The following is a 57,671-nucleotide window of genomic DNA, read 5'->3' on the forward strand; positions in this document are numbered from 1 at the left end:
TCATATGCTCTTCCGCCAATTGTTGAATCGTACGCAGTACTTCACCGGTCAATTCCGGATCAAGGGCCGACGTCGGTTCATCAAAAAGCATGATGCTCGGATTCATGGCCAATGCTCTGGCAATGGCCACACGCTGTTTCTGGCCGCCCGACAATTTGGACGGATATACATCCTTTTTCTCCCAGAGGCCTACTTTTTTAAGTAACGCTTCCGCCGTCGGAGCAATATCAGCGGCTTTCATGCCTTTTACCATTTGCGGGGCAATCAAAATATTATCCCAAACCGTCATGTGTGGGAATAAATTGAACTGCTGGAACACCATGCCCATTTTAAGCAAGAGTGCCTGCTGTGTCTTTTTATCAGTATACACGGCATTACCGTCCCCTTCAGTCTGTACCAAAGGTGTACCATCTACTACTATTGTACCACGGTCTATCACTTCCAGCTGACCTAAACAGCGTAAAAATGTAGATTTCCCCGAACCGGATGGTCCGATGATAGCCACAACCTCACCTTTATCCATAGCCAGGGATACTTTTTTTAGAACAGGTAGGCCGTCAAAGCTTTTTTCTATTTCTTTCATTTCAATAAAGCTCATGTGTAGTCCTCCTATTCATCGTACACAGCGTAACGTTTTTCCAAATAGTTAAAAATATTAGTCAATACAAAGGTCATTATTAAATAGAAAATAGCCGCCACGATAAAAGCAGACGTGTCAAAATCACGTTGCACAATACCGCGCGTAATTCTAAGAACATCGTTCATAGCTAAAATATACACCAAAGACGTATCTTTGAGCAAGTTGATTGTTTCATTCGCCAACGGCGGTAAAACGCGTTTGATTACCTGGGGTAAAATAATTTTGCGCATGGTCTGTACATAGGTAAAGCCCAAAACCTTGGCCCCTTCATACTGGCCTTTCGGAATGGATTGAATGCCGCCGCGGAAGATTTCACACAAATAAGCCGCATAGTTGAGCACGAAGGAAATAACCGCCGCCGTCGTATCGTCGAGTTGCACGCCGACGTAAGGAATGAATGGCAAGCCGTAGTAAATAAATAAGATCTGTAACATTAACGGGGTGCCACGCATAATATATACATAGAATGCCATAATTTTGCGTACAATGCCGATAGGTGACAAGCGCAACAGAGCCGCTAAAACACCGAACGGCACGGACAATACCAATACGATTAAAAACAGGGAGACGGTTACTCCCAGCCCGTTGGCGATGACCGGCGTAATCTTCAATAAATAGTCTATTAATTCCATCAAACTGACTCCTTTCAAAGAAAGAAAGGAGGTAAGGACTACCTCCTTTCTTCACTGCTATATTAACCGGGTTGTGTAAACGGTTACAGCCTTACGCCATCACTGCCACAAAGCGATTATTTAAAAGCATCTTTATTTAATAAGTTACTGTTGCCGAACCATTTTTCAGCAATCTTGTCGGCTGTGCCGTCATTCATTACTTGTTTTAATACTTCATTGATTCTGGCTTGTAACGCTTTATCGTCTAAGCGGAAACCAACGCCCATTGTTTCAGCGCCATAGTCGCCGTTAGCCAAGCGGAATACGCCCGGTTTTTGAGTCATGGTAAACTGACCAACGATACCGTCAACTACGAGGGCATCAATACGACCGAGTTCCAAATCCATGAAGGCGTTAACGAAGTCGCCATATTTTTTCACTTCTTTAAAACCGCGTTCTTGCGCATCTTTTTCAACAGCCGCTTCTACGCTACTACCCTGCTGGGTACCTACGATTTTACCTTTTAAGTCGTCTTTGCTTTGGATTGGGGAATCAGCGCGCACGGCAATGATTTGTTTATCCTGTACATATGGGGTGGAGAATAAAATATTCTTTTCACGTTCCGGTGTAAGGCTTAAGCCATTCCACAAAGCGTCGATACGTTTACTCTTAAGTTCTGCTTCCTTGCTGTCCCAGTCGATTGGTTTAAATTCTACTTCCATACCGGCTCGTTTCGCCACTTCTTTGGCTAAATCGATATCAAAACCTACGATTTCGCCCTTATCATCACGGAAGCCCATTGGTGGGAAATTGTCATCCAAACCGATTACAATTTTCTTCGGTAATTCAGTGGCGGCCGCTTTATCTTTATCGGCGTCATTACCACAACCGGCTGCAAACGCCGCCATCGTAAACATTGCCAGGCCCAAGGCCAACATCTTCTTCAACTTCATAACTAAGTCCCCTCTTTCTGTTTTCTCAATCCAAAGCATTAGTTTTAATTCATGAACTCATTATACTTTATCTAACTAAAGAAGTAAAGAGTTAAATTTTAATTTATACTTATAATTAATCATAGGAACTTTTACCAAAAGTCATAGTTATGAAATAGACCGGCCGGCCTTTTTAATTTCAAAACAGCAAATTCGGCCTATACACTAACAAAAAACGGTCCGACAAAAGCCGGACCGCTGCACGTTCACTGTTATTTACATGGCAGTATGACTGCGTTCATCAATAACCGACAACAATTTAAGTTTATCCTTATAGGTTACGAACTGTAAGTCCACCATTACGATAAGGATACCCCCGCTTTCGGTTACCATGTGGATTTCTTCCCAATTAGCGGTAAAACCGATAATTTGAGCATACGGAATAAAATTGTAGTAATGGTCACCATTCCAGAGCATGTCAATGCGCTCCCAAAGACTACTCGGCCGACGTCTGATGACAATCCCCTTTTCACAAACGTAGACCAACGGGCGTCTTTGTCTTGTCATGCGCCATACACAAAAACCTACAATGATGTAGTCAATCGCGATATGATTCCAAACCACACCGCGTTGTGAATGCCACACGGCCCAAGTAGCCACGGCACCAAAAAACAGCCACATAACCCAAGATACTAATATATAATCGGCAAACGTTTCCTCTACTTCACCGCAAGGAAAGCGTTCGGTTACTTCACGTACTTCCATATTCCCACCTCCAGCATCAGCCCAAGGTTCCCCTAAATACAGATAATTATTTACGATGAAGGCCCATAGCAAGCTCTACGTCACGATATGTTTTGCTTGCCTTTTCACGAGCTTTAACGGCCCCTTCGTCGAGAATGCGATCCAATTCAGGACTGTCGATTAAGTCATTGTAACGTTCATGAATCGGGCGTAATGTGTCTACCAACAATTCGGCTACGTCTTTTTTAAACGTGCCGTAGCCCTGACCCACATAGCGTTGTTCGATGGTTTCATACGATTCTTTGGTGATGGCCGCATAAATTCCCATCAAGTTGGAAATGCCCGGTTTATTTTCTTTGTCATAATGAACGGAGTTTTCCGAGTCAGTCTGAGCTCGTTTAATCTTCTTAACGATTGTCTTTTCATCATCCAACAAGCGAATGGTAGCCATCTGATTGTCATCGGATTTACTCATTTTCTTAGTCGGTTCTTGTAAGCTCATAACGCGAGCACCGCCCACGCCGAGTTTAATTTCAGGAATAGTGAAAACTTCGCCGTACACGCGGTTGAAGCGCTGGGCCAAATCGCGGGTCAATTCCATATGTTGCTTCTGGTCTTCCCCAACCGGTACATAATTGGTCTGGTAGAGCAAAATATCCGCAGCCATGAGTGGCGGATAGGTCAACAAACCGGCCGGAATGGAGTCACCCCGTTTTTGCGATTTATCTTTGTACTGTGTCATGCGTTCCAATTCGCCCACGTAGCTGATCGTCGTCATAACCCAACCTAAGCGTACATGTTCCGGTACTTCGGACTGTACGAACAAGGTAACTTTCTTAGGGTCGAGGCCTACGGCTAAATATAGTGCAGCCAAGCGACGAGTGTTGGCAAAAAGTTCTTTTGGATCTTGCGGTACCGTGATAGCATGCTGGTTTACGATACAGTAGTAGCATTCATCGCTCTCCTGATAATCCAAAAAGTTACGCAACGCGCCTAAATAGTTGCCTAAGGTCAATTCACCGCTCGGTTGAATGCCTGAAAAAATAACTGACATAAAAATTCCTCCTATAAAGATTTCGTCCTCTCTCACACCGGCGAAATCTTTTGTATGTATTATATATTATTGTACCCCGAAAACGTCATTCTGTACATGAAAAATAACCGTGGCTACATCTTCATATAGACACGGTTAGGATTCTAAAAATCAATAAGCAATTATTCAACCGTTACGGATTTAGCCAAGTTTCTTGGTTTATCAACGTCGGTACCGCGCGTAATGGCTGCATAGTAAGCCAATAACTGCAATGGCACAACGGCCAAAATAGGGGCCGTAAATTTATCGGAGCGTGGTACAAAAATTGTGTGGTCCACATATTTGGAAATTTCCGTATCACCGGCCAGACCGAGACCGATAACAACCGCATCACGAGCTTTAACTTCCTTAATGTTGCTCATCATTTTTTCGCGTACATCTTCCTGGGTTGCCAAGGCGATAACCGGCACACCTTCTTCGATGAGGGCTAAGGTACCGTGTTTCAATTCGCCGCCGGCGTACGCTTCCGCATGGATGTACGAAATTTCTTTCAATTTCAAGGAACCTTCCATGGCTACGGCATAGTCGATGGAACGGCCCAAGAAGAACGCATCTTCACGGAAACCGTAGTTTTTGGCAAATGCTTTAATATCATCAACCGTTTCAAAGATTTCATTGCATAGAGTTGGCAATTCATGTAAATCGGTTAAGATTTTTTCTGCCAAAGCAGCATCCAATTTGCCGTTCAATTTACCGATGTAAACAGCGAGTAACAATAAAGCTACGAGCTGCGTTGTGTAAGCTTTCGTAGAAGCAACGGCGATTTCAGGGCCGGCCCAAGTGTAAATTACTTGGTCTGCTTCACGAGCGATGGAAGAACCTACAACGTTAGTTACCGCCAAGGAACGAGCGCCGCGGCGTTTTGCTTCTTTTAAAGCCGCCAAGGTGTCGCTGGTTTCACCGGACTGACTAATAACAATAGCCAAGGTATTTTTATCAGTCAACGGATCGCGATAACGGTATTCGGAAGCGATATCTACTTCTACCGGAATGCGCGCCAATTGTTCAATATAATATTTAGCTACCAAACCTGCATGATAAGCGGTACCGCAAGCAGTAATCAAAATACGGTTAACGGACGCTACATCAGCCGGTTCCCAACCCAATTCTTCGAAGATAACATCTTTGTTATCTTTGGAAATACGACCGGTCAAGGTATCGCGAATTGCTTTAGGTTGTTCGTAGATTTCTTTTAACATGAAATGTTCAAAACCGCCTTTTTCAGCTGCTTCTGCATTCCAAGTTACATGGTATACTTTTTTATTGATTAAATTACCCGCCAAATCGCTTACACGTACGGAATCTTTAGTAACAACCGCTACTTCACCGTCGTTCATGATAAAAGTATCACGGGTGTGATTGATAATGGCCGGAATATCGGAAGCGATGAAGTTTTCACCTTTACCGAGACCGATAACGAGAGGGTTATCTTTTTTAGTACAAATGATACGACTTGGATCGTCGGCGCACAAAATAACCAAAGAGTAAGAACCTTCGATGCGTTGTAATACGCGACGAACGGTACCTTCAAAGTCTCCGTCGTATAAGTCAGCCAATAAGTGGGCTACTACTTCCGTATCCGTTTCGGATTTGAATTCGTAACCTTTTTTGATTAATTCTTCTTTAATCGGTAAGTAATTTTCTACAATACCATTATGTACAACGGCAAATAAGCCTTTAGCATCGGTGTGCGGATGAGCATTCATATCCGACGGACGGCCGTGAGTGGCCCAACGAGTATGACCGATACCTATATGACCCGGATTTGGGTCGTTTTTAACAATGCCTTCCAAGTTAGCCAAACGGCCCACTTTTTTCTGCACTTTAATTACATTATTCGGACCGATTACGGCAATCCCGGCAGAGTCATAGCCGCGATATTCGAGCTTAGACAAACCATCCAACATAAACTGGGACGCATCTTCAAATCCAATATATCCTACAATACCACACATGGTTGTATCCTCCTGTAAACAGACTACTCCAATTGCTTCGTATAAGTCTTTTGTTCTCATCGTCACCGATAGACATTGTAACTTATATAACGACTGAAGCCGGCCGAGAGGCATCCGCTGATGTTTCGATACTCCTCTACCTCGTCTACTGAAATCGGCTGTCCCCGATCAGTGCCTGCGCTATTCGCCTTTACGAATTTGGTTCTCTCCTTTACTTAAGTTGCGACAGTCTTGCAGTAGCCTGCTGTACACGCATTAGAGACTTTATTTAATCATCTGTAAGCATATAGAGAGCATACAAAAAGTTTCTGAATATATCTCTCAACAAAGCATACTGCGTTAATATATTATAACCGATACCGGAATTAAAGTAAAGGAGGCCAAAAAGCGTGAAAAATCCATAGCAGGCAAGCATCTTGATACTCCAAGACGCTTATCATGCTATGGATTTTGATTATTTTATATCTTTATTCTATTATGCTCAATGAAGAGCCCCTAAGGTCATTCAGCTATGCATCAATTAGCCTTACTCTTCTACAAGACCTTGTTCACGACCGATGGTTTCAGCCACGGTATGACAAATGCGTTCCAATTGTTCATGGTCCGGACCTTCCGCCATAACGCGGATTAACGCTTCCGTGCCGGATGGGCGCACCAAGATGCGACCGTTTTCACCAAGCTCACGAGCGGCTTCGGTAATTTCTGCCTGAATGAGCGGATTTTCATCCCAACCCGTTTTTGTTACTACATGAACGTTGATAAGCAATTGCGGATATTTCACCATAACTTTTGCCAATTCCGATAAAGGTTGACCGGATTTTTTAAGCAATGCAAGCATCTGCACGGCGGTCAATAAACCGTCACCGGTGCTGTTATAATCGAGGAAAATAACGTGACCGGACTGTTCACCGCCGATGGAATAACCGTCGGCACGCATTTTTTCAAGTACATAGCGATCGCCTACAGCGGTAGCAAAGGTTTTCATACCCATTTCTTTAGCCGCTTTGTGGAAACCGATGTTACTCATAACGGTGCCTACAATCATGTCTTGCTTCAAACGGCCCTGTTCTTTAAGCTGTTTGGCGCAGAGTAACATGATTTGGTCGCCGTCGAGGGCCTGACCTTTTTCATCAACCAAAAGGCAACGGTCCGCATCACCATCGTTGGCAATCCCCACATCGGCGCCGTATTTCACAACAGCGGCCTGGAGGCCTTCCATATGAGTGGAACCGGCGTTTTCATTGATATTAACGCCGTCAGGATCAACATTGATGGCGATAACTTTGGCACCTAATTTCTCAAATACTTCAGGACCTACAGCCGAAGCGGCTCCGTTGGCACCATCATATACCACAGTCAAGCCTTCGAGGGACACATCTACGGTACTTTCTACGAAAGCGGCGTATTCATGAGCCAATTCACGGCTGTTCAAAATACGACCGATATCGGCACCTGTAGGCCGTTCCAAATTATTTTCGCTGCTTTGACTGCATAATTCTTCCAATTCATCTTCTACGGCATCCGGCAATTTAAAGCCTTCGCCGTCGAAAAATTTAATCCCATTATCAGGGAATTTATTATGAGATGCGGAAATAACAACACCCGCATCCCAACCATGTTTGCATACTAAATAGGCAACGGCAGGAGTCGGTACAACACCGGCTACCACTACATCGCCACCTACGGAGCAAATGCCGGCAGCCAATGCGTTTTCAAGCATAGCCCCGGAAATACGAGTGTCGCGCCCGATAAGGAATACGGGACGTTTCTTTTGACGGCCGAAATATGATCCTGCCGCACGTCCCAAATGATACGCCAATTCAGGCGTCAAAAAAGCATTTACTACGCCACGCACCCCATCGGTGCCAAATAATCTAGACATTACGCTTCTCCTTCCTGCGCCTTCAACGGCTTATACGCAACCATAACACGAATGGCTGTTTCCGCACCATCCAAAGCGGCACTCATGATACCGCCTGCATAGCCGGCTCCTTCACCCATAGGGTATAGTCCCTTGACCGTCGGCGATTGCCGATCATCATCCCGCAAAATGCGCAATGGTGAGGAGGTTCTCGTTTCTACACCGGTCATACAAATCTGAGGTTCATCAAATCCTTTAATACGACGTCCGAAATACGGTAACGCTCGCTCCATTACGTCCGTCACATAGGTTGGCAAACATTCATGGAGGTCTGCCGCCACTACGCCGGGACGATAGGAATGCGGTGCTGCCGCATTCCCTTCCGGCACAGTCCCTTTTTGACGGGCCAAGAAATCGCCTACCGTCTGCAGCGGTGCTTTATAGTCATGACCGCCCAACTCAAAGGCTTTCTTTTCCCATTCACGCTGGAAGGCTACGCCGCCGAGCGGATGGTTCCCGAAATCATCAGGCCCAACCGTAACCACTAAGGCACTGTTGGCCACACCGCTGGCACGAGCATATAAACTCATGCCGTTCGTAACCACGTGACCGTCTTCCGACGCGGAGGCCACCACTTCACCGCCCGGGCACATACAGAAGCTGTACGCCGTACGCCCGGTTTCTTTATCATGGTAGACAACAGAGTATTCCGCCGCCCCCAGGCCCAATTCAGCCGGCTCGATGCCGTACTGAGAAATATCAATCATGGACTGCGGATGCTCGATACGCACGCCTACGGCAAAAGGTTTACTTTCCATGGCAATGCCCGTATTATAGAGCATTTCATAGGTATCGCGAGCACTGTGACCGACCCCGGCCAATACCAGGCTCGTGGGAATTATTTCTTCATCATTCACTTCAACGCCGACCACCTGATTAGCTGCCAACTGAAGTTTGGTAAGTTTCGCACCGAAGCGCACTTCACCGCCCCAGGCGATAATCTGCTCGCGCATGGCCTTCACCATACCACGCAAAACATCGGTCCCTACATGGGGTTTATGTTTGTAGAGAATCTCTTGCGGCGCCCCGAATTGAACAAAATATTTGGCGATTTCATGGAGTCGCGGATGGGTAACGCGGGTGGTTAATTTACCATCCGAGAAAGTACCGGCACCACCTTCACCGAATTGTACATTCGATTCGGCTTTGAATTCGCCGGTTTGCCAAAAGGTTTCCACATCATGAGAGCGTTGATCTACATCTTGGCCGCGCTCCAATACGATGGGACGATAGCCTTCACGGGCGAGGTAAAAAGCCGCCAACATGCCGGCCGGACCAAAGCCGACCACCACCGGTCGCTCTTTCAGAACCTGCTCGCCATGTACAATCGGTTCCGGTTCGATAGGCTCCATGGTGCTCACATTTTTATCACGGCCAAGCTTTTTCATAACCACCACTTCGTTCTGCACCGCTACGAACAAGGTATACACGAAGGTAATATGCGGTTTTTTACGAGCATCTACGGCTCGTCTCACTACATGAATCTCTTGAATCTGATCTTTTAAGACAGGAAATTTATGAACAAGTAAGGCTTCCAGGGGATTTTTATTTTTTACATCCACTCGAAAATTAATTATTCTGAGCATTAGTGTCTCCTAAATATTTTTTGACGATTTCTACAATTACGTGCACTCTCGCCGGAGTTGCCGTATAGTTTTCGTTCGATACTAAATCATAGTCCCCTTCAATATTGGCAACTTGGCCGTTAAGCGGAATATCTATAGTACGAACTTCAGTGAGGTCTTTAATGACCCCTTCTTTGCCGCTCACAAGAACTTGTTGCGGCTCTACGGTAACGCTCTTAACTGCATACTCATTGCTCAAGGTACCGGTTAAATTGGCTACAGCCGGTAAGTTTTTCTCAAAACGAATCTGCTCTAAGTCAATTTGAGCCTGCCCTTGGCGTGGCGTAATTGTTACATTGTCTACCGCCTTGCCCGCTGTATCAACAGCCACCATCATACCGGAGGCAGTAAAATCAGCGCGGCGATCATTCATTTTAACGCGCAGTACCACATGGGCTACTGCATCAACTTGCTGTTTCGCACCGCTTACGGTTACCACTTTCGGCACCGTGTTTATGGATTTAATGGCCACGTCTTCAGGGACTTTGCCGAGCTGTTGTACCTCTACCGGTACTTCACGCAAGGTATATTCATCCACATTTACGTTCACCGAATCCGGCGTCATGCTCACGAGGCTTACCCCGGAAGGTGGGGTAAACTGCACCTGAATATTTTGCTGACCCGGTGCCACATCCCCCATATCCATATAGGCTTTAAGGGTGCTTTGATTAATGGCTAAGATGGAATTACGCGGTCCGCGCAAGTGGATATGCACTTCCGACGGAATATTTTCAACTACATATTGGGAATTCAAATTTTGCATCTGCACCGGTACGGTGTAATTAATATCCACAATCGGATTTTGTTCCTTCATTACAAAGAACCACAATAAAATGGCACCTAAGAGGGACAAAATTTTAGCCATCCAATGACCTTGAATTTTATGAATAAAACGCATCATTTTTTAGCCCTCCATTTCTTCAAGAAGGACAACGCGTTCTTAGGACGTTCCATGAAGGCACGCAAGGATTCGCGCAATTGTTCTTCCGGTAAATGACGGTAAATATGACCGCCGTAAGTATAGGAAATTTTACCGGTTTCTTCACTCACTACCAATACTACCGCATCAGCCTGTTCACTGAGGCCGATAGCCGCACGGTGACGCGTCCCCAATTCAGTGCTTAAGGACCGATCCTGCGTCAACGGTAATAAACAGCCCGCCGCCATAATGCGATTGCCGCGAATAACAACGGCACCGTCATGAAGCGGTGTATTCGGAATAAATATGTTATTTAAAAGTTCTCTAGACACCTTACCGTCAATCTCGATGCCTGTATCGATGATTTCGCCGAGCCCCACTTCACGTTCAAATACAATGAGCGCACCGATGCGATCACGGGACATGACTTTCGCCGACGCCATTACTTCATTTACTAAACTATCGATTTCAACTTCACTCACATCTTGTGATTTTGAAAAAAGTCGTCCACGGCCCAATCGTTCCAACGCACGGCGCAATTCCGGCTGAAATACTACCGGCAACGCAACCAATAAGACCGTCATCCCTTGCTGCAACAACCAGCTGATAACGTGTAAATCAAAGAAACGGCTGGCCACATTAATAAGACCAAGTACAATAAGGCCTTTTAACAGCGCCATAGCGCGAGTGTCTCGAATTTGTTTATATAGATAATATAATAAAACCGCTACCGATAAAATATCGACTAAGTCACCGAAGCGGAATGTTTCAATTAAACCTTGCAACTGTGCCATCATATATAACCACTCCTCAGGAGGTTCACAAATAAATAAAGAGTACACTGCGCTAACGCACAGGTACTCTTTTATTTTACCTTATTTTGAGAGTGCTGTAAATTTGATAACCAATAATTACAACGGATTATACATTCTGCGTTTCAATCCAAACGTCCAGGTTACCGCCGCATACCATGCCTTCTTTAACAGCAGCATCATCATTCAAATCCACCATAATTCGACGATGAGCTTCTTTTAACTTAAGAGCCTCTAAGGCACTCAAACGGATTTCGTTTTCTGCCCGGCCGCCGCCGATGGTACCAAAAATAGAGCCGTCCGGATGTACCACCATAGTGGTGCCCGCTTTGCGCGGTGTAGATCCGTGAGTCTGCAAAATTGTGGCAATCGCCAAGGTATCTTTCTCATGTCCTTGTAAATAGCGGACAAATTCTCGTTTCATGCTTACTTCGCTCCTTCCGATAAGAAACCGCCCTTATGACCACGAGTTACTGCCAGATATTCGCTTACAATAGATAAGGCGATTTCTTCCGGTGTTTGTGCGCCCAACGACAAGCCGATAGGTGCGTAAATTTTATCTAATTCCGTCTGGGTCCAGCCTTCTTCTTTTAATACTTCAAAGGCATGATACACCCGTTTATGACTGCCCATCATGCCCATATAGGTGGCATCTACCAAATGGCGTACCTGATGAAGACAAATGCTGTCGTATTCATGAGCTCTGGTTACGATGATGATACCCTTATAGTTGTTAAGCGGCAACTTTGCTGCCAGATTATTAAAATCAATGCATTGACGACGAACGCGTTCATCGAAAAAGTCGGGCCGTAAATATTCGGGACGGTCATCGGCTACGGTTACATGACAGCCGATAAATAATAGCATATCCGCAATACAGCGACTCACATGGCCGGCGCCCAGCACTAATACTTCCGGATCTTTTTCAACCGGTTGTACAAAGCATTCCATAGCTCCCAAATTCAATACTTCGGGGCGTTGTTCCGGATTGATGCAGATGCCATCAACCGCATCACCATATACCACTTCGCCTTTTTCACTATACAATACTTTATCTCCTTGTCGTTCACCACTTAAAACAGTCACCATGATTGATTTTTCATCTTGTGACAAACGCTTTTCAATTACATCATATAAACTCATAAAAACCTCAAATTCTACCTTAATGTAAATCTATATCGGACGACATCCCTTTATGGGCCGTCTGCTTTTTAGATTCTTCATACAAAAATGCCATTATAGCTTCCATAACACCGCCGGCTACCGCCAAGGCCTTATCGGAAATGCTATAGCAGTGAGATTTCTCGCAACGAGCGTCCACATCGGCTAATTTAAAGCCCTTCGTTACCATCAAACCGGATGCCAACACGCCGCGCAAAATGCCGGCAATCTGGGAGACAACCGGTGTTCCGTCAACAAAACCGATGGTTTCACCGGCTTCCACTTCTTCACCGATATGACGGCGCGCCGTAAATAAACCGTCACACGGGGAATGCATAACCCGCTCAATGGTATAGCCGCCTACATTACCGGGCACACCCGTATTCGGTAAAGCGGAGCCGTCATAAATACAACGGCTCAAAGTGTGACCGCGCATAGTTTCCACTACGACATTTACATCATCACCGGCGGTGAAGCCCGGTCCGCAACCGATTACCAGCGGCGCATCGTCATTGCGCGTACCTACATTGCGTTTGGCCAAAATGGCATCCACCACCACATCCGGCGTCAAGGCCTCCAGCACGGTTCGGTAGTCCTCAGTCACTACCGGTATTATATCTTCGCCGCGCTCCAAAATAGCTTTAGCTTCCGCCAAAGTCACATGGCGCGCCACGTAACGTTCCAATAAAACTTCCCCGCGATGCACAGCCGACCCATAACACACCTTGCGACGAATCATCGTAGGAATCGGTAATTCATTAATCACAACAGGAAAACCGGCGCGGCGTAAGCGATACACACAACCAGAGGCAATATCGCCGCCACTGCGCATTAATATTAATGGTTTCATATTTTTCCTCGCCTATTATACAACTGTTCATATTCAAACGGCGTATCTACATCAACGCCGATAGGTTCTGAAATTTCGATAAATTGCACATACTCTTTAGCCGCCCCTCGAATCAGACGGCGACCCCCTTCATCCCCCACTAACTGTTGTAAAGCGTCTTTCCAATCAGGTGAAAAAATAACCGGATTGCCCCTTTCTTTATTCGGCCCATACAAAGGACACAGAATGGGCTTATCATTTTGCTCAAGTTTACTGTAGGCAACTTGCATTTGCCCTGCAGCCTCTTTCGTCATCAGCGGTTGATCCGCCACGGCGCAAAGCACAGGCCTTGCAGAATCAGCCAGGGCGGCGATTCCCAGAGCCAATGAACGGCTTTGCCCCGCTTCCGGTTTTTCGTTATAAACAGCAGTAAAGCCACATGCATTTACTATGCGTGCCGCTTCCTCTGCCCGTTCTCCCCCTATAACTACAATTCGTTTGCCTCCCAAGCCACCGTATACCTGACAGGCGGCTTCTAACAGAGTACCTCCACGCCATGGCAACAAGACTTTGGAGGTCCCCATGCGGCGGCTGAGCCCAGCCGCCAAAATCACTACATCAATTTCCATTGTGTATTCCTAATCACTGCTGATTTTTAAAAACCCGGCTTATGCATCAGCTTATGCATATAACCTTGTTTTGTGCGAAAATTCCTACAGTCTTTCTATTGCCACTGAATAACGCGGGCAATTTCGCAGCTGGCTTTATAGCCGTCGGCCAAAACAATCATAGAGAATTTGCTGTCCGCTAAGGCGTCAAGGAAGGAATCGATAATGCGATGCTGCACCGTATCATAACCGGTACAGAATAAAATTCGCTTACCTTGGCTGTACTGGAACAGACCTTGCGGATGCAGTACCAAGCGCGCCAACATAGATGGCGTAACTACGGCCCCTTCGGCACGTTCCATAATCTGCGCTACAGCGCCTAAATTATGAACATGTTCCTCCGTAAGTTCAGTGCCGAGCATTTGTAAATTTACTACCCCGATGGTAGTCGTCGTTTTGGATGGGATAATCGGTTCCGTCGTTTTTGGTGCTTTTACCCATTTTTCTTTAGCACCATCCGCTTCAACCAAAATTTGCCAATTTGGATGTACCATATACATCGCATCAATAGCCTGGGGCTTCAAGGAGGTTACTTTGGTGCCGTCCACACCGCTGAACCAAGCTGCACACCGTCCCCGCTGCATAGCTTTGTGACATGCATCTTCCGCATCATTAAAATCAGTCCCGTAATAGGGATTCCACAAAGCTACCTGAGATTCATACAGTTTGGTAGTCGTCGTAACTAATGTCGGCTGTCCTATTAAACCTGCATATTCTACCAATTTAGACAATACAGTTGTCTTACCGCCAGCCCCTACAATGGCTGTAATCCCCGGTTCAATCAACGAATTCCAATGTTTAGCTTGAATCATCATGGCCGTTCCTCCTCAGTACGAGCACGTTTAGCTCGAAATTAAATACCTACCTTTTATTCTTTCGCCATCAAGGCCTGAAATACCTTTTCTGAAATCATAGGTAATGTAGTTAATTCTGCTCCGCAAGCATTTAAGATGGCCCCTTGAATGGCCGGACAGGATGTGTTAATGACTACTTCGCCGATAGATTTCACACCGAAAGCGCCGGTCGGCTCATGCGATTCTACAAAATCTACATGGAGCGTTCCCATATCGAGGCGCGTCGGAATCTTATAACGCATCAGATTATTAGTTTCCAAACGGCCCGTGCTCGAATAGTTAATTTCTTCCGTCAAAGCCATACCGATGCCTTGCACAATACCGCCTTCCGCCTGCACTTTGGCAAGCTTCGGATTCACCACCGTACCGCAATCTACTACGGCATAATAATCAAGCGGTGTTACCTGACCCGTTTCCGTATCGACACTCACTTCCGCAATACCTACCATGAACGGTGGCGGTGACGTATGACTACCCCAGGTGGCAAAACCGACGAGTTGCTGTGCTTCATGACCAAAGCTGACCATCAACTTCGGTGCCAATTCCTGAGTCGTCATGGATTTTTGGCCATCCTTGGTTCTGGCCGTTACGCCGTCAAAATCAATATCTTCTTCGGCCACTTCCAAATACATAGCAAACGTCTTAAGCAATTTAGCCCGTAAATCTTCCGCGGCCAATTTAGCGGCCGTTCCCGTTACATAGGTTGTACTGGATGCATACGAACCCGGATCGAACGGTACTACGTCGGTATCTGCTTCATAACAAGTCATATGATCAATCGGACAGCCCAATACTTCACAGGCCATCTGCATCAAAATCGTGTTAGCCCCGGTGCCCATGTCAGTGGAACCGGTATACAAAGTGTAATAGCCGTCATCTTGGAGCTTAATTTCTACCGATGCCGTATCCACATTGGCTACGCCGGACCCTTGGAAGGCCAAGGCCACGCCCAAGCCGCCGCGATGCGTTTCGTCAATCTGCCAACTGTGAGGGCGTTCATCCCAACGAGCCATCGTTTTGGCTTTCGCAATCGCTTCTTTTAAAAGACCGGATTCAAGCACTTCGTCCGGCGCGTAAACCTGCGAACGTTCGCCCACATTAATAAGGTTTTTGAGGCGTAATTCAATTTCATCGACGCCCATCTTTTTAGCGAGTTTAGTCACCGCACATTCGAGCGGCCACAAGGCTTCCGTAGCACCGTAACCGCGGAACGCACCGCCGGCCATGTGATTGGTGTACACAATATTGGATTCATAGCGAACCGCTTTGCCCTTATTGTAAAGGGGCACCGATTTATGTTCGCCCGCCGTAAAAGTGGTAAAAGCATGAGTGCCGTAAGCGCCGGCATCCGAGATAGCCACCATGTCGATAACTTGAATGATACCGTCTTTAGTGGCACCCAAACGAATCTTCCATTCACGAGCGTGACGGCTGGTTGAACAGTTATTAGCTTCATGACGGTCATAAATCAAAACGGCCGGTTTTTTCAAAGTCCAAGTGACAAAAGCGGCATATAGTTCCGTACAGGCTGTTTGCTTAGAACCAAAGCCTCCGCCGATACGAGGTTTAATTACGCGCACTTTCGTAGCGGGAATTTCCAAGGCTCGGGCAATATGTCGACGCACATGGAACGGAATTTGCGTCGAACTGGTACAAACTAAACGACCAAACTGATCAAGCGTACAGAAGGTACGGAATGTTTCCATCGCCGTCTGCAATGTGGCCTGATCAAAATAGGTGTCTTCCACCACATATTCACATTTAGCCAATTCCCCTTCAATATCGCCTACCACACGGCTGTAAGAACAGGCCAAGTTGCGCTTCGGATCGCCGCCTACGGGCATATTGTAATGAAGATCATCTTCCGGATGAATCACCGTCGGATGGTCCAGCGCCGTACGCATATCGAGAACCGGCTCCATCACATCATAAGTTACCCGTACTACTTTCATGGCCTGCAACGCTGTGGCTTCGTCCTTCGCTACGATGAGAGCGACCGCATCCCCTACATAACGTACATACTGATCCAGAATCAAGGAATCATAGGCGGATGGTTCCGGATAGGATTGGCCTGCCAAAGTGAACCGCGTCTTCGGCACATCTTTATAAGTAAAAACCGCTTCCACGCCCGGTAACTTTAGAGCTGCCGTAGCATTAATGTCTAAAATTTTAGCCATCGGATGCGGACTGCGGAGCACCTTAATAACCAACGCATGAGGCGGCACAAAATCTTCGGTATACGCAGCACGGCCGCTCAAAATCGTAGCGGCATCTACTTTTTTATAAGACTTGCCTACATGTTGGCGCGCCTTTAATGCTTCACTCATGCCTCTACCTCCTCCAAGTAACGACGAATGCCGCGTAAATGTGATTCATAACCGGTACAACGGCATAAATTACCTACGAGAAAATCTTTAATTTCTTCGTCGGTGGGATTCGGATTTTGACGGCGTAACGCCATGGCACTCATCATCATGCCCGTCGTGCAGTAACCGCATTGATCGGCCCCTTCGGCAGCCAAACAATCCGCTAAGAGCGCCGCTTCATCGGCGAGGCCTTCCAACGTTGTCACTTCATGACCGGCCGCCCGATAGGTCGGATAGGAACAAGATAAGATAGTCTTACCATCCAGCCATACTGTACAAAGGCCGCAATTCAGCGTATCGCAACCGCGACGCGTACTGAAATAGCCTTGACCGCGCAAGGTAGTCAATAACATTTCATCCGGTTCAACCGACACTTGTAGTTTTTTACCATTTATTATCAAACTTACCTCCACTGCTCTACCTCCTGCACCAAACGTTTTACCAATACCTTTGTCATAGCTGCGCGATAATCTGCCGACGCATGCGAATTCGTCTGAAACGCGATTTCATCGGCCGCGGTAGCCATCGCCTCTTCGAGGGCCGTAATCCCTTTAGCACTCAATAATTTACCGGCCTTAACCGCTTCACGCACTGCTGCGGGACGACAGCCGATATAAATGTGATAGCCTGTTTCATCTTTACGAATTGAGCCGGTCAAAAACGGAAAATCACTCGTCGATTTACGCAAAGTATGAATAGCCACGGCTGTTACTTTCTTAGGCACACGGATTTCAACGAGCACATCTTTTTCCTTAAAATTCATGTACTCGGATAATGGCATGACGCCGTTCTGATGAAGCATAACTTCTGCTTCTAAAGCCAATAAAGCGGGTAAAATATCCGAAAAACCGAAGCGTGCCGCCACGGATCCTCCCATAGTGGCCATATTGCGAAATTGCACGCCCAAAATCGGATGCACAGCTTTTACCAAAAGGCCTTTCGCATAAGTCTGAAACGGCGCAAACCGTTCCACGTCACCTTGCGTAGCCATGGCACCGATAGCATAATAATCGTCTTCTTCACGAATATAATCAAGTCCCAACCCGCTCATATCAATAACCGAAGGCCAACGCCATTTCCCTAAGCCGATCCAACAACCGCCGGCCAAAAATGGAGCTGTTTTAAATTTCAAGGCCATTTCATAAGCCTCGGCAACCGTCTTCGGCTGCAATAATTGCCGATACATCAACATGATGTCCTCCTAATTATACCTATAAAACTTGAATTGTTGTACACTTTTATTATAAAAGTCTACCGTCAGCAATACATAAAATTCTCGCTTTTTTGAGGAAAATTTGTCATAATAACTGTATTATGATAACACGAAACGACATTTTTCAAATAGCCAAAAAATTAAATATTCCCGCCGTGGGCATTGCCCCATGGCCGTTACCGGACGATGCGGCAAACTATATCGACACGGCCAATCCCTGTCCGTTCATCAACGGCACATTAGAGGAACGCCTCAGCGCCAATACGGCGTTACAGTCACCTAAGAGTGCCATCGTTTGCCTTTTTCCCTATTATGTAAAAACCGAAAAGCCCGTCAATTTACCGCGTTACGCCTGGGGGCCCGACTATCATCTGGTCATTCCCGACTACCTCAAACGCTTCGGCACAGCCTTACAGGAAATGGACAGCACCATGGAATTTGAAATTCACTGCGACACGTCCCCTATGGCGGATCGTTACATGGCCTACCTCGCAGGGCTTGGTGTGTTTGGTAAAAACCGCGCCCTCATTCATCCCGTTTGGGGCAGCTACACCTCCATCGGCACCCTCCTAACCTCCTGCGAATTGGATGCGGACAAGCCCATGGAAGGTACCTGCTTAGGCTGCAACCGCTGTGTTAACGCCTGTCCCGGCCAATCGTTGGGCCGTAAAGAATTCGGTTTTGAAACCTGCAAAAGTTATCTTACCCAGAAAAAAGGCGACTTGCCGCCTCATGAAGTGGCCATTATTCAAAAAACGCCGCTCATCTGGGGCTGTGACATTTGCCAGGAAGTGTGCCCTCACAACCGCAATGTGCCTACCACACCAATTCCGGAATTTCAAACCGTTGAGCCCTATGTCAATCCGGCAGAGCTCGTAGGCCTTACCAATAAGACATTCAAAGCGGCCTATGGCGACCGTGCTTTCTCGTGGCGCGGTAAAGCCGTACTGCTGCGCAACGCCGGTTATGTGGCCGACACGGCAACCACCGGCGCCATCTCCGCTACTGAATCGTCCGCGCCTACCGACTCAACCTTATCTGCCGATTCAGCCGTCATAGCGCCGGCATCAGCTAAGCATCATTCGTCTAAGGACGAATAATTCAGCGTATCCAAGGACGCACTCATAGGTTCCAAATATAGCGTTAAAAACTGCTCCACTGCCGGTAACTCCATGGCGTGGAGCTTTTTTAATATGCTGTCGTACGCTTCGTTAAACTCCTCATTGCCGGCTTTTTTCTCGATAGCGCATTTCATAAACGCCGCCATCGTGTCAGCCGCTTTGAGAAGCTTTGTTTCTACTTCGTCGAGTTCACCCAGCAAATACGGCTCATAGGCCTTTTGAAGTTCTGCCGGCAATGTGCGGAGCATTTTTTCCTGTGCCAATCGTTCCACCTGACCATACAATTCACGTAGGGTCGGATGAAAATACTTGATCGGAGTCGGCATATCGCCGGTAAAAATTTCACTCACATCATGATACATGGCGGCTACGGCCAGACGATTAACGTNNNNCGGCTACGGCCAGACGATTAACGTCTACCGTGCCGCCGTTTAAATTGTGTAACAACGCCAGGTTATGAACGATAAACGCCACATCAAGGCTGTGTTCCTGATTATTTTCAGGCTCCATATTACGCATCAAGCCCCAGCGACGAATAAATCGCAATCGCCGCAAAAATGCAAAAAATGCACTGGTCTTACTTGTTGCTTCTTTCATACTATCCCTCATCCTATACCTAATCTCTATGTATACTAAGCTCTTTTGCCGGGCTCCGAATTTATTTAAAATTCCCGGCTGCGACCAATTTTATTACACCGACCGGCCCTATTTACCGGTTACGCCCAATTTGGCAAAACCGTAATCCAACAATGCCGGCGCATCGACCCAACGATTATCGTCATTCAAAAGGACCACAATCAAAGTATGGCCGTCGCGCGTTGCGGATGCAATCAAACATTCACCGGCGGCTTCGGTATAGCCCGTTTTGAGGCCATTCGCCCCTTCATACTTGCTGCGAATAAAATGATTCGTCGTGCGCACCCAAACCGGTTTACGGTTTTCATAAGGAACTTTGTAAAAATCATCGCCTACAAAATCACGGAACATGGGAATATTCATGCCGTATGCGGCTATTTTAGCCAAATCCAACGCCGTCGAATAATGGCCCACTTCAGTGAGTCCATGAGGATTCAAAAAGTGACTCTTTGTGGCGCCCGCTTCTTTGGCTACCTCATTCATTTCCAAGGCAAAACGATACACGCTGCCACTTACATTTTCAGCCACTACCACAGCCGCATCATTGCCGCTGGCCACCATCATGCCTTCCGCCACAGCCTGCAACGGCAATTGATCTGTCGTTTTCACCCCTAAATTGGATTCCTCCATGGATGCCGCATAAGGACTAATCGTAGCCAATTCATCAAGACGCGTCCCCTGCAATTTCAAGGCCGTTAATAGGGTCACCATTTTAGTCGTGCTGGCCGGATGCATCCGTTTATTTTCATTGCGGGCCACCAATACTTCACCCGTATCGGCATTCATCAGAACCGCCGCTTCGGCGGCAAAACCAGGCACAGCGACCGATTTTGCAGCGCTATTTTTTTCACCCAAAAACACCTCTGCCTGCTTGGCTAATTCAGACGTACCGGTTTGGCTGCCCGAAGATACCGCCGCCTTCGAGGTTACGGCGTTATCAGAAGCAGCGCAAACCGCTGCTCCCGATAGTGCCGCGCCGGTAAACAAGCTACCGGTTAATACAAAAACACTTACTATTTTTTGCCAACATTTCATAGTCTAACAATCCTTATTTTACATATTGACTCATATCGCTCAAAGGTTTCGCATTTTCATCAAGACCACTGCGCTGAATATGAACAACGCGTTGAGGATATGGAATATCAATATTTTCTTCATCAAAACGATCTTTTACGGACGACATGGTATCATAGAACACCTGCATGTAATTGCGGTTTTCCACCACCGGATATGCCGCGATACGCACGGAGTTATCACCAAATTCGGAGATGCCGATTTCAACCATTTCACGGTTGACGATGCGCTCATCATTTTCCATAACCTCACGAATAACGTCAATCGCTTTATGATGGTCATTATCATAACCGATATCAAACACAAACGGTACCACGCGCGTATCTTGATACGTAGCATTAGTAACCTGCTGAGACGTGAGCATGGAATTCGGAATAAAGACAGTGCGCATTTCTTTAGTTACAATCGTAGTGTTCATGAACTGAATGCTACGAACCGTACCCGTCACAGAACCTACCGTAATCACATCACCAGCTTTAAACGGTTTGAAAATCAAAATCAACAAACCGGATGCAAAGTTTGACAGGTTGCTCTGCAAGGAAAGACCGATGGCCAAACCTAAGGCACCAAAGGCTGCCAATAAGGACGTTGTCGGGAAGCCTGCTGAGTTAAGAGCCGTCAAAAGCACAATAGCCAACACACCGTAGTAGATAATTTGGCTCACAAAAGACACAACCGTGTGATCATAGTTGGCACGGCGCATCATGCGCATGGCTACATCACGAATAAAACGGGCAATATAGAGCCCCACAATATAAATAAGAACGGCCACAATCAGGCTTGGTCCGCGATCAATAAAGAAATTAATAAGCTTATCCACATAACTCATGCTGTCCGCCACTTGGTTTTTAACTGCATTCGACACCGGCTCAGCCGCTTGTACACTTGCAACTAACATATAAACGCCTCGCTTTCTTTTAATAATTAACTAACGTTTTACTACTTGTTTTATTGTGTTTTTTGAAAAAAACAATGGATGACAAAATATAAAAAAACATATATGATAACACTATGTGTCGATAGGCCCTTTATATATGGGCTAACATATGTCAGGCACATCACCCATAGTATAACTGTAGTACAGAATATATATCATATACATCAAAATAACAGGAGTCAGTTATGACAAAACCAACTATACAGAATCCATATACGACCCCTTCGGAATTAGCCGTAGGCGGTCAAGTCAAGCTTCACCACACTGCCATCGTCGTTGCCTTTGACGATGTGCGCTACAGCTTGAGCACCGGTCCTTTGAACGGCGGTCTCCATCACATCATGGCCATTCGCAATCAAAACCTGCCGTTTTTTGTAGAAACGGAAAAGGAATTGCCCGGCGGCTCATCGGCCGGCTATTTGAGTGCCGAATTCGAGCAGGAAGATTATCCCTTAAACTTCTGCACCGGTCTCATTACCAGCGCTACCATGGAGTTTCATGCGTATGCCAAAGTAACAGCCGGTGATGTCATTGTAGAAACCATTGCTACCGGCGGTTTTGAAGCGACCGCTCATTGCGCCGGCGACGGTTATTACTATGAAGAAAAGGACGGTAAATTCCGCCAACCCGGGACAATCAATCTCTTAATTTTTACCAATAAGGCCTTAACCGACGGGGCATTAACCAAAGCCTTAATCACCGTAACGGAAGCTAAATGCGCAGCCTTTCGGGACGAGGAAATTCACAGCCTTATAAGCGGTGCCTACGCCACCGGTACAGCCACCGACGGCGTGGTCCTCACCATCGATACGAATGGAGAGTTATTAACCGATAGCGGCACCTATTCCCTATTCGGCGACACCTTAGCCAAATGCGTTCGTCTCGCTATGAAACGGGCTTTTGAAAACATTCAGCGAAAAGTAGCCTATGAAAAAGCTAAAGCGGCCTATGAAAAGGAAGAAGCTGAGACTGACACTGAGGCCTAAACAAGCTAACACTCTCCTAGCTACTCTAACATACTCTAACCTACTATATGCGTGCTATCTTAAGAAATACCATGACTTAAGATAGCACGTTTTTGTATGCCAAAATCTAAGCTACTTACACTGCTTCTTACACTGCTACTTGCATTAATATTCGTAAAAATATTCCTGCAAAGCGGCTCTATCCTTCGTCTTAGTCAAACCTAAGGTCAATAAAATGCGTGCTTTCGAAGGAGCCAAGGTATCACTAACGATGAAGCCGTGGCGGCTGTCATTCGGCATAGCCGATACCATGCCGCTACCGGTTCGCGAAGAACGAACCACCGGAATATCAAGGTTTTCAACCAACTGACGAATACGTTCCGGCAAAATACCATGTCCAAGCCCTGCGAGCACTAAGCCATGGGGCTTAGTTTGTAATACGGAGTGTAATACATTGGAATCAATACCGCCATACAAATAAACAAGCGCCACCATAGGCAATTCTTTTGCCGTAAGCGGTGCAAATTCACTGGCCGCCGTATGTTTACGCAAGGATTCATAGTAAAAACGCGCTATGCCGTCCTGCACAAACCCGATATGACCGAAAAAGGCATTGCCGAACGCATCGGAACCGGTTGTATGTTGTTTAACCACTTCGCGGGCACAGTTAATCGTACCGTTCAAGGTAACGAGCACCCCTTTACCTACCGCCTCAGGAGAACGGGCTATTTGCATAGCCTGTAATAAATTGAGCGGTCCGTCCGCGCTGATCGCGGTGGCCGGACGCATAGCGCCCACCATGACAATAGGTTTATTCGTTTGCACCGTCAACTGCAAGAAATAGGAGCCTTCTTCCATTGTATCGGTGCCATGCGTAATGACTACCGCCGCTACATCCTCACGATCCACGGCAGCTTGAACCGTCCGGGCAAGCTCCATCCATATAGCCATCGTCATATCTGAACTGTCAATATTACAGAGTTGTTTACTTTCAAAAGGGCCATAATTTTCAACGCCCGGCACGATAGCCAGCACTTCGTCAATGGTAAGCTCCCCCGCCTGATAAGCCGTCAAGTCTTCGGCCGAACCGCTTTGTCCCGCAATGGTGCCGCCGGTGCCGATAACAACAATTTTTTTAGTATATGCCATAGCATACCCTCCTCTTAATTCAAGGTTTTTACAATATTATTATAACAAAGAATTCCTTTCACTGGCTATGCAAAGGGGTAATTTTATCTATAAAAATCGATGTGTCGATAATTTCAGTGTACAACTTTTTTAATGACATTTCATCATGAATTCCAATTTCTATACTATATAGTTAAGAATATTTTTGTCACAAATCAACATAAATGTGTTACTATAAAGTTGTAGTTTTTTCTTCGTATACATTTGTATACAATCTTAAACAATATTTAGTAAATGGGGTGTATTTATGAGTGCACAAAAAGTATTAGAGTTTTTTAAAGCAATGAATCAAATTCCACGTGGTTCCGGTAATGAAAAAGCTGTCAGCGACTGGCTCGTTGCGTTCGCCAAAGCACGTAATTTGGAAGTTGAACAGGACAGTGCCAATAACGTACTTATTCGCAAAGCGGCTACGCCGGGTTATGAAAACCGCCCCAGCATCATTTTGCAAGGTCATATGGATATGGTTTGTGAAAAAAGTGACGCTTCAACCCATGATTTCTTAACCGATCCGATTGAACATATTATTGACGGCGAATGGCTCCATGCCAACGAAACAACCTTGGGCGCCGACAACGGTATCGCCGTTGCCATGAGCCTTGCTGTACTCGATTCCGACGAAATCGAACACGGCCCATTGGAATGTCTTTTCACAACAAGCGAAGAAACCGGTATGGATGGTGCTTTGGCTGTTAAAGAAGGTCAAACCCACGGTCAATACCTCCTCAATATAGACACCGAAGTGGAGGGTGAATTTGTAGTAAGTTGCGCCGGCGGGTGCCGTGTGGACGTTGAAATTCCACGCCTTCGCGATAATCGCGACTCCCAATTCACGCACGGCTTGAAGTTAACCTTAGACGGCTTCTTGGGTGGCCACTCCGGTATTGAAATTCACAAAGAACGGGCCAACGGCAACCAAATTCTCGGCCGTCTCTTATATGAATTAGCGTCTCAATATAATTACCAATTAGCTTCCTTCACGGGCGGCACTAAACACAATGCCATCCCTCGCGTAGGTTCAGCCACTATCCTCGTAAAAGAAGCGGATGTTAAACCGGTAACCACTTGGATTCAAGCAAAAATGAAAGCTTATCGCAGTGAATTTACACCACAGGATGAAAAAATCAATATCCTCGTAAGCGATGCCGAATTACCTGATACCGTATACGGCGGTGACACGGCTGAATCCTTACTTACCTTCTTATACCTCGCACCAAACGGTGTGTTTGCCATGAACCATTCCTTGGAAGGCCTCGTTGAAACAAGTAATAACATCGCCATCGTGGAAGAAACGGAACACACCATTCACTTGTTGATTTCCATCCGCAGCCTCTCCGAAAGCTCCATGGACTTCTTAACCAAGAAAATCCATCTCTTAGCTTCCACCTTAGGTCTTCCTTCCAAAATTGCGGGCTCCTATCCGGCTTGGGAATATGAACCGGGTAGCGCTTTGGAAGAACAAGCCATTGCTCTTTATGAAAAAGTAACCGGTCAAAAACCTAAAGTAACCGCTATCCATGCCGGTCTCGAATGTGGTCTCTTGAAAGCCGTTATGCCTAATACCCAGATGATTAGCTTCGGGCCAACCATTACCCATGCCCATACACCACAAGAAAGATTGCATTTGCCATCAGTAGAGCATATTTTTGACTACTTAAAGGTTTTATTGAAGGAGCTCAAGTAGGAAGGCGCCTATTCTTTACTTATTGCTAAAGGATTAAAAGTTTTGGTGGCCTTATAATACAAAAAAGTATTGTAAAAGACACCCTTCCTGCAAAAAATGTTAGAATAGGTTTTGGTGCAACCGAATTTCCTAAAAATAAAAATAAAAGACACACCACCTTCCTTGCACCCGGGCTGACAAGCAGCAAAGGGATGCTTCAGAAGGTGGTGTGTCTTTTTTTATATACTTACTCATACATAGAAAAGCTCGGTTTGCACCAAAACTTATGCATGTACTAATATAATTACTCTGAATGGAAGGGTGTCTTTTCAAAAAGCGTTCTACTATATCAGAAGGCCACCAAAGCTTTTATCCAATTAGCCAACTCATTAAATACATAGGCGCCTTCCTTATAGAGCTCCTACAAAACCTTCAAGTAATCAACTTGGGGAGGAGAAAGGAAAAAAGATTTCCTCTCGCAGTGCGATCGTTTCACGCTAAAGCACTGCTACGAGGACATCTTTTTTCTGGTAGGGATGTATCATTTCAAAACAATGCCGGTGCGCATATTATAATAACTCGCCTTTAGTCGCTACAGTCTTTCCGGTTAGTGTTTTAGGGGAATCCGAATTTGACTTACTCACACATTGTAAATAAATCGCCATCAGGCTTTTCACTAGTGTATTAAATAGAGAGTAAAATGTTTTGCATAATCTCTTGCCACTTTTCTCACACATAGCATAATTAAAAATGCCTGATGGACTTTATTAATTTTCCCTTTCTCCCCCACACGAGGTGTTAAGGCGATTAAAAATAAAATCGCTATACTTTTGCCAGTGCCCCTTAATGACTCTGAGAAATGATTAGGAGTATTCCGATTATTGTTATGTAATCGCAAACGGCAAAAAGGCCACTCTGCCTTACGCAGCATCCCTTTGCTACGTGTAGCCCGGGTGCAAGGAAGGTAGAGTGGCCTTTATTTCTTTATGATTGTATAACTTACGGAATACGACTAAACATTTCGGAGCTTTGAAAACACTGAAAATATAGCGATTTTATTTTATCGAGTTAATACTCTCGTAATTTCTCCTATGTACATGGTATGGAAGTCTTTTTCCGGATAGTTTTCGGTAATTAGTTTTTTATCAAGAAAACCTTCTTCAACAAGTGGTGCTTTATAGATTTTGCGGCAAACCAGTACCAAATCGGCTTCTTTGAAGTAAGTGGTATTATCCACGAACTCAGGTGTTAAGCCCATTTTTGCCACTTTATCTTCATCGCGGCCGGAATGCGTACCCAAATATGCCAATTGGCGTTTATAGTCGTTACTAAAGAAGGACAAAGTAAATTCCTCTTCACGATCAACAAACTCTTTAGTATAGCGTTGCGGACGAATATATACCGTTGCCGTAGGTAAGCCCTTATTGGTTCCCCAAATAGCGCCTAAATGCCCCCAGCTGGCGGTCATCGTATTAAAACCGTTTTGTTCGTTGCCGGCCGTAATCAGCATCCAACCGTCAGAAATAAGTGTCATGGGATTCAATTGTAAATCTTTTACTTGAATTTCTTTCATAATATACATCCTTTCTACTGAATTTTCACAATAAGATTCTATCTATTAAAAACCAATCACCTTAACGAAGATTAGTTAATAATCCTTCAGCTTCCGTTTCATGAACCGGTTCGTTTTGTAAAACAATAGCTACTACTGTCAAAATTACGCTAAGACCTACCATAAGAGCAGCAACCAACGGCGTATAGGCAAGGCCCGCAAAATCAATGACTATGCCGCCTAAAATAGCACCTAACATAATGCCACCGCTAAAGCCGGCAATGTTCAAAGACGAAGCTAAATCAACAGCACTCGGTACAAAACGTTTTGCTAATATCATGTCGCCTGTAACATGGGCACACTCATAAACGCTAATATACCCATACCGGCCACAGTAATAATCGCTGCCGTTGGCGAACCAGAGGTTAAGTAAAATGAAAAGAGAATCAAACTTTGTACGATAAAGGTGTAAAGCAAAGCTTTAATCGGATTGGAGTTACCAAAACGACCGCCCAAGTAATTTCCTATCGCTATCATTATGCCATACATGATAAGCACAATACTAACCGCAGATGCACTAATCTTTGTAATATTTTGTAAAATCGGTGACAAATATGTAAAGGTAGCGAAGGTTCCACCATAGCCTAATACGGTAATTACTAATGACAAAATAATCTGTGGCGTTGTAATCAATTTCCATTGATCGCCCCAACTAGGTTTACTCACAATCTGACCTGCATTGTTAGGAATATAACGCAAGTTGAGCCATAAAGTAAGGGCCGATACGGTCACAACACCCCAGAAAGATACACGCCAACTTAGAAATTCACTGAGATACGTTCCGAGTGGCACCGCAAAAGCCGTTGCAATAGTAAAGCCGCTAAAAATAAAGGCAATCGCACCCGCACTTTTATTAGGCGCCACTAAACTTACGGCTACCGAGGATGCAATGGCAAAAAACAAGCCATGAGCCGCAGCCGCCATGATTCGGCCAACCAACAACCAAGTAAAAGATGTGGCCATCGCAGTGAACACATGACCAATTAAAAATAAGGCAACCGCAAATACCAAAAGGCGTTTGCGATTTACTTGTGCCGTTAGGGATGTTAAAATTACGCCGCCTACGGCTACACCAAAGGCATAAAGTGAAACGGTACTGCCCGCTTCAGACAAGCTTACGCCAAATTCTTGTGAAAACATCGGCAAGAGACCTACAGGAATGAATTCCGTAATGCCCGTACCGAAAAACATCATCGCCAGCGCTATAAGCGCCATTTTTGTTTTATCCATATAATTCCAAAAATCCTCCCATCTCTTTTATACGCTATTTTCTTCAATAAAAAATTTATACTCTCACACGAATTCATTTACTGAACTTGTAACAATTGCAATTATAGAGCATAGTATTAGTCCTGAAAAGACGGCACTTTTTTGTATTATAGGAACATAAATGTTACAATTTAACTATATTCAATGTTTTGGAGGTGAAAAATTTTTGCGAAACTTATATCATTTAGCCATTGAGGCTACGTTAGAAGCTCTTACCGGCAAATGGAAAGTATCTATCCTCTGCCATTTAGGTAACGGAACCTTGCGCACCGGCGAATTAAAACGTTTGATGCCCAATATATCTCAACGTGTGCTCACCCTCCAACTTCGCGAATTGGAAGATGCGGGCATTATCACCCGCACTGTATATAACGAAGTCCCTCCGCGTGTAGAATACAGCCTAAGCGAACGCGGCCAAAGCCTTCGCCGCATTTTAGGCGAAATGTCAGACTGGGGTGCCGAATTAATAGAAGCACGTCGTGCCGCCGGTGAAACCGTAGAAGTCACCGCTCCCGAAGACGATGGACTCAGACCATAAAAAAATATCCTCAAAGTAAATTTGCTCTTAATCATTATGCTTGCAATATAAACTCCCAATACTTTAAATTGAGATGATAATCCCTCCAAGAAAAAAGATATGCTCGGAGTATCGCCTTGCTGCTTGTCAGCCCAGCGGTACGAGAACATATCTTTTTTCTCTTCTTTCTTCGTCCCCCACAGCAACAAAATATTCTCTATGTAACTGATTTGCTAATGTTGTAGCAAGGATGTTAGTTCTATGACTGAAAGCAAAAGGAAGGGTTCCCCGGAGTAGTGCTTTAGCGTGAAACGATCGCACTACGAGGGGAACCCTTCTTTTGCTTATACTTATAGGGAACATCTTACTACAACATTAGCATGTTGCTAGAGAATATTTTATTGCTGACTCTTTTTCCAATCATCCACCAATTGTTGTGTATATGAACCGCAGTCTTTATACACAACATCAATCTTATGATTCAAAAGTTCCAAGCAATTTTGAATTTCTTCTAGTTTTTCAAGCAAGTTATCCCGTGTTTCCACAAGGATTTCGCGGCGAGCCGGTTCGGTACCGGTACCTTGCAAGGCAAGTTTTACATATTCCACGATACCTTCCAAAGGTACGCCTGCTTTTTTAAAGCAAAGGGCGAATTCAACCCACTTGATGGTTACTTCGTCGAAATCGCGGATGCCTGATGCCGTACGCGGCACGCTTGGAATCAAGCCGATGCGTTCATAATAACGAAGGGTATCCGTTGTAATATCAAACTTTTCAGCAACTTCTTTTATTGTCATTGTATCATCTCCTTGTAAGTTTTTAGTTATGCTATATTATGCTTTTGACACATTATTTACTGTAATTATTGTACCCCTTTGAGTTAACTTTAAGTCAAGTTATCTGTTATTAAAAATATGATTATCAGATAGAGTTTTTCAAAATTTAGAGTCTTAGCGTATAAAACTAGAAGCATAAGATAAAAATGCTAAAGTATAGAGTATAGGTATGTAAGAAAAGAAAACCCTTGAGGAGCAATATTTCCTCAAGGGCTTAGTTAATTTTATTTTTTAATACCACCAGTACAAAGTAAAGGCGTATTCATTCTTAGCCGGATTTGTCGACTTAAACGTGTTCCAAAGCTTGTGCCAAATCATCGATTAAGTCCTCCACGTTTTCAATGCCCACGGAGATACGGATCATGTCCGGTGTTACGCCGGCCGCTTTTTGTTCTTCTTCATTAAGCTGCGCATGAGTTGTGCTGGATGGATGGATTACGAGGGATTTTGCATCGCCTACGTTAGCCAAGTTGGAGAAGATTTCAAGAGCATCTACGAATTTAATGCCTTCATCTTTGCCGCCTTTAATACCGAAAGTGAAGATAGAACCTACACCTTTTGGATAGTATTTATCAGCCAAGGCTTTGTATTTGCTGTCTTTCAATTCCGGATAGTTTACCCAAGCAACTTTTGGATGGTTTACCAAGAAATCGATGATTTTGCGCGTATTTTCAACATGACGTTCTACACGTAAGGATAAGGTTTCAACACCTTGTAAAATGAGCCATGCTGCAAGCGGTGTCAAAGCGGCACCGGTGTCGCGGAGCAACTGAGCACGTACTTTTACGGTGAATGGAATTGGAAGGTCTGCATATACGAGGCCGTTGTAATGAACGTCGCCGGCTACGAAATCAGGGTAACGACCGCTGGCTTTGTAGTCGAATTTACCGCTTTCAACGATAACACCGGCAATAGTCGTACCGTGACCGCCTAAGAATTTAGTGGCGGAGTGAACTACCACGTCGGCACCATGCTCAATCGGACGAATGAGGTATGGGGTACCGAAAGTATTGTCTACGATAAGGATGATGCCGTGTTTATGGGCAATATCCGCCACTGCTTGAATATCGATAAGGTTGATGTTCGGATTTCCGATGGTTTCCACATAAATCGCTTTCGTACGGTCATCGATGGCTTTTTCAAAACCGTCCAAATCATCAGGGTCAACAAATTTAGTCGTAATGCCAAAACGTGGCAAGGTAGAGCTGAATAAGTTATATGTACCGCCGTACAAAGTGGAAGCGGCGATGATGTTGTCGCCGGTACCGGCTACGTTTTCAATGGCGTAAGTAATGGCTGCCGAACCGGAGCCTACGGACAATGCACCGGCACCGCCTTCTAAAGCGGCTATACGTTTTTCAAGCACATCGTTAGTCGGTGTACCGAGGCGGGAATAAATGGCACCCGGATCGCGAAGGGCAAAACGGTCGGCCGCTTGCTGCGCATCTTTAAATACATAGCTTGTAGTTTGGTGAATCGGCACTGCACGGGCGCCTGTTTCATCGATAACTTGACCTTCATGTAATTGGATTGTTTCGAATTTGTACTGTTTGCTCATAATAAAATCTCTCCTTTTTCTCTCCGTCGGTTTCTCACGCCGACAATCCCTAATCTCTCTTTATTTTATATATAACAACCGCTTGGGCTGTCGATACCATTTTTTCGACCAATCAGCATTGGTCTTTACACTACTTTAAACAGCTTGTGTCTGATTGTGTTTACATTGCTGTTTCATTTTTTGAATTTGTTCAATAATATACGGTGTTTCTTGGTACACGTAATAGTTAAGCCAGTTTGTAAAAATCAGCGTCCCTGTGGACCGCCAACGCACGATAGGCGCCTTTGTCGGGTCATCGTCGGGATAGTAGTTTTCAGGAACATCAATGTCGAGTCCCAAGTTTTTATCCCGCTCATATTCCCGCTGCAAGGTATCTCGATCGTATTCCGAATGGCCAAACACAAAAATGTGTTTGTTGTCCAGACTACGAACTATGGCAGCACCGGCTTTTTTAGAAGCAGCTAAAATCTCTAAGTTCGGATTCGCTTTTATCTCATCAACCGATACCGTCGTGTGCCTTGAATGGGGCATGTAGAAAATCTCGTCCATACCGCGAAGTAACATCGGCCTTTTATTAAGGACCTCGTTTTCAAAAACCCCGAACAGCTTCGTCGGCAACAATTCTTTGTCGATACCAAAGTGGTAATACAGTCCGGCTTGAGCGCCCCAGCAGATGTAGAGGGTCGAATACACGTGGTTTTCGCTCCAGTCCATGATCTCGGTCAGCTCCTGCCAGTAATTTACTTCTTCAAACGGCATCAGCTCAATCGGCGCACCGGTTATAATCATCCCGTCAAAGAACTTATCTTTGATTTCATCGAAGGTCCGATAGAACGAACTGAGGTGATGTTCCGATGTATGCGCCGCCTTGTGGCTCGCCATATGAAGTAAGGTGATGTCCAATTGTAACGGCGTATTGCTTAATGCTCTTAAAATCTGTGTTTCCGTTATTTCTTTAGTCGGCATCAGATTAACGATTAAAATTTGTAGCGGCCGAATGTCTTGTGTTTCGGCTCTTACCGTATCCATGACGAATATGTTTTCTTCCGCCAGTTTGGCAATGGCCGGCAAGTCTTTCACTACCGTTATGGGCATTTTGCATCACTCCTCCCTAAGCCCGTTACTCTCTTCTCTCTTCTTTCTCAAACGTTGAAAAACTCATTTCTTAATACTTATGTTTATCATTTAATTAACACTCACTGCCCCGTCCGAGCAACGGCCTCTCAACTCCGCTGTTCGTTTACAGTTGTTAACGCCTTCAACATTTACTATCCTCTTTACCATTATCATACTTGCTATGTGGTGACTGTTCATTACCGCTAAAACCGGTATAAAAAAACATCCTCCATTCACCGCTGTGAACAAGGACGTCTATAACGTGTTACCACCTTGATTTAGCAAAACCTCACGGCTCTGCCCTCAGCCGGTACGTCTTACAGTTGTAAGATTATACCGTGGCATTATAACGGTTGCATCCGCCGAGACTAAAGCTTGCGCATTCCACCTCGGATACTCCAAGACCATTTTCTTCGCATTCTTTTGCATCCCCTTCCACCTTACGGGACTCTCTGTGCCAACGCCCTGCGTTTACTTATCTCTTCATCGTCGATACTGTATGTTGATGTAGGCTATCGATGACTCGTTGTCGTTTCGATGTGATAACTATACCAATCATTCAAAAAGCTGTCAACAAGAGTTTTACGTCATTCTTTTCACAGTGGACACTTTGTAAGCAGTTTTACGTCATATTTCAAAGTGTATACTTAGTGCAATTTATGGCAAAAGTCAGCAATATAACTGAATCAAAAATATATAGGCTTAAAATCACAGCCCGCTGTTGCTATAGCCCTAAACTATAGCAAACCAAAATTAACAACTATAAATCAGTACACTCCTATAGTACTTTTGGGAGTATCTTTTCATCTTTTTTTTCCTCCCCGGACCGCCAATTTACTTTTTTGACCCTCTATTTTAATTCATAATTAAGCAATACAAACTTTATACTACATCAAAAAAGGGACTGCCGAAGCAGTCCCTAAATTGTATTTGTTTTTTTGTACTTACGCGTATGACTTATACTTTGTGCTTAACATCAATACGCAATAAGGAACGTTGTAGTGCGAGCTCAGCGCGATGGAAGTCTATGTCTGCATTTCTTGATTTCAAACGTTCTTCCGCACGTGCTTTAGCGCGTTTGGCACGGTCTTCGTCGATTTCGTCAGGCAATTCGCAATTCGGCGTTACAATGGTAATTACATTATTTTTAATTTCCATAAAACCGCCGAAATTAGCCATAAATTGGCGCGTACCGTCCGGTAAATCAATGCGAAGCGGTGCAATTTCAAGGGCTGCCACTAAATCGGCATGGCGCGGTAAAATACCGAGTTCGCCCAATTCAGTGCGCACTACCACAAATTTAACCTCACCCGAAAAGGCCTTTTTGTCAGGGGTAATTACATCGAGATGCATGGTCTTGCCTTCACTCATGAACTATTCCCCCTTCTCCGTCAATTCCTTTCCTTTAGCAATGGCTTCATCAATGGTGCCTACCATGTAGAATGCATTTTCCGGTAAATCATCATGTTTACCTTCCAAGATTTCTTTGAAGCCGCGCAAAGTTTCTTTAAGCGGTACATACTTACCTGGCGAACCGGTAAATACTTCGGCTACGAAGAATGGCTGGCTGAGGAAACGTTGAATTTTACGGGCACGGGCAACGGTCAATTTATCTTCTTCCGACAATTCTTCCATACCGAGGATTGCGATAATATCTTGTAAATCTTTATATTTCTGCAATACTTCCTGTACGCCGCGGGCAATTTTATAATGTTCTTCACCCAAAACTAACGGATCCAAGATACGGCTGGTGGAGTCGAGCGGATCCACAGCCGGATAAATCCCGATTTCAGCGATGGAACGGGACAATACGGTGGTCGCATCCAAATGCGCAAACGTAGCAGCCGGAGCCGGGTCAGTCAAGTCATCGGCAGGTACGTATACGGCCTGTACGGACGTGATGGAACCTTCTTTAGTGGAGGTAATACGTTCCTGAAGGGCCCCTACGTCATTGGCCAAGGTTGGTTGGTAACCTACGGCCGACGGCATACGACCGAGCAACGCGGATACTTCCGAGCCGGCCTGAATGAAACGGAAAATGTTATCGATGAATAAGAGTACGTCCTGTTTCTGTACGTCACGGAAATATTCAGCCATGGTGAGGCCCGTTAAGCCTACACGCATACGCGCTCCCGGTGGTTCATTCATCTGGCCGTAAACCAATGCTGTTTTGGAAATAACGCCGGATTCCTTCATTTCGTTCCAAAGGTCATTACCTTCACGAGTACGTTCACCTACACCGGAGAATACGGAGTAACCGCCATGTTCCGTTGCGATATTATGGATTAATTCCATGATTAATACGGTTTTACCTACACCGGCACCGCCGAATAAACCGATTTTACCACCTTTTACATACGGCGCAATAAGGTCAACGACCTTAATACCTGTTTCTAAAATGGTGGTTTCCGGAGCTAAATCATCAAATTTAGGGGCCGGACGATGAATCGGCCACATTTCAGACGCCTTTACCGGCGTATCATCATGGTCAACCGTTTCACCAAGTACGTTAAAGATACGGCCAAGCACGCCATCACCAACCGGCACGGAAATAGGGGCTCCTGTGTCCACCGCTTCCATACCGCGAGTCAGGCCATCCGTAGAACTCATGGCAACGGCACGCACGGTGTCATCACCTAAGTGTTGCATTACTTCAACCACAATCACTTCGTCTTTGCCGGATTCGCTTGTTTTTTTAATATGAATTGCGTTGTAAATAGCCGGAAGCTCTCCCGCCGTAAAGAGAACGTCGACTACCGGTCCGATAACCTGTACAACTTTACCGATATTATTACTCATTTAAGAGGTCTCTCCTCCTTTGTAGTTATACCTATTGCAAGGCATTAGCACCACCGACAATTTCAGAAATTTCATTGGTAATGCCGGCTTGTCGTAATTTATTGTATTCCAAATTAAGTGAGCTGATTAAATCCCCTGCATTATCTGTTGCAGAAGTCATAGCCGTCATGCGAGCGCCAAGCTCACTGGCGGAAGCTTGCAATAAAGCGTTATACACAGTAATTTCCAAATATTTAGGCAACAATTGGTCATAAATAGTTTTTTCGGAAGGTTCATAAATATATAGCTCATTAAGCTCCCCTTCATGATGCGGCTCCGTGACAACCGGCAATAATTTCACGCTGGTCACGTTCTGCGTTAAAGAGTTTACGAAATGAGTATAAATCAAGATAACTTCGTCAACTTCGCCTTCTAAAAACAACTTAGATGCTTCATCTACAATTTGTTTAGCATGGCTGTATTCCGGTTTGTCGGAAAAACCTACATGAGAATTCGTTACCGGATACTGATGATACTTCAAGTAATCAGTCGGCTTACGACCAACCGTAATCGTCTCATACGTATCAGGTGCTTTTTCACGAGTTTCCTGTGCAAAATATTTAATCAAATTACTGGTATAAGCACCAGCTAAGCCTTTGTCGGCGCCAATCAGAATATATAAGGTTCGCGAAACCTCGCGTACCGCGGTTAACGGATAGGACGCCAACACCTCAGGTTCTAATGTAGCAGATACATTTGTGAGGATTTGACCTAACTTTTCTGCATATGGTTCCGTAGATTTTGCTTTGGCCTGTGCACGGCGCAATCGAGCAGACGCTACCATTTTCATGGCCTTCGTAATCTGCTGCGTATTCGTAACACTTTTAATGCGCTTACGTAAATCCTGTGCACTGCTCATCGCCTACGCCTCCTCAGAAGTAATCAAGTGATGGGAAGTACCAAAGGATTCAATGCATTCATTAATCGCTTTTATCAAAAGTTCTTCCGTATCTTTGTCTAAGATTCTGGATGTTTGAATATTCGTTAAAATTTCACTGTAGTTGCTGTGAACATAACGCAATAATTCATTCTGGAATGCAGGAACATCGGCTACTTCAATAGAGGCAAAGTAACCGTTAATGCCGGCATATAGACAAACTACCTGTTCTTCAACTTTAAGAGGTGAGTACTGAGGCTGTTTTAACATTTCTGTCAAACGTTCGCCGCGATCAAGCTGTGCTTTGGTCGATTTATCAAGGTCGGAGCCGAACTGAGCAAAGGCTGCCAACTCACGATATTGCGCCAAATCGAGACGCAATTTACCGGCAACTTGTTTCATCGCTTTAATCTGGGCGCTACCGCCTACACGGGATACAGACAAACCTACGTCAACAGCCGGACGAATCCCGGAGTAGAACATATCGGTGCCAAGGAAAATCTGACCATCCGTAATGGAAATTACGTTCGTAGGAATATAAGCGGATACGTCACCGGCTTGCGTTTCAATAATCGGCAAGGCCGTAATGGAACCGCCGCCCAATTCATCAGATAATTTAGCAGCTCGTTCTAACAAACGAGAGTGTAAATAAAATACGTCCCCTGGATATGCTTCACGTCCCGGTGGACGACGAAGTAACAAACTCATGGCACGATAAGCCGCTGCCTGTTTGGATAAATCATCATATACACAAAGTACATGTTTGCCCTGGTACATGAAATGTTCACCCATGGCAACACCCGCATACGGAGCAATATACTGCATAGGAGCGCCTTCAGAGGCACCGGCCGATACTACGATAGTGTAATCCATAGCGCCGGCTTCCTGTAATTTCTGTACTACACGAGCTACGGTAGATTCTTTCTGACCGATAGCCACATAAATACAGATTACATCCTGACCTTTTTGATTCAAAATGGTATCGATGGCAATCGCCGATTTACCGGTACCGCGGTCACCGATAATAAGTTCACGCTGGCCACGACCGATAGGTACCATGGCGTCGATTGCTTTCAAACCGGTTTGCAACGGTTCAAATACGGATTTACGATCCGCAATGCCCGGTGCCGGGTATTCAATTGGTCGATGATCTTCTGCCGTAATGGATCCCTTGCCGTCAATCGGCTGACCCAAGGCATTAACTACACGACCGATAAGTTGTTCACCTACAGGAACCTGCATGATACGACCTGTACGGCGTACCTGGTCCCCTTCTTTAATAAGGAAATCATTACCTAACAATACAGCCCCTACGTTATCTAATTCGAGGTTCTGTACCATCCCATAAACACCATGAGGTAATTCTAACAATTCACCTGCCATGGCCTTTTCAAGACCGTAAATATGCGCAATACCGTCACCTACTTCGAGTACGGTACCCACATCATCAACGTTAAGTTCCACATCATAGTCCTGAATCTGCTGTTTAATTATGGCAGTAATTTCTTCAGGCTTCATTTTCATACTTAACCATTCACCCCAATCTCTGTTGTATCGGACTTAAGCAAATATTTCTTTAAATCCTCCATACGACGCATCAAACTTGCATCAATACGCGTATCACCAATTTGGATAATAAAGCCGCCCAGAATGGTTGGGTCCACTTTGATTGTAAAAATATATTGCTTACCCGTAATCGCTTTTAATTTATCGGCCAACTGCGTATAAATCTCGTCCGGCATTGCTTCACTCACTGTAACAGTGGCGGAGAAAATGCCACGTGCTTCCCGTGCTTTGTTAATAAACTCAGCAATGGCAGACTGAATATACCGTATGCGTCCGCGTTTGACCATAACAAATAAGGTGTTAAGTGCCATCGTATTAATGGCTTCACCGAATATTTTGGCCAAAACATTGCATTTTGCCTCTGCATCGAGGGCCGGGTACAACAATAAGGTGCCTAATTCAGACTGCGTATCCATAACTTCTTTTACGTAGGAAAGATCCGTTTCCATTTGTTCCAGAATTTGCTGTTCCTGCGCCAATTCAAAGATAGCGGTACTGTATTTATCTGTTACAATGTCTACGCTCATACCAATCACCCTAATGCTTTACTGTCAAGCTTTTCAATGGCTTCTTTAACAAGGTCCACATTGGCTTGACTATCCATATTCTTAGCAACAATTTTGCCGGCAATGGCCATAGAAAGTGAAATCATATCTTCACGCATTTTTTCCATAGTTTTTGCTTGTTCACGGGCAATTTCGTTACGAGCTTCTTCTTTTTCACGTACTAGCTGTTCTTTTAATTCCTTAATTTGAGCCTGCGTATTCCGTTCAGCCAATTGGGCTGCCTTTTCAACAATCGCTTGAGCTTCTTTACGAGCATTGGCTAATTGTGCTTCATACTCTTTTTTGGTAGCTTCCGCAGAATCCAAAGTAGCCTGTGCATTCGCCAAATCGCCTTCAATCTTCTTGCGACGGGCTTCCATCACACCGACTAAAGGTTTAAACGCAAATTTTGCTAAAATAGCAACTAAAATAAAGAAATTGATAAATTGAACCAGCAATGTACCGTTTATTTCTACCAACGGCGTAACCCCCTCTTAAACTTGGAATTATAACTTGCCTTCTTATGTCTGTTCAATTTAATAAAGAACCGAATTATAATTTACCAACGATAACATCAGTAAATACAAGTACGATGGCGATAACGGTAGCAATGATAGGAATAGATTCGATCAAACCGATGGAAATAAATAAATTAGTCATAATCTTACCGGCCATTTCAGGCTGACGAGTCATACCTTCAAATGCTTTATGAACTGCCAATGCATCACCAAAAGCTGCTGCGATCGCTGCCAAACCTGCCACTAAACAAGCACTGAATACACTTACTGACAACAAAATTGCTTTTTCCATAATAAAATCCTCCTAGAAAATGTTACGAATACAACCTGAGATACTCAAAATAATGGTTGGTAATACCGTGGTGATTAATGTTCCTCATTGTTGATTGCCATACCCAAGTATGACGTCACGAGAATTGTAAAAACGAAGGCCTGAATAACGCCGACAAATAAGCTGAATACGAGCCAAATAATCGGTGTCAAATACGGTGCCAAACCGTTTAACAACTCTAATACAATTTCACCTGCTACAATGTTGCCGAATAGACGAAAGCTGAGCGTCACCGGCTTAGAGATTTCTTCCATGATGTGGAAGATAACAAATACGGCAAAGGGCTGAAAGAAATGCTTAAAATAAGACGGTCCTTTCATCTTTGCCCCAATAACCCAAATACTCACTGAGCTGGCCAAGGCCAGACCTAAGGTCGTATTTAAATCGTTAGTAGGCGATGTCAAAATATGGGGACTCGGTATCAGCCCCAATTCATTACTTACTAAGATAAAAACAAAGAAAGTAAATAGTAGCGAACTTACCTTACTAAAGTGTTTACCTAAAGGACCTTTTAACTGACTTCCAATAGCTTCTAAAATAAACTCAACTACATTTTGTACGCCTGATGGAACCATATTGACCTGCCGTGTAGCAAAAAAGGCAACGACTATAATAATAGCAAACACTACCCAAGTCATATAGATAGTATCCATATTAAAAGCCATGCCCCACATGTGAACGACGTCATGAGTCCCGGTATGTAATTCCATAAGGTTCACCTCCTTTCGCCTATATTGCTACCCCATTACTCTATCGAAATTTTGATTAATACACATTAAATCACATTGGGACTATCCGCTTGGTTATACCGGATGCGTTCGTATATCGTCAACGGACGCCATAGCATCAAGCCCAACATATATGGTACAAACGGAAAATTCTCAAATAAATAAACGGCCAGCAAGGTGCCGATGGCGACCAGCGTAATACGAATTAAAGTACCCAGCTTAGTCGCTTTTTCAATAGTACGTAGTTCTTTATGGCGAAGTTTATAAACCCATAAACCTAAAATCAATAAATATAATAAATTAATAGCACAACCCCAAACCCAGCCTAAAATGTATCTCTCGTAATCAAAGACTTCTAATAATAATGTAGATGCTACGGTTACCACGATAAGGTAACAAGTCATACGTTTTACAAAATCCAAGAATACCTCCACGATTAAGCCCCCTCACGACACAACCCGAAGATACAAGGAGTACAGGCCTCCTAATCCTCCTACTAGCCCTCCTATCAGCGTAAACCATGGTGACGCATCAAACAGATAGTCTAAGCCACGGCCTATAGCCAGACAGCCCAGAATGCTGACCAACAGGGAGAAACCTGCCGATAAGGCCACATTCAGTGCTTTTAGTGTGGTTGGATCGAGTCGCTTCATTGGAATCACCTTCTTTGTGATGGTTAAAACGGGGAAACTATGAATACTACTAATCTCTAACTTCTTTATTATAACAAAATTCAACTTTCACTAAATTATAACATTTTGTCATACGTTTAGCCAATATACCTATAACAAGTATACTTTTATCCAATTTTCTTATTATAAAAATTATTAATGAATTCAATTTTTAAAACAATATAAGTTTCAAGCTGTTCATCGATTCTTTTTTCGTTTTTAATTATAATTCATCACTAATCTTTTTATTATATTTAAGAATGTTGTGTATACTTTTTACGAATACAAGGGCCGTTTTTTCAAAGTTTTTAGTAAAAAAACGGCCTTACGAGCGGTAGATACATTAGCTGATATATATAACTGAGGGCGTTAATAACATCAGCTATTTACTACCTAAATACTATAAATTAATAACCGAAACGGCTCGGTTTTTTACCGCTATGCAAAAATTCAAAGCGCAGTGCTTCAACAATACGATTGGACGCAACACCGTCACCATACGGATTTACGGAGTTGGCCATCACATCATAAGCATCTTTATCCGCCAATAATCGATGGGCTGTATCATAGACCGTATTTTCATCAGTCCCTACCAGGCGTACCGTACCGGCCGTTACCGCTTCCGGACGTTCCGTCGTATTGCGAAGTACCAATACCGGTTTACCCAAAGCCGGTGCTTCTTCTTGAATCCCGCCGGAATCGGTCATCAATAAGTAAGAACGAGCCATTAAATTGGCAAACGGTTCATATTCGAGCGGATCGATTAAGTGAACGCGTTCTACATCACCCAATACTTCTTTAACAATTTTACGAACTTTCGGATTTTTATGTACCGGGAATACGACTTCAATATCATCAAATTCATCGACCAAGCGGTGAATGGCTTGATATACATGACGCATCGGTTCACCGAGGTTTTCACGACGATGGGTCGTTACGAGCACAATACGACGATTTTTATAATCTAAATTATTAAGCAAATCTTCTTCAAATTGGTAGTTATCTTTAACCGTAGTCTGAAGGGCATCAATAACGGTATTGCCGGTCACATATAAATGAGCCGAACCGATATTTTCTTTCATCAAGTTCTTTTCCGCACTGGAAGTCGGCGCAAAGTGATAGGTTGCCAAAGACCCGGTCAATTTGCGGTTCATTTCTTCAGGGAACGGTGAGTAAATATTACCCGTTCTGAGGCCGGCTTCTACATGGCCTACCGGAATTTCCTGATAAAAAGCGGCTAACGCGCCGGCAAAAGTAGTTGTCGTATCACCATGAACGAGTACTACATCAGGTTTTGCTTCTTTTAACACATCCTTTAGCCCTTCTAAGGCTCTGGTTGTCACATCATATAAAGTTTGGCCCTGACTCATGATGTTCAAATCATAGTCCGGCGTAATCGCAAATAAATCCAAAACCTGATCGAGCATTTCACGATGCTGTGCCGTTACCGTCACAATCGCTTCCATATCCGGAGCAGCTTGTAAAGCCTTAACTACCGGCGCCATCTTAATCGCTTCGGGACGGGTCCCAAAAATTGTCATCACTTTCAACATGTAATAATACCTCCCATGATTAGCCAGCCTACATACCCTGCATGCTACGAAGGCGCTTGTACAAGCGTACAAGCGCACCTATATTAATGTCTATTTGCTGCTCTATTTTCCTCGGCAATGACTTCATCTTTCGCAATCATCCCCAATTTAGTTGCAATAAACACGCAAACACACAAAATAGCCAACACTATAATAATGCCGACCAATATATTTACTTTTGCCAACAAAATAGCTACATAGCCCAACAACGCCGTAACGGCATACATCAACAATACAGCTTGTTTTTGCGACAAGCCGAGTGCCAACAGGCGATGATGCATATGGCCTTTATCCGGTTTAAATACCGGTCGGCCGTTAATCTTACGACGAATGATGGCAAAGGTAGTGTCTAAAATAGGCAGGCCTAATACAATTACCGGTACTACCAACGAAATGGTGGCGGCCGTTTTTACGGCACCCATAACGGAAATTGTGGCCATTGTATAGCCCAATAACATACTGCCCGTATCACCCATGAAGATTTTTGCAGGGTTGAAATTGTAACGCAAGAAACCGAGCGCCGCACCGGCCAAAGCCAACGCAACGCACGCTAAGTCAACCTGGCCCATTTGCCACAAAATTGTGAAAATAGTCAGGCTTGAAATCAATGAAATGCCGGCTGCCAAACCGTCAAGACCATCTATAAGGTTTACAATATTCGTAAAGCCTACAATCCAAAAGATGGTAAGCGGTATCGACAAAAAGCCCAAGTAGAACACATGACCCCAAGGATTGGTAATAAATTCAACCTGGTTACCAAAGGCCACGACTACAACCGCCGCTAAAATTTGACCTGTTAATTTTGTTTTTGGACCAATTTGCTTCACATCGTCCCAAATACCGACACCCACAAGCACAACGGAACCCAATAAGAGTCCCATTACGGCCTGCAAATCTTTTACGGTATAGAGGACCGAAACAATATAGCCTATAAAGATGGCCAAGCCACCTAAGCGAGGAATGGAACCGTGATGCACCTTACGCGCATCCGGCTTATCCATAGCCCCAATGTTAATCGCCAACCTTTTAATCAGCGGTGTAATCGCAAACGAGATGACCAACGCCACCACGAATGCCCACACGTACACCGTCATTACCGCACCTCCTCGTGCTCGTTCTTAGTTCGTAAGACTGCGTACAGGTGCCGGAATTCGTCCACCGCGCTGGATAAACTCTTCCGCCCCAAACGGACTTACTTCAATGATTGGGCAATAGCCCAATAAGCCGCCGAATTCAACCATTTCGCCCACAGTTTTACCCGGAACCGGAATCAAACGAACAGCTGTTGTTTTATTATTAATCATGCCAATAGCCGCTTCATCGGCAATAATTGCCGAAATAGTAGCTGCCGATGTGTCCCCCGGTACGGCGATCATATCAAGCCCTACAGAGCACACACAGGTCATGGCTTCTAATTTTTCTAAACTTAAACTGCCTACGGATACGGCATCAATCATGCCTTTATCTTCACTTACAGGGATAAACGCACCGCTGAGACCGCCTACATGAGACGATGCCATGAGCCCGCCTTTTTTAACCGCATCATTCAACAAAGCTAATGCCGCCGTGGTGCCATGAGCCCCACAAGAGGTAATGCCCATTTCTTCCAAAACATGCGCTACCGAATCACCTACAGCAGGCGTAGGCGCCAAGGATAAATCGATAATCCCGAACTGCTTACCCAAACGCCGCGACGCTTCCTGAGCCACCAATTGACCTACGCGCGTAATCTTGAAAGCCGTACGTTTAATCGTTTCCGCCACTTCGTCAAAAGGTCGTCCCCGTACTGCTTCTAAGGCATGCTTAACAACGCCCGGTCCGCTGACACCGACGCTAATCGTCGTATTGCCTTCCGTAACACCATGGAAGGCACCGGCCATAAACGGGTTGTCTTCAACAGGATTACAAAAAATAACAAGCTTAGCACAACCGAAAGCATCACGGTCCGCTGTAAGTTCGGCTGTTTGTTTAACAATACGACCCATTTCTGCTACGGCATCCATATTGATGCCCGCTTTAGTGGAACCGATACCTACAGAACTGCATACTAAATCAGTCGTCGCCAAGGCTTCCGGAATGGACGCAATTAAACGACGGTCGCCATCGGTATAACCTTTACTTACCAAGGCAGAAAAACCGCCGATAAAGTTAACACCCACAGCTTTGGCTGCTTTATCCAAGGCTTTGGCTACGGGCACATAATTGATTAAATCACTACCCGCCGCCACAAGTGAAATCGGCGTAACAGATACGCGCTTATTAATAATCGGCACACCGTATTCGCGCTCAATGGCTTCACCGGTGGCTACCAAGTGTTCCGCTTCTTTAGTAATATGATCATAAATACGATCACAAAGGGTATTGCCGTCTACGGCTGTACACCCCAATAAACTGATGCCCATCGTAATGGTACGAACATCCAATTTATTGTCATGAATCATCTGGTTGGTTTCGAGGATATTTTCAATACTTAACATATCATCACCTACCCTATACGATGCATGCTGAGGAAGATATCCGCATGTTGCGCCTGAATCTGAACGCCCAAAGCTTCCCCTTCAGCTTTCAAAGCTGCCTGCACTTTAGGTAAAGCTGTCTGATCCTTAGCTTCACACATCATAATCATGTTAAACATACCGTCTAAAATCGTCTGGTTAATCGATACAATATTTACATCGTTCTCAGCCAATACGGTAGCTACACGCGCAATAATACCTACTCGGTCTACCCCTACTACGGTTACAACTACTTTCATGCGATTCACCTTTCCCTTATACCTACATTATCAGTACTCTCTAATTTCAATGATGTTATATTATACCACAATTCGTGGCGCAATACCATATAGACTGCTAGCGGGACGTTACTTCATCAACCAATTCCTGACCGGCTTTCAAAAGTTGTGCCAACGCCTCATCACCTTGGAATGTTTCTGCATACACCTTATACAAGTCTTCCGTGCCGGACGGGCGGGCTACCAAAAAGCTATTGGCCGTCGTAATGCGCAATCCGCCGATAGCATAGTCACCATACAGCGAGGTAGTGCGAATATCTTCAATCGCTTCACCGGCAAGCTCCGTAGCCGTCACATCACTCGATTGTAATTGACTCAACCGTTCCTTCGCAGCCTTACTGCAAGGAGCATCAATGCGTTCAAACACGGGATCGCCGTAACGTTTCGTAAGGAATGTATAGAGAACATCCGGCGTCAGGCCATTGGTAACGGCAAACATTTCCATGGCCAAGAGGCCCATAATGATACCGTCTTTATCCGTGGTCCAAACCGTACCATCTTTTTTGAGGAACGAAGCACCGGCACTTTCTTCGCCGCCGATACCGATGGTGCCGTCAAATAACAGCGAAGAAAAATACTTAAAGCCTACCGGCACTTCATACACTTTAATGCCGTTATCGCTACAGAATTTATCCACCATCTGAGTCACAACGGCGGTTTTCCCAAAACCTTTACCCTGCCAACTGCGATTCAAGAACAGATACGCGCCGGCTGCCACCAAGAAGTGATTTGGTGCCATAAGGCCATCTTGCGTAACAATACCGTAACGATCGTAGTCAGGATCATTTCCCACGGCCAAATCATAATCACCGATTTTGGCAATCACATCCGCCATGGCATATTCGGAGGAGCAATCCATACGCACAACCCCATCATGGTCATAAGGCATAAAGCTAAACGTCGGGTCGTACTCATTGTTAATAATATCTAAATCAAGGCCATACTCTTCGCTGATGGCTTCCCAATATTCCATGCCGCTGCCGCCGAGAGCATTGATGAGCACTTTAGGTTTTGCTTTACGAATGGCATCCATGTTAATCACATCAGCCAACTCTTTAACATAAAGACCTTTGTAATCATATTCCCATTGCAACGCCGAATCAATTTCATCGATGGCCACCCGACGAATACCTTCACCGCCGTTTTGCAAATATTCATTAGCCTTATTTTCAATCCACTTCGTCACCGTCGTATCAGCGGGGCCGCCGTTAATCGGATTGTATTTGATGCCGCCCTGGTCCGGCGGATTATGGGACGGTGTAATGATGATGCCGTCCGCTTTGCCGTGACCTACTTTTTCTTTTAAAAAGTCCGGCACAAAGGCAATTTTCTCTTGTTTATCAATAATTTCATTGTAACGAATGATGGCACGCGAAACACTCGGAGTCGGTACAAAGCCATTTTCACCGTCTACCGCCGCCACTACACCATTGGCAGCCAGTACTTCGAGAACCGTTTCCAACGCCGGTTCCGACAACGCATGCGTATCATGCCCGACGAAGCAAACGCCGGTGGCACCAAACTCCTTACGCCCGTCACAAATAGCCTGTGCAATGGCTGCCACATGAAGCTCATTAAAACTGCCCGCTAACGATTTACCGCGATGACCGGATGTACCGAAAGAAATGCGCTGTTCCGGTTTGTCATAATCCGGTTTTTGGTTATAATAGGCTTCAATTACCGCCTCTAAGTTAATCAAATCTTCCGGACGAACCAATTTACCTGCTAATTCATGTGCCATAGTGCAGCCTCCAATTGTATTGAATATACTGTAAAATTCCTTAAAATCAGGAACGACTATCTACTAAAATATAAACGTTTAACTTTCATGTATCGCCAAACTCATTTAATCATTCATTTCAACCTGAGCCCGAACACGCTCAATGGCTTGTTGCGTGGCTGCTGAAGATTTAATGGAAAAACCGCGGCCAATAACTTCAGCCACATCGGTAACCATGAGGAACGCCGTGGGGTCTTCTTTTTGCACCGCTTCTTTCAACTTCGCCACCTGCATGAGACTGACTACAACCAGAATCACTTGCTTATGCTGATGTGTGTAGGCCCCTTCACCATTTAGAATCGTAGCCCCGCGACCGAATTGATACAAAATCAAATCACAAATCTTGTATGGTTTATAGGAAATAATAAATACCGCTTTACGCTGACTGAAGCCGACTACTACACGGTTCGTAATCATGGCCGCAATATAAATGCATACCAACGTAATGGCCGCCGCTTCCACACTGATTATGAAGCTGGCCACAAAGAGAATCACACAGTTGATACCCAGTGATACACTCCCCATTTGTAGCCCGTAATACTTACGAATAATCAACGCAATGGGATCAAGGCCGCCCGCATTACCGCCGGACCGATAAATAGTCCCCATGCCGAGACCGGTAAAAATCCCGCCTAAAATAGCGCCTACCAACGGGTCCGTCGTCAAATGATACACGTTCATAAAACTAAACGCATTAATCATGAACGATGAAACAACCGTACCGAAGATGGTAATCATTAAATGCCAATGACCGAGCCAACGATAGGCCGCATACAAAATCGGAATATTTAAAATTAAGTTCAATGTACCGATTTGAATACCCGTTAAGTAATATAACATCAACGCAATGCCGCTGATACCGCCACTTACGAGCTTATGAGGTACAATAAACGAATTGACCCCGAAGGAAAACAGCATCGTCCCGAACGTCACCAAAATCATGACCTTTATCGTTGTACGCCAGTCTTTTTCCATGTTGCTCCCCCTATTCTCTGTTGTCAAAAATCTGACTCACTCATCTCTCAATTCCTAGTAAAACTACATCAAAACTATATTAAACCTCTGCAAAGTATCAGCCCGGCCTTTGCCATAGCGGACTTACGCTTTATGTTCGCCTGTTCCGCTCGGTTCTTCCGGCAACGCATCACTCATAGCACCGGTCTGCACGGACCGCTCAATGGCGGCATTCACCGTAGCCGGCGTAGCCAACGGAATGGTAAAACCTTGTCCGATAACTTCCGCCGCATCGGATAAAATCATGAAGGCCGACGGATCTTCTTTTTGCACGGCCGCTTTCAACTTTGCCACCTGCATAAGGCCTACAACTACCAAAATAACCTGTTTGTGCTGATGCGTGTAAGCGCCTTCACCGTTTAAAATCGTGGCGCCACGACCGATTTGGTGAATAATAACATCACAGATTTTATACGGACACGTGGAAATAATAAAAATAGCTTTGCGCTGATTAAAACCAACTACTACTTTGTTGGTAACCATAGCTTGTACATAAATGCTTACCAACGTAATCGCCGCCGCTTCCACACTGATTACTATAGCCGCTGCGACTAAAATAACAAAGTTGATGCCAAAAATAATACTGCCCATCTGAAGGCCGTAATATTTGCGAATAATCATGGCAATCGGATCAAGGCCGCCCGTATTACCGCCGGAGCGATACACGATGCCAAGACCGAGACCGCATAAAATACCACCGAGCAACGATCCAATCAAAGGATCCTGCGTCATATGATAATCGGCCATAAATTCAAAGACGTTGATTAAGAGGGAAATTACCGCCGTTCCGAAGATGGTAATCATCAAATGCAAACGGCCCAGCCAGCGATAGGCAGCCCAGAGTATCGGTAAGTTAAGCAAGAGATTCAAAGTACCGACCTGAATTCCCGTCAGATAATAAAGCATTAATGCGACACCGCTTAAGCTACCGGATACCAACTTGTGTGGTACAATAAAAGCATCAAGCCCTATGGCAAAAATTAATGAACCGATGGTCGTCATAACTATGGCGTTTACGGTTTGACCCCACTTGAACTGCATAGTTCCTCCTAGAAAAATTGAAATTTGTCCGTTAATAGCGTATAATTTATAGTTAAATATAGAAGCTATTAAGGTATAATATATCTATGTTCATCTTAACCTAACCAACTTATAATTTCAACTAGATAATTAACCGATAAAAGCGAGTAATCTATCCATTCATCACACAAAGGAGGATATCCATGGAGCAACTTAGCTTCAGCAAAATTAACATCGGTTTAGCTATTCTCAATAAGCGCGATGACGGGTATCACAATATCGATACTATTTTCCAATCCATTTATTTGGGTGATTCTATTTATTTTGCCAAACATCATTCCGTCGTTTTCTCCGGTTCCGCACCGGAATTACCTCAATACATGAACGACATGATGGCCTATGACGAAACAAACTTGGCCATGAAAGCTTTGCGGGCCGTGCAAACCTATACGGGTTGCACTACCGGCGGCGCCATCCACTTATTAAAACGCGTACCACCTGCAGCGGGACTTGGCGGTGGCAGCTCCGATGCGGCCGCTATGCTCTTGGGGCTCAATAAATTCTGGGACCTGCGCCTTACCGACGACGAACTCATGACCCTCGCTAACGGCCTCGGTTCTGATGTACCGTTCCTCATGAAGGGCGGCACGGCGCGTGGTAAAGGACGCGGCGAAGAACTGAGCTACTTGCCGACCGGCAGACCCCATTGGCTCCTCGTGGTAAAACCGGAATTATCCATATCCACCGCGGCGGCTTATAGTCGTTTTAACAATGAATCGCAATTTAACAGCCAAACTATCGATGCCGTTGAAAAAGCCATTAACGACGGCGACATCAAAGAGGCTATGAAGGTCAGCGGCAATACCTTTGAAGAATTAATTTTCCCGCTTCATCCGGAACTCGAAAGTTGCAAGAAATTTTTCACTGACCGCGGTTATACCACTATCATGACCGGCAGCGGTCCTACCATGGTCGTTTATCTCGATGCGGCTCGCGAAGCACTGACGTTGCAAGAGGAAATTAAAGCGGCCGGCCACAATTGGCTTTCCTTAATTACTAAAACCCACGGCAAGGAGGCTTTAGCCTAATGAACAAAGATCTAGGACGTTTACAACCAATCGTATTAAACTCTTACAAACCGCTTCGTGAAGTTGTATGTGAAACCTTGCGTCAAGCCATTCGCGACGGTGTTTTCAAACCGGGCGAACGATTAATGGAAGTGCCTTTGGCCGAAGAATTAGGGGTAAGCCGTACACCGGTGCGCGAAGCCATCCGTAAGTTGGAATTGGAAGGCTTTGTTGTTATGATTCCCCATCGCGGCACCTATGTAGCCGACATTTCGTTAAAAGACGTAACACAAGTATTTGAAATCCGCTCCGCCCTTGAAGAATTGGCAGCCCAATTAGCGGCGGAACGCATCACACCGGATGAGATTGAGTTTTTAGAACGCATGCTCGTCGAAATCGGTACCTTTATGGAAGAAAAAAATATGGACAAAGTGGTGGAAGCGGACATTAACTTCCACGAAGTACTCTATAAAGCATCCCGTAACGAACGTCTCGTGGAAATCATCCACAATTTACGCGAACAAACCTTGCGCTTCCGTACCATGTCGATGAATCAACCGGGGCGTTTGGTAAAAACCTGGGAAGAGCATCGCCTGCTCGTTGAAGCCATTGCCGATCGCAATCCGGCGCAAGCCCGTGAAATTGCCCGCATCCACATGGAGCATTCCGAACAAGCCTTATTAAAAGGAATGAACATCGATAAGCAATAATTTTTTGACGAATCGTGTATTCATAATGAGATATGCAGTATGCAGGCCAATAAAACAATTAAGGGTTATCAACAACAGATTAGCCACTAATAATAGCCAATTAACTTTGAATTCTCTATTATTTAGCCATATTGTTTATAATCCATCATTAACTACTTATTTGCCAACAGCATGAATTCGCCAATTCTCTTTCATTAACAAAATACTATAATAAAAAACCTCCTGTTATAGGAGGTTTTTTACATTTCGTGTATTTTCGACTAAATTTAAACAGTTCGATGAAGGAATTCCCACTGTATTGTCGAAATCTTATAGTAACAACACAATGTGTATTTATTGAGTATCGTGTTGTTTTACAACAGAAAAAAGAGAGTTCTTAATTGCTCTAAATCCTTCGCAAAACATCCGACCGATTTGTTTTGCGACACTTATTTTATGAGTAATTTGGCATTATTTTCGACTTTATTATTTTTCTTCATTAATATTTATCGTCAGAGTTTATTATTAATATGAATAAACTCTTCCCAAAAGGAGATGATGAATCATGAGTACACAGACAACTCCGGCGGCAACACCACCAACTTCGAGTTATCCAAAAAGTAAATTAATCGGTCTTATTCTCAGTTTTGCTGTATTAATCGGTATTTTATTGCTACCGACGCCAAGCGACTTATCCACGGCCGGACACCGCATGATTGGCATCTTGTTCTTCGCCATCGTGCTTTGGATTAGCAGTGCCGTATCCTATCCGGTAAGCGCCACCATGTTAACAGCTTTGACAGCAGTTTTATTGGGGACGGCACCTAATATCGACGCACCGACCAAAATTCTCGGCACCAGCAATGCGCTAAAAATCGCCATTTCCGGTTATTCCACACCAGCTTGGGCTTTAGTGGCAGCAGCCATGTTCATTTCCGTGTCCATGACCAAAACCGGCCTTGACCGACGTATTGCGCTAAACGTATTATCCCGTATCGGTACTAAAACGAGTCACATTTACATTGGCGTTATTTTCACCGGTTTTATCTTGTCCTTCTTCGTACCGAGTGCGACAGCCCGTCTCGCCTGCTTAATTCCGATTATCCTTGGTATTTTGGACAGCTTAGGCATCAATCGTCAAAGTAAGCTCGCCGCCCTTCTCGTTATCGGCGCTACCCAGGCGGATACCCTCTGGAACATCATGGTACAGACTGCAGCCGCACAGAACTTGGTTGCTGTCGCTTTATTTCTTCGCAGTTGAACGCAACTGTATCTTGGCTTGACTGGTTGCTCGCAGCTGCCCCTTATTCCTTAGTAATGATTGTAATCTACTACTTCTTATCCATGTGGCTCCTAAAGCCGGATGAACATGATTTGGAAGGTTCTCAAAAAGAATTACAGCAACATCTACAGAACCTCGGTCTTATGACCTTCAACGAAAAGAAATTACTGGCTCTTTCCGTTATCTTGCTCGGTTTCTGGGCTACCGGCGGTCATTTGCACAAATATGATACAACCACCACAACCATCGTAGCGATTGCCTTATTCTTAATGCCGGGTATCGGTATTATCGACTGGAAATATGCTCAAAGCCGTATCGATTGGGGTTCCATCGTTATGTTCGGCGCCGGCATCAGCCTTGGCAGTGCACTTCTGAAAACAAAAGCCGCTACGTGGCTCGCCAACGCGTTCATTCACATGTTTGCCCTTGAAACATTGTCTATATTCGCACTCTTGGCAACGATTACCCTCTTCTTGATTATGATTCACTTAGGTTTCGCTTCGGCCACCGCTTTATCTTCGGCCATGATTCCAATTGTAATCTCTATCGTAACGGCTGTTAACATGCCGGGCATTAACCCAATCGGCCTTACGGTAATCGCGCAGTTCTCCATCTGCTTCGGTTTCATCTTGCCGGTTAACTCACCTCAAGGCATGGTATCCTACAGTTCCGGCACCTACGAAGTAAAAACCTTCATGAAAACCGGTATTCCGATTACCATCATCGGCTACATTATGTTACTCATTTACGCAGCCACTTACTGGCACTGGATTGGTTTCGTATAAAACCAGATATAGAAATCAAATTCAATTAATTGCGTAATAAACAACAAACCCCGCTCCGAAATTCCGGAGCGGGATTTTTAACATTCTAAGCCTTTATATTATTTGTGTTCCCACTTAAGGTCTTTATATTCCGCATCAGAAACAGGTTCCATCCAGGTCACCGATACTCCTTCTTTTTGTACCGTCATGGCTAAATGAGAGAAGTAGCTGTCTGCCGTAGCACCGTGCCAGTGTTTGATTTCCGGTGCAATATATACCACATCGCCGGCCGCTAAAGCTTGCGCCGGTTTACCGGCTTCTTGGTACCAACCTTTACCGCCCACTACGACGAGAATCTGACTGGCCCCATGATGAACATGCCAATCGTTACGACTGGTAGGTTCAAAGGTTACATTATGAATGCCCACTTCTTCGCTATTTAGCGGTGCCAACCAGCTTTTACCGCTGAAATATTGAGCATAGCCTTCATTAAAAGCACCGGCCGGGAACGGTGATACGTTGTTTTCATCATGAACAGCCTTGGAAATTGCTTTAAGCTGTGCATCAGTCACGCCATTATGCTTAGCAATGCCGCGATGTGCATTTAATTGCGAATCCACATCGGAAAGAGCTTCCAATGCCGCTACCGTAACAATTTCACGTTCACGCCAGTTCAACACATCAGAAGCAAAAATATCGCCAAACAAGTGACTCTTCAAATACTGATCAGACGCCGGTGCAAAATCAAAGAGTGCCCCTTTTACTTCACCGCCTACCAATTCAGTCTGCGTCTTCGTGCCTTCCGCCATAGCGTCAGCCCCTAAAATAGTTTTAGCAGCTGCCTTGCCTTCTTCCGTCGCCACGCCGTTAGCATTACGTTCATTTACGGTATTCATCAATACATTCAAGGCATTTAAGCTTCTTGGAAAACCGGTATAGGCATATAACTGTACCATAGCGTCCTTGACTTCATTAACTGTCAGACCTTTATCCAACGCTTCATTAACAGCGTCTTTCAATTTTGCCTGATCGCCGGTTGCCGTATATTTACTGATTGTTACTAACTGCATTTCTTTATTGGATAATTCTTTTGTATTTTCTGCCATTACGCTCATTCCTCCTACTTGTAAACTCATACAAAGCAGTCCCAAAACTGCTGTTTTACCAATTCGCTTCACGCGCTTCAAATGTTTTGCCATTCGCTCTCGACGATGCAATAATGTCAGTGATAATTGCTTCATAAGTACTCTCTTTTCTCCCAATTAATTACCTAAATCAAAAGTTCCGACCACTTAATTTCCTAAGTTAAAAGATTTAGACCATTGTTTCAATTCATCTTTTGATGTTTGGACTGAAAAACGACGGCCTTCCTTTAATACGGCACCCACACAGGATGGACTCAAAGCTTCATTGGTTTTGCCCATAGCACTGCCACCGGACGTAGCAAACGGAATAACCACCACATCGGTTAAATCAAAACTTTCTAAGAATGTATTAATAATTGATGGTGCCCGATACCACCAAATAGGGAAGCCTACATATAAAACAGAGTATTTCATATCAGGTAACGGCTTTTGAATAGCCGGACGGGATGACATATCCGCCATTTCTACCGATGAACGGCTCTGTTTGTTCGTCCAATTCAAATCGGGCGCCGTATAAGCAACTTCCGGTTTGATTTCATATAAATCTGCGCCAATCGCTTCGGCTAAATTATGTGCCACCTGTTTAGTCGTGCCGGTAACGCTAAAATACGCAACCAATGATTTACTCATAGTTAAACATCTCCTTTAAATACTGTTATTAATAGGCAACATTCGTTACATACTTTTTTAATTTTTCTTGAGTGCCCTTCTTTGGGTGTCTTTATTGTAACCCATCCTCATTTTTATGACTAACAGTTATTAGTCCTTATTTACTATCGTTTTTAGGAATGGTAAAATAAGGGTTCATATATTGAACCTTTTTAAAAAAGTATAAAAACTTCTCTGAAAGGAGCCTTTCATGATAGAAACGCGATTATTAGTATACTTCTTAACTATCGCTCAAGAAGAAACTATCAGTAAAGCGGCGGAAACGCTCCATATTACTCAGTCCACCTTATCCAAGCAGATGAAGGACTTAGAAGATCAACTGGGTAAAGTTCTCTTTATCCGCGGCAAACGTAAAATAACACTCACCGAAGAAGGCCGTTACCTTCAGCAACGAGCACGGGAAATCGTTGATTTAGTGACCGCAACCGAAGGAGCTTTAAAAGAGGACACTGAGCTCTTAAACGGCAATATCTACTTTGGTTGTGGCGAAACCCATCACATGAAAGACATCACTCAGTGTTTTAAAAACTTACAAGAAATATATCCGCAAATTCACCTGCACCTATATTCCGGGGACCACACCGTTGTTATGGACCGACTCGATAAAGGTCTATTGGACATAGGGCTCGTGGTAGAGCCTAACTTCCGCGAAGGCTATGACTACTTTTACATTGGTCGCAGCGATAAAAGCGTTCTCCTTATGCGCCAGGACGATCCATTGACTCAAAAGACCCAGCTTCAAAAAGAAGAACTGAAAGAGTTGCCCCTGATTTTATCCCGCCAAGGCTTCGCCAATCCGGTTGATTATGAACTTTTTGGCACCAGCCGTTCCAATCTGAACATTGTGGCCACCTATAATTTAATCAACAATATGCTGTTCCTCGTCGATCAAGGCTTGGGCTATGCCGTTACCTTGAGCGGCCTATTACCGCCGCATCATCCTACCCTTACCTACCGTCCTATCGTGCCTACCCTGGAGAATAAATGGTACCTCGTAACCCCGTCACACAGACTTTTCTCACCGACCGTAACACGTTTTTTAGACGAGTTGAAGAAATTCTTTGGTACGGAATAAGCAAAAGCACTCCCAATCCAAACGGACTGGAAGTGCTTTTTTGCCTTGCCTGGTTTCCTCTAGGAAACATCAGGTTAAGATTTAGCCTTTACCGTATAGCATATAGTATCTAATACTTATACTTAATACTTAGCATTAGCCTTAAAAAGAATTAATACTTAAAAATATAAGGATTTTAACTCTTACTTATTCAAAACAGCTTGCATAGCAGCTTTCAATTCATTAATTTCGGCTTGTTGAGCCTGTAAACGACTTTCTTGATTAGCCAAGCGGTCACGCAATTCTTGGTTTTCTTTACGAATATTGGAGCTTGTGCTGGCACCACTGCCTACCGACCAAGATACACCGGCATTAATCATTGTATCACTATTGCCGCTAAAGGATAAACCGGCATTAACACGCACATCATCATTAATACGATGAGCCACACCGAGTGCTAGTGCAGATTCACCTTTATAATAACCTAAGCCGGCTGTAATAGCCGTGCTTTTATTATCTAAGTCATAGGTACCGTTAAGCGCCGCTAACGCTGCACTCATTGCCCCGGTCTTTTCAATTTTCTTATCCAGTTTCGATTCTACACCACGCAACTGGCCTAAATTTACTGCATCATTTACAGATGTGCCATCGGCCACACTATGAATCTGTTGGCCATTTATATCAACTAATTCTTTAGTAACTGTTGGGCCATCTGCAATCGTTACGCCGGCAGCATTAAGAACATTTTGAATATAATCGGAGTCAACGCTTACGAAAACTCGTTTATCCCCTTCTTCTCCTACTTCGGCCGCTTTTAAGCCGTCACCAAAATCAAAGGCTAACGTACTAAGTGTTCCGGTACTGTTAATAGTGCTACCCGCAACATAACTACCGGACTCATCGGAGCCGCCGGAATAAACAGTTACTACGCGGTCTGCCAAAGTACGTAGCTGTCTCACGTTAACGGCATCCGTATCGGCGTAACCTCCGGCTACATTTACAATTCGGCGCGTATTTTCCTCAAAGCTCTCCGTTTCACCATTAATTGTTGCCGTGTAAGCTACATTACCGACTGATACAACACCCTGTTTTTTATCAAACGCTTCACCGGACAGATAGGCGGCTTTATCAAAATCAGTGCTTGGTGTAGCCAATGAGCCATTGCCTAATACGACCGAGTTATTCAATAATGAGCGCGTATGAGAACCGACCGCTACAGAATCAGAAACACCTAGTAAGCTCACATAGTTCCCCAATGCTACGTTATTCACCCCACTGATATGCGAGTGATATCCTATAGCAGTTGATTCTTCACCATACGCCTCAGTGTAGTGACCGATTGCCACCGAGTTGGCAAAACCGGTATGGGCTTGCTGTCCGATGGCTACAGAATAGTTACCTTTTGCCACAGCAGAAATCCCCATGGCAATTGTATTCGCATCATGAGCCTCCGAACCGGAGCCAATAGCCGTTGTTTGGAATCCGAAAGATTTAGCGGTAAACCCTAAAGCTATTGAATTTTTATAGGTTTCATTAGCATTTGCCGCCACAGTATCACCTTCCGGTGGAGTTTCATATCGCTCGCTAATGGTATAATCTACATCATAATTCTGATTTTCCGGTGGTGTCGTGATTGTTGGCGTTGTTGAATCCGGAGCGCCCACATATGATTCATTGCCTATAGCAATTGAGTTCTGACCACCTGCTATTACTTTAGTATTTCGTCCCATTCCGATGCCGTATTGCCCGTTTATCACTGAAACAGCACCAACGGCAATAGATTGTTTCGTCATTGCTTTAGAGCCGGCCCCCAAAGCAATACCTTGCTCGTTCGCCTCTGTAGAAACCCCCAATGCAACAGCTTGAGCACCGCTTGCTTCTGCTGACGAGCC

At 44.7% G+C, this 57,671-nt stretch carries 56 protein-coding genes and 1 pseudogene (1 of these 57 running past the window's edge); 8 read left to right on the top strand and 49 right to left on the bottom strand.

Annotated features, from left to right (window positions below):
• From QZL64_RS08585 to QZL64_RS08670, 18 genes are all read right to left on the bottom strand, one after another.
• The coding region (locus QZL64_RS08585) for an amino acid ABC transporter ATP-binding protein (RefSeq protein WP_296309499.1) at positions 1 to 598 on the bottom strand (598 nt) is incomplete at its 3' end.
• An 11-nt stretch (positions 599 to 609) separates the two neighbouring features.
• Positions 610 to 1,272 (bottom strand): amino acid ABC transporter permease, encoded by a 663-nt coding sequence (locus tag QZL64_RS08590; protein WP_021841582.1) that lies wholly within the window; start codon positions 1,270 to 1,272, stop codon positions 610 to 612.
• 116 nt (positions 1,273 to 1,388) lie between these two features.
• Positions 1,389 to 2,204, bottom strand: a complete 816-nt coding sequence (locus QZL64_RS08595; protein ID WP_021841583.1) for an amino acid ABC transporter substrate-binding protein — start codon at positions 2,202 to 2,204, stop codon at positions 1,389 to 1,391.
• 255 nt (positions 2,205 to 2,459) lie between these two features.
• The gene (locus tag QZL64_RS08600; RefSeq protein WP_021841584.1) at positions 2,460 to 2,948 is read right to left on the bottom strand and encodes a hypothetical protein; all 489 of its coding nucleotides are present in this window, start codon (positions 2,946 to 2,948) and stop codon (positions 2,460 to 2,462) included.
• Positions 2,949 to 2,994: 46 nt separating this feature from the next.
• Entirely contained in the window at positions 2,995 to 3,981 is a 987-nt protein-coding gene (gene trpS / locus QZL64_RS08605; RefSeq protein WP_021841585.1) for a tryptophan--tRNA ligase, read from the bottom strand.
• A 161-nt stretch (positions 3,982 to 4,142) separates the two neighbouring features.
• The gene (glmS, locus tag QZL64_RS08610) at positions 4,143 to 5,975 is read right to left on the bottom strand and encodes a glutamine--fructose-6-phosphate transaminase (isomerizing) (RefSeq protein ID WP_021841586.1); all 1,833 of its coding nucleotides are present in this window, start codon (positions 5,973 to 5,975) and stop codon (positions 4,143 to 4,145) included.
• A gap of 526 nt (positions 5,976 to 6,501) precedes the next feature.
• Positions 6,502 to 7,857: a phosphoglucosamine mutase gene (gene glmM, locus QZL64_RS08615; RefSeq protein WP_021841588.1), complete on the bottom strand. Its 1,356-nt coding sequence runs from the start codon at positions 7,855 to 7,857 to the stop codon at positions 6,502 to 6,504.
• The gene (locus tag QZL64_RS08620) at positions 7,857 to 9,482 is read right to left on the bottom strand and encodes an NAD(P)/FAD-dependent oxidoreductase (protein ID WP_021841589.1); all 1,626 of its coding nucleotides are present in this window, start codon (positions 9,480 to 9,482) and stop codon (positions 7,857 to 7,859) included. Before QZL64_RS08620 ends, glmM begins: the two co-directional genes overlap by 1 nt.
• On the bottom strand, positions 9,466 to 10,422 hold the full coding sequence (locus QZL64_RS08625) for a CdaR family protein (protein WP_021841590.1): 957 nt from the start codon (positions 10,420 to 10,422) through the stop codon (positions 9,466 to 9,468). Before QZL64_RS08625 ends, QZL64_RS08620 begins: the two co-directional genes overlap by 17 nt.
• Positions 10,419 to 11,237: a diadenylate cyclase CdaA gene (gene cdaA / locus QZL64_RS08630; RefSeq protein ID WP_021841591.1), complete on the bottom strand. Its 819-nt coding sequence runs from the start codon at positions 11,235 to 11,237 to the stop codon at positions 10,419 to 10,421. Before cdaA ends, QZL64_RS08625 begins: the two co-directional genes overlap by 4 nt.
• 124 nt (positions 11,238 to 11,361) lie before the next feature.
• Positions 11,362 to 11,676: an XdhC family protein gene (locus QZL64_RS08635; protein ID WP_021841592.1), complete on the bottom strand. Its 315-nt coding sequence runs from the start codon at positions 11,674 to 11,676 to the stop codon at positions 11,362 to 11,364.
• Between the two features lie 2 nt (positions 11,677 to 11,678).
• A complete protein-coding gene (locus QZL64_RS08640) occupies positions 11,679 to 12,395 on the bottom strand; it encodes an XdhC family protein (RefSeq protein WP_021841593.1) in 717 nt (238 codons plus the stop codon).
• 19 nt (positions 12,396 to 12,414) lie between these two features.
• Positions 12,415 to 13,263 carry a selenium-dependent molybdenum cofactor biosynthesis protein YqeB gene (gene yqeB / locus QZL64_RS08645; protein WP_021841594.1) on the bottom strand — a complete coding sequence of 283 codons (849 nt, stop codon included), beginning with the start codon at positions 13,261 to 13,263 and terminating at the stop codon, positions 12,415 to 12,417.
• Positions 13,260 to 13,871 carry a nucleotidyltransferase family protein gene (locus tag QZL64_RS08650; RefSeq protein ID WP_021841595.1) on the bottom strand — a complete coding sequence of 204 codons (612 nt, stop codon included), beginning with the start codon at positions 13,869 to 13,871 and terminating at the stop codon, positions 13,260 to 13,262. The genes yqeB and QZL64_RS08650 overlap by 4 nt, the downstream gene beginning before the upstream one ends.
• Before the next feature lie 95 nt (positions 13,872 to 13,966).
• The gene (yqeC, locus tag QZL64_RS08655; RefSeq protein WP_021841596.1) at positions 13,967 to 14,725 is read right to left on the bottom strand and encodes a selenium cofactor biosynthesis protein YqeC; all 759 of its coding nucleotides are present in this window, start codon (positions 14,723 to 14,725) and stop codon (positions 13,967 to 13,969) included.
• Between the two features lie 53 nt (positions 14,726 to 14,778).
• Positions 14,779 to 17,091 (bottom strand): xanthine dehydrogenase family protein molybdopterin-binding subunit, encoded by a 2,313-nt coding sequence (locus tag QZL64_RS08660; RefSeq protein ID WP_021841597.1) that lies wholly within the window; start codon positions 17,089 to 17,091, stop codon positions 14,779 to 14,781.
• Positions 17,088 to 17,543 carry a (2Fe-2S)-binding protein gene (locus QZL64_RS08665; protein ID WP_021841598.1) on the bottom strand — a complete coding sequence of 152 codons (456 nt, stop codon included), beginning with the start codon at positions 17,541 to 17,543 and terminating at the stop codon, positions 17,088 to 17,090. The genes QZL64_RS08660 and QZL64_RS08665 overlap by 4 nt, the downstream gene beginning before the upstream one ends.
• Positions 17,534 to 18,322: an FAD binding domain-containing protein gene (locus QZL64_RS08670; protein ID WP_021841599.1), complete on the bottom strand. Its 789-nt coding sequence runs from the start codon at positions 18,320 to 18,322 to the stop codon at positions 17,534 to 17,536. The genes QZL64_RS08665 and QZL64_RS08670 overlap by 10 nt, the downstream gene beginning before the upstream one ends.
• A gap of 122 nt (positions 18,323 to 18,444) precedes the next feature.
• Between QZL64_RS08670 and QZL64_RS08675 the strand changes: the two genes are divergently transcribed.
• Entirely contained in the window at positions 18,445 to 19,443 is a 999-nt protein-coding gene (locus QZL64_RS08675; RefSeq protein ID WP_021841600.1) for an epoxyqueuosine reductase, read from the top strand.
• On the opposite strand, the gene yfbR is transcribed toward QZL64_RS08675, so the two are convergent.
• From yfbR to QZL64_RS08690, 4 genes are all read right to left on the bottom strand, one after another.
• Positions 19,422 to 19,826, bottom strand: coding sequence for a 5'-deoxynucleotidase (gene yfbR, locus QZL64_RS14645; RefSeq protein WP_021841601.1), 405 nt, complete (start codon positions 19,824 to 19,826; stop codon positions 19,422 to 19,424). The genes QZL64_RS08675 and yfbR overlap by 22 nt on opposite strands.
• A gap of 19 nt (positions 19,827 to 19,845) precedes the next feature.
• The gene (locus QZL64_RS14650) at positions 19,846 to 20,073 is read right to left on the bottom strand and encodes a YfbR-like 5'-deoxynucleotidase (RefSeq protein ID WP_441351089.1); all 228 of its coding nucleotides are present in this window, start codon (positions 20,071 to 20,073) and stop codon (positions 19,846 to 19,848) included.
• A 96-nt stretch (positions 20,074 to 20,169) separates the two neighbouring features.
• Positions 20,170 to 21,135: a D-alanyl-D-alanine carboxypeptidase family protein gene (locus tag QZL64_RS08685; RefSeq protein WP_021841603.1), complete on the bottom strand. Its 966-nt coding sequence runs from the start codon at positions 21,133 to 21,135 to the stop codon at positions 20,170 to 20,172.
• A 13-nt stretch (positions 21,136 to 21,148) separates the two neighbouring features.
• Positions 21,149 to 22,072 (bottom strand): mechanosensitive ion channel family protein, encoded by a 924-nt coding sequence (locus tag QZL64_RS08690; protein ID WP_021841604.1) that lies wholly within the window; start codon positions 22,070 to 22,072, stop codon positions 21,149 to 21,151.
• Positions 22,073 to 22,296: 224 nt separating this feature from the next.
• Here QZL64_RS08690 and QZL64_RS08695 point away from each other — a divergent pair, with 224 nt between their 5' ends.
• A complete protein-coding gene (locus QZL64_RS08695; protein WP_021841605.1) occupies positions 22,297 to 23,097 on the top strand; it encodes an adenosylcobinamide amidohydrolase in 801 nt (266 codons plus the stop codon).
• 144 nt (positions 23,098 to 23,241) lie between these two features.
• On the opposite strand, the gene QZL64_RS08700 is transcribed toward QZL64_RS08695, so the two are convergent.
• The gene (locus QZL64_RS08700) at positions 23,242 to 24,225 is read right to left on the bottom strand and encodes an asparaginase (protein WP_021841606.1); all 984 of its coding nucleotides are present in this window, start codon (positions 24,223 to 24,225) and stop codon (positions 23,242 to 23,244) included.
• A gap of 286 nt (positions 24,226 to 24,511) precedes the next feature.
• Here QZL64_RS08700 and QZL64_RS08705 point away from each other — a divergent pair, with 286 nt between their 5' ends.
• On the top strand, positions 24,512 to 25,948 hold the full coding sequence (locus QZL64_RS08705; RefSeq protein ID WP_021841607.1) for an aminoacyl-histidine dipeptidase: 1,437 nt from the start codon (positions 24,512 to 24,514) through the stop codon (positions 25,946 to 25,948).
• Positions 25,949 to 26,987: 1,039 nt separating this feature from the next.
• On the opposite strand, the gene QZL64_RS08710 is transcribed toward QZL64_RS08705, so the two are convergent.
• From QZL64_RS08710 to QZL64_RS08720, 3 genes are all read right to left on the bottom strand, one after another.
• Positions 26,988 to 27,500, bottom strand: coding sequence for a flavin reductase family protein (locus QZL64_RS08710; protein WP_021841608.1), 513 nt, complete (start codon positions 27,498 to 27,500; stop codon positions 26,988 to 26,990).
• A gap of 61 nt (positions 27,501 to 27,561) precedes the next feature.
• A complete protein-coding gene (locus QZL64_RS08715; RefSeq protein WP_021841609.1) occupies positions 27,562 to 27,819 on the bottom strand; it encodes an MFS transporter in 258 nt (85 codons plus the stop codon).
• Complete coding sequence (locus QZL64_RS08720; protein ID WP_021841610.1) at positions 27,816 to 28,769, bottom strand: MFS transporter; 954 nt, start codon at positions 28,767 to 28,769, stop codon at positions 27,816 to 27,818. The genes QZL64_RS08715 and QZL64_RS08720 overlap by 4 nt, the downstream gene beginning before the upstream one ends.
• Before the next feature lie 205 nt (positions 28,770 to 28,974).
• Here QZL64_RS08720 and QZL64_RS08725 point away from each other — a divergent pair, with 205 nt between their 5' ends.
• Complete coding sequence (locus tag QZL64_RS08725; RefSeq protein WP_226974228.1) at positions 28,975 to 29,346, top strand: winged helix-turn-helix transcriptional regulator; 372 nt, start codon at positions 28,975 to 28,977, stop codon at positions 29,344 to 29,346.
• Between the two features lie 377 nt (positions 29,347 to 29,723).
• On the opposite strand, the gene QZL64_RS08730 is transcribed toward QZL64_RS08725, so the two are convergent.
• The 20 genes from QZL64_RS08730 to QZL64_RS08820 form a co-directional block, all read right to left on the bottom strand.
• On the bottom strand, positions 29,724 to 30,122 hold the full coding sequence (locus tag QZL64_RS08730; RefSeq protein ID WP_021841612.1) for a MerR family transcriptional regulator: 399 nt from the start codon (positions 30,120 to 30,122) through the stop codon (positions 29,724 to 29,726).
• 325 nt (positions 30,123 to 30,447) lie between these two features.
• Positions 30,448 to 31,719, bottom strand: a complete 1,272-nt coding sequence (locus QZL64_RS08735) for an O-acetylhomoserine aminocarboxypropyltransferase/cysteine synthase family protein (RefSeq protein WP_021841613.1) — start codon at positions 31,717 to 31,719, stop codon at positions 30,448 to 30,450.
• A 135-nt stretch (positions 31,720 to 31,854) separates the two neighbouring features.
• On the bottom strand, positions 31,855 to 32,814 hold the full coding sequence (gene metA / locus QZL64_RS08740; RefSeq protein WP_021841614.1) for a homoserine O-acetyltransferase MetA: 960 nt from the start codon (positions 32,812 to 32,814) through the stop codon (positions 31,855 to 31,857).
• 978 nt (positions 32,815 to 33,792) lie between these two features.
• Complete coding sequence (gene atpC, locus QZL64_RS08745) at positions 33,793 to 34,206, bottom strand: ATP synthase F1 subunit epsilon (protein ID WP_021841615.1); 414 nt, start codon at positions 34,204 to 34,206, stop codon at positions 33,793 to 33,795.
• Between the two features lie 3 nt (positions 34,207 to 34,209).
• Positions 34,210 to 35,634 (bottom strand): F0F1 ATP synthase subunit beta, encoded by a 1,425-nt coding sequence (gene atpD, locus QZL64_RS08750; RefSeq protein ID WP_021841616.1) that lies wholly within the window; start codon positions 35,632 to 35,634, stop codon positions 34,210 to 34,212.
• A gap of 31 nt (positions 35,635 to 35,665) precedes the next feature.
• On the bottom strand, positions 35,666 to 36,532 hold the full coding sequence (gene atpG, locus QZL64_RS08755; protein WP_021841617.1) for an ATP synthase F1 subunit gamma: 867 nt from the start codon (positions 36,530 to 36,532) through the stop codon (positions 35,666 to 35,668).
• 3 nt (positions 36,533 to 36,535) lie between these two features.
• Complete coding sequence (gene atpA / locus QZL64_RS08760) at positions 36,536 to 38,074, bottom strand: F0F1 ATP synthase subunit alpha (protein WP_021841618.1); 1,539 nt, start codon at positions 38,072 to 38,074, stop codon at positions 36,536 to 36,538.
• A gap of 2 nt (positions 38,075 to 38,076) precedes the next feature.
• Complete coding sequence (gene atpH, locus QZL64_RS08765) at positions 38,077 to 38,643, bottom strand: ATP synthase F1 subunit delta (RefSeq protein ID WP_021841619.1); 567 nt, start codon at positions 38,641 to 38,643, stop codon at positions 38,077 to 38,079.
• Between the two features lie 5 nt (positions 38,644 to 38,648).
• The gene (gene atpF, locus QZL64_RS08770) at positions 38,649 to 39,140 is read right to left on the bottom strand and encodes a F0F1 ATP synthase subunit B (protein WP_021841620.1); all 492 of its coding nucleotides are present in this window, start codon (positions 39,138 to 39,140) and stop codon (positions 38,649 to 38,651) included.
• A 73-nt stretch (positions 39,141 to 39,213) separates the two neighbouring features.
• Positions 39,214 to 39,471: a F0F1 ATP synthase subunit C gene (atpE, locus tag QZL64_RS08775; protein ID WP_021841621.1), complete on the bottom strand. Its 258-nt coding sequence runs from the start codon at positions 39,469 to 39,471 to the stop codon at positions 39,214 to 39,216.
• Between the two features lie 74 nt (positions 39,472 to 39,545).
• Positions 39,546 to 40,220: a F0F1 ATP synthase subunit A gene (gene atpB, locus QZL64_RS08780; protein ID WP_021841622.1), complete on the bottom strand. Its 675-nt coding sequence runs from the start codon at positions 40,218 to 40,220 to the stop codon at positions 39,546 to 39,548.
• Positions 40,221 to 40,285: 65 nt separating this feature from the next.
• On the bottom strand, positions 40,286 to 40,660 hold the full coding sequence (locus tag QZL64_RS08785; protein ID WP_247240049.1) for an ATP synthase subunit I: 375 nt from the start codon (positions 40,658 to 40,660) through the stop codon (positions 40,286 to 40,288).
• Between the two features lie 24 nt (positions 40,661 to 40,684).
• Positions 40,685 to 40,891 (bottom strand): AtpZ/AtpI family protein, encoded by a 207-nt coding sequence (locus QZL64_RS14565; RefSeq protein WP_021841624.1) that lies wholly within the window; start codon positions 40,889 to 40,891, stop codon positions 40,685 to 40,687.
• A gap of 425 nt (positions 40,892 to 41,316) precedes the next feature.
• Entirely contained in the window at positions 41,317 to 42,462 is a 1,146-nt protein-coding gene (gene wecB, locus QZL64_RS08790; protein ID WP_021841625.1) for a non-hydrolyzing UDP-N-acetylglucosamine 2-epimerase, read from the bottom strand.
• An 83-nt stretch (positions 42,463 to 42,545) separates the two neighbouring features.
• Positions 42,546 to 43,595, bottom strand: a complete 1,050-nt coding sequence (locus tag QZL64_RS08795) for a glycosyltransferase family 4 protein (protein WP_021841626.1) — start codon at positions 43,593 to 43,595, stop codon at positions 42,546 to 42,548.
• A gap of 24 nt (positions 43,596 to 43,619) precedes the next feature.
• The gene (locus QZL64_RS08800; RefSeq protein WP_021841627.1) at positions 43,620 to 44,978 is read right to left on the bottom strand and encodes a PFL family protein; all 1,359 of its coding nucleotides are present in this window, start codon (positions 44,976 to 44,978) and stop codon (positions 43,620 to 43,622) included.
• An 8-nt stretch (positions 44,979 to 44,986) separates the two neighbouring features.
• Positions 44,987 to 45,256, bottom strand: coding sequence for an ACT domain-containing protein (locus QZL64_RS08805; RefSeq protein ID WP_021841628.1), 270 nt, complete (start codon positions 45,254 to 45,256; stop codon positions 44,987 to 44,989).
• Between the two features lie 97 nt (positions 45,257 to 45,353).
• Positions 45,354 to 47,036 carry a phosphoglucomutase gene (locus QZL64_RS08810; RefSeq protein ID WP_021841629.1) on the bottom strand — a complete coding sequence of 561 codons (1,683 nt, stop codon included), beginning with the start codon at positions 47,034 to 47,036 and terminating at the stop codon, positions 45,354 to 45,356.
• Positions 47,037 to 47,141: 105 nt separating this feature from the next.
• Positions 47,142 to 48,050, bottom strand: coding sequence for a YitT family protein (locus QZL64_RS08815; protein WP_021841630.1), 909 nt, complete (start codon positions 48,048 to 48,050; stop codon positions 47,142 to 47,144).
• 123 nt (positions 48,051 to 48,173) lie between these two features.
• The gene (locus QZL64_RS08820) at positions 48,174 to 49,130 is read right to left on the bottom strand and encodes a YitT family protein (RefSeq protein ID WP_021841631.1); all 957 of its coding nucleotides are present in this window, start codon (positions 49,128 to 49,130) and stop codon (positions 48,174 to 48,176) included.
• A gap of 182 nt (positions 49,131 to 49,312) precedes the next feature.
• On the opposite strand from QZL64_RS08820, the gene ispE reads away from it, so the two are divergent.
• The 3 genes and pseudogenes from ispE to QZL64_RS08835 all read left to right on the top strand — a co-directional run bounded on the left by ispE (position 49,313) and on the right by QZL64_RS08835 (position 52,932).
• On the top strand, positions 49,313 to 50,197 hold the full coding sequence (ispE, locus tag QZL64_RS08825; protein WP_021841632.1) for a 4-(cytidine 5'-diphospho)-2-C-methyl-D-erythritol kinase: 885 nt from the start codon (positions 49,313 to 49,315) through the stop codon (positions 50,195 to 50,197).
• Entirely contained in the window at positions 50,197 to 50,886 is a 690-nt protein-coding gene (locus tag QZL64_RS08830; protein ID WP_021841633.1) for a GntR family transcriptional regulator, read from the top strand. Before ispE ends, QZL64_RS08830 begins: the two co-directional genes overlap by 1 nt.
• A 544-nt stretch (positions 50,887 to 51,430) precedes the next feature.
• A pseudogene (locus QZL64_RS08835) lies at positions 51,431 to 52,932 on the top strand (DASS family sodium-coupled anion symporter).
• A gap of 98 nt (positions 52,933 to 53,030) precedes the next feature.
• Here QZL64_RS08835 and QZL64_RS08840 read toward each other — a convergent pair.
• A complete protein-coding gene (locus QZL64_RS08840; protein ID WP_021841636.1) occupies positions 53,031 to 54,152 on the bottom strand; it encodes a carboxymuconolactone decarboxylase family protein in 1,122 nt (373 codons plus the stop codon).
• A 51-nt stretch (positions 54,153 to 54,203) separates the two neighbouring features.
• The gene (locus QZL64_RS08845; protein WP_021841637.1) at positions 54,204 to 54,686 is read right to left on the bottom strand and encodes a flavodoxin; all 483 of its coding nucleotides are present in this window, start codon (positions 54,684 to 54,686) and stop codon (positions 54,204 to 54,206) included.
• Between the two features lie 229 nt (positions 54,687 to 54,915).
• Here QZL64_RS08845 and QZL64_RS08850 point away from each other — a divergent pair, with 229 nt between their 5' ends.
• The gene (locus QZL64_RS08850) at positions 54,916 to 55,800 is read left to right on the top strand and encodes a LysR family transcriptional regulator (RefSeq protein WP_021841638.1); all 885 of its coding nucleotides are present in this window, start codon (positions 54,916 to 54,918) and stop codon (positions 55,798 to 55,800) included.
• Between the two features lie 182 nt (positions 55,801 to 55,982).
• Here QZL64_RS08850 and QZL64_RS08855 read toward each other — a convergent pair whose 3' ends face one another.
• Positions 55,983 to 57,671, bottom strand: partial view of a YadA-like family protein gene (locus QZL64_RS08855; protein WP_021841639.1) — the 3' portion only. It continues 477 nt past the right edge of the window; the window shows 1,689 of its 2,166 coding nt (coding positions 478-2,166); its start codon lies off the right edge, out of view; it ends in the stop codon at positions 55,983 to 55,985.

Origin of the sequence: Veillonella sp. CAG:933, from assembly GCF_000431435.1 — a bacterium.
Classification (GTDB): Bacteria; Bacillota; Negativicutes; order Veillonellales; family Veillonellaceae; genus Veillonella_A.

Excerpts from the sequence above, each read along its gene's own strand:
- QZL64_RS08590 (WP_021841582.1), bottom strand. The coding sequence starts at position 1,272 with ATGGAATTAATAGACTATTTATTGAAGATTACGCCGGTCATCGCCAAC.
- QZL64_RS08595 (WP_021841583.1), bottom strand. The coding sequence starts at position 2,204 with ATGAAGTTGAAGAAGATGTTGGCCTTGGGCCTGGCAATGTTTACGATG.
- QZL64_RS08600 (WP_021841584.1), bottom strand. The coding sequence starts at position 2,948 with ATGGAAGTACGTGAAGTAACCGAACGCTTTCCTTGCGGTGAAGTAGAG.
- trpS (WP_021841585.1), bottom strand. The coding sequence starts at position 3,981 with ATGTCAGTTATTTTTTCAGGCATTCAACCGAGCGGTGAATTGACCTTA.
- glmS (WP_021841586.1), bottom strand. The coding sequence starts at position 5,975 with ATGTGTGGTATTGTAGGATATATTGGATTTGAAGATGCGTCCCAGTTT.
- glmM (WP_021841588.1), bottom strand. The coding sequence starts at position 7,857 with ATGTCTAGATTATTTGGCACCGATGGGGTGCGTGGCGTAGTAAATGCT.
- QZL64_RS08620 (WP_021841589.1), bottom strand. The coding sequence starts at position 9,482 with ATGCTCAGAATAATTAATTTTCGAGTGGATGTAAAAAATAAAAATCCC.
- QZL64_RS08625 (WP_021841590.1), bottom strand. The coding sequence starts at position 10,422 with ATGATGCGTTTTATTCATAAAATTCAAGGTCATTGGATGGCTAAAATT.
- cdaA (WP_021841591.1), bottom strand. The coding sequence starts at position 11,237 with ATGATGGCACAGTTGCAAGGTTTAATTGAAACATTCCGCTTCGGTGAC.
- QZL64_RS08635 (WP_021841592.1), bottom strand. The coding sequence starts at position 11,676 with ATGAAACGAGAATTTGTCCGCTATTTACAAGGACATGAGAAAGATACC.
- QZL64_RS08640 (WP_021841593.1), bottom strand. The coding sequence starts at position 12,395 with ATGAGTTTATATGATGTAATTGAAAAGCGTTTGTCACAAGATGAAAAA.
- yqeB (WP_021841594.1), bottom strand. The coding sequence starts at position 13,263 with ATGAAACCATTAATATTAATGCGCAGTGGCGGCGATATTGCCTCTGGT.
- QZL64_RS08650 (WP_021841595.1), bottom strand. The coding sequence starts at position 13,871 with ATGGAAATTGATGTAGTGATTTTGGCGGCTGGGCTCAGCCGCCGCATG.
- yqeC (WP_021841596.1), bottom strand. The coding sequence starts at position 14,725 with ATGATGATTCAAGCTAAACATTGGAATTCGTTGATTGAACCGGGGATT.
- QZL64_RS08660 (WP_021841597.1), bottom strand. The coding sequence starts at position 17,091 with ATGAGTGAAGCATTAAAGGCGCGCCAACATGTAGGCAAGTCTTATAAA.
- QZL64_RS08670 (WP_021841599.1), bottom strand. The coding sequence starts at position 18,322 with ATGTTGATGTATCGGCAATTATTGCAGCCGAAGACGGTTGCCGAGGCT.
- QZL64_RS08675 (WP_021841600.1), top strand. The coding sequence starts at position 18,445 with ATGATAACACGAAACGACATTTTTCAAATAGCCAAAAAATTAAATATT.
- yfbR (WP_021841601.1), bottom strand. The coding sequence starts at position 19,826 with ATGTATCATGATGTGAGTGAAATTTTTACCGGCGATATGCCGACTCCG.
- QZL64_RS08685 (WP_021841603.1), bottom strand. The coding sequence starts at position 21,135 with ATGAAATGTTGGCAAAAAATAGTAAGTGTTTTTGTATTAACCGGTAGC.
- QZL64_RS08690 (WP_021841604.1), bottom strand. The coding sequence starts at position 22,072 with ATGTTAGTTGCAAGTGTACAAGCGGCTGAGCCGGTGTCGAATGCAGTT.
- QZL64_RS08695 (WP_021841605.1), top strand. The coding sequence starts at position 22,297 with ATGACAAAACCAACTATACAGAATCCATATACGACCCCTTCGGAATTA.
- QZL64_RS08700 (WP_021841606.1), bottom strand. The coding sequence starts at position 24,225 with ATGGCATATACTAAAAAAATTGTTGTTATCGGCACCGGCGGCACCATT.
- QZL64_RS08705 (WP_021841607.1), top strand. The coding sequence starts at position 24,512 with ATGAGTGCACAAAAAGTATTAGAGTTTTTTAAAGCAATGAATCAAATT.
- QZL64_RS08710 (WP_021841608.1), bottom strand. The coding sequence starts at position 27,500 with ATGAAAGAAATTCAAGTAAAAGATTTACAATTGAATCCCATGACACTT.
- QZL64_RS08715 (WP_021841609.1), bottom strand. The coding sequence starts at position 27,819 with ATGATATTAGCAAAACGTTTTGTACCGAGTGCTGTTGATTTAGCTTCG.
- QZL64_RS08720 (WP_021841610.1), bottom strand. The coding sequence starts at position 28,769 with ATGGATAAAACAAAAATGGCGCTTATAGCGCTGGCGATGATGTTTTTC.
- QZL64_RS08730 (WP_021841612.1), bottom strand. The coding sequence starts at position 30,122 with ATGACAATAAAAGAAGTTGCTGAAAAGTTTGATATTACAACGGATACC.
- QZL64_RS08735 (WP_021841613.1), bottom strand. The coding sequence starts at position 31,719 with ATGAGCAAACAGTACAAATTCGAAACAATCCAATTACATGAAGGTCAA.
- metA (WP_021841614.1), bottom strand. The coding sequence starts at position 32,814 with ATGCCCATAACGGTAGTGAAAGACTTGCCGGCCATTGCCAAACTGGCG.
- atpC (WP_021841615.1), bottom strand. The coding sequence starts at position 34,206 with ATGAGTGAAGGCAAGACCATGCATCTCGATGTAATTACCCCTGACAAA.
- atpD (WP_021841616.1), bottom strand. The coding sequence starts at position 35,634 with ATGAGTAATAATATCGGTAAAGTTGTACAGGTTATCGGACCGGTAGTC.
- atpG (WP_021841617.1), bottom strand. The coding sequence starts at position 36,532 with ATGAGCAGTGCACAGGATTTACGTAAGCGCATTAAAAGTGTTACGAAT.
- atpA (WP_021841618.1), bottom strand. The coding sequence starts at position 38,074 with ATGAAAATGAAGCCTGAAGAAATTACTGCCATAATTAAACAGCAGATT.
- atpH (WP_021841619.1), bottom strand. The coding sequence starts at position 38,643 with ATGAGCGTAGACATTGTAACAGATAAATACAGTACCGCTATCTTTGAA.
- atpE (WP_021841621.1), bottom strand. The coding sequence starts at position 39,471 with ATGGAAAAAGCAATTTTGTTGTCAGTAAGTGTATTCAGTGCTTGTTTA.
- atpB (WP_021841622.1), bottom strand. The coding sequence starts at position 40,220 with ATGGAATTACATACCGGGACTCATGACGTCGTTCACATGTGGGGCATG.
- QZL64_RS14565 (WP_021841624.1), bottom strand. The coding sequence starts at position 40,891 with ATGAAGCGACTCGATCCAACCACACTAAAAGCACTGAATGTGGCCTTA.
- wecB (WP_021841625.1), bottom strand. The coding sequence starts at position 42,462 with ATGTTGAAAGTGATGACAATTTTTGGGACCCGTCCCGAAGCGATTAAG.
- QZL64_RS08795 (WP_021841626.1), bottom strand. The coding sequence starts at position 43,595 with ATGACGGTGTACGTGTGGGCATTCGTGGTGGCGTTGGTCATCTCGTTT.
- QZL64_RS08800 (WP_021841627.1), bottom strand. The coding sequence starts at position 44,978 with ATGTTAAGTATTGAAAATATCCTCGAAACCAACCAGATGATTCATGAC.
- QZL64_RS08805 (WP_021841628.1), bottom strand. The coding sequence starts at position 45,256 with ATGAAAGTAGTTGTAACCGTAGTAGGGGTAGACCGAGTAGGTATTATT.
- QZL64_RS08810 (WP_021841629.1), bottom strand. The coding sequence starts at position 47,036 with ATGGCACATGAATTAGCAGGTAAATTGGTTCGTCCGGAAGATTTGATT.
- QZL64_RS08815 (WP_021841630.1), bottom strand. The coding sequence starts at position 48,050 with ATGGAAAAAGACTGGCGTACAACGATAAAGGTCATGATTTTGGTGACG.
- QZL64_RS08820 (WP_021841631.1), bottom strand. The coding sequence starts at position 49,130 with ATGCAGTTCAAGTGGGGTCAAACCGTAAACGCCATAGTTATGACGACC.
- ispE (WP_021841632.1), top strand. The coding sequence starts at position 49,313 with ATGGAGCAACTTAGCTTCAGCAAAATTAACATCGGTTTAGCTATTCTC.
- QZL64_RS08830 (WP_021841633.1), top strand. The coding sequence starts at position 50,197 with ATGAACAAAGATCTAGGACGTTTACAACCAATCGTATTAAACTCTTAC.
- QZL64_RS08840 (WP_021841636.1), bottom strand. The coding sequence starts at position 54,152 with ATGAAGCAATTATCACTGACATTATTGCATCGTCGAGAGCGAATGGCA.
- QZL64_RS08845 (WP_021841637.1), bottom strand. The coding sequence starts at position 54,686 with ATGAGTAAATCATTGGTTGCGTATTTTAGCGTTACCGGCACGACTAAA.
- QZL64_RS08850 (WP_021841638.1), top strand. The coding sequence starts at position 54,916 with ATGATAGAAACGCGATTATTAGTATACTTCTTAACTATCGCTCAAGAA.